The following is a 57,671-nucleotide window of genomic DNA, read 5'->3' on the forward strand; positions in this document are numbered from 1 at the left end:
TAGAGAGGGATACCAGCCGATTTATTTTTAACTATTGGTGGAAGCTCAGTTTCTCAGGATTAAAGGGGAGTATGGGTTTAGGTGAAGCGAAAAAAGAGGAGGATGATGAGTAATTTGGTGGCTTCTACTGCTAAAGGCAAAAGCAATCGGATATTTATGTGGTCATTAATCGATAATATTTTAGATTTGCATTTCTAAAACAGAAAGTATTTATGCATCAGGATAAAATCGAAGCATTAAAAATAGAGATTGCGCAAGCAGATGCCAAAAACTCGGATGAGCTGGAGGCTTACAGAATGCGCTATATCAGTAAAAAAAGTGTTGTAGGAGAACTGTTTGCTGCAATGAGGGATATTCCTAATGAGCAAAAGAAAGCCTATGGACAGCAGGTCAATGCCGTAAAAGTAGCAGCTGAAGATAAATTCAAGGAGCTAATTGATAAGGTCAATTCAAATAGTGGCTCATCCAAATCATCTGATATTGACTTGACTTTGCCGGCTACCAATGTGCCTGTTGGAGGGATTCATCCTTTGACTTCTACCAAACAGCGTATCATTGAGATATTTGAGAGAATTGGTTTTAATCTTTCTGAAGGGCCAGAGATTGAAGATGACTGGCATAACTTTACTGCCCTGAACTTTCCAGAGAATCACCCAGCCAGGGAGATGCAGGATACTTTCTTCATTGAAAAGAATCCAGATATTGCCTTGAGAACGCACACTTCTTCGGTTCAGGTGAGGGTGATGGAAAATGAAAAGCCGCCCATCAGGACTTTGTCTCCGGGTAGGGTTTTTAGGAATGAGGCCATTTCTGCTAGGGCACATTGTATTTTCCACCAAGTGGAAGGCTTGTATGTGGATGAAAATGTAGGTTTTGCAGATCTGAAACAGACGCTTTATCACTTTGCCAAGGAAATGTTTGGGAAAGAAACCAAAGTAAGGTTCAGACCTTCTTATTTTCCGTTTACTGAGCCGAGTGCAGAGATCGATATTTCTTGCTTATTATGTGGAGGAGATGGATGTAATGTATGTAAAGGTACTGGTTGGGTTGAAATTGGTGGCTCTGGAATGGTGGATCCTAATGTGTTGGAAAATTGTGGGATTGATTCTGAGAAATACACTGGCTTTGCTTTTGGGATGGGAATCGAGAGGATTGCGATGTTAAAGTATCAGATCAAAGATTTAAGATTGTTTACCGAAAATGATATTAGGTTCTTGAAACAGTTTAAACCGCTCTTATAGCTAGGTCGCTGTTTATATTAGGACAAAAAAAGGGAAGTTGAATTCATCAACTTCCCTTTTCATTTGCTGTTATAGTTAGTTCATTTAGTCATCCTCTTTGAGGGCATTGCAGCGGTCATAGGCTGGATCAATATCTATGAAGACTTCTTCTTTGGCAATTTTAAACCATTTCTCCAGCGCTTCAGTTTCCTTCTGCTTTTTCGTAGCTGCTTTGAGCTTTTCGTAATCATCCTCTAGATTGGCCCTGTGTGCAGGGAATTTTTCTTTATAATAAAGGATTCTGACTGCTTTTTCTGCTTCACCGGTTCTTTGGTTTTGCTCCTCATAGCGCAAAGGTTCACTTACAGTACCTACCTTCATGGTATCAATGGTAAAATATAAGATAGGGTCTTCAAGTGTTCTTAGGGTAAGCCTGTTGGCTCCGGTAGTAGGGTCTGAAAAGAATCCCCCATTGTCAGAGGTACTTCTGTCATCGGAAAATTCCTTGGCTGCTTTCGCAAAGCTCATCGTGTCTAGTTGGATGAGGTTTCTCAAACTATCCAATTCCCTTTCAGCAGCTTTAATGTCATTTTCTGAGGGTCTTGGCTTGATCAATATATGGCGCGTACTAAAAGAATCACTCCTTTTTTCCAATAATTGAATTAAGTGAATACCAAATTGTGACTCGACTGGTTCTCCGATCTCACCTTGTCTAAGGCTCAAAGCCATTGCCTCATATTCTGGGGCTAACTCACCTCTACCAAAGAAGCCCAAATCACCTCCTTGAATCTTGGATCCGGGATCTTCTGAATATTTCTTGGCCATGCTGGCAAAATCAGCTTCTCCATCAAGAATCTTTTGTTTGATATTATTGAGTTGTGCAATTACTTGGTCTTTTTCTTTCCTTCCTGGCTCAGGCTTTTTGACGATCTGTCCTACCGCTACTTCTGCTGAGAAAAAAGGCAAAGAATCGTTTGGGATTTGATTATAGAACTTTCGCACATCAGCAGGTGAAACCTGGAGATCTTGAACGATATTCGCTCTCATTTTACCAATGATCTTTTGTTCTTTGATCATATCATGGATTTCAGACTTTAGCTGTTCAGAAGTCTTTCCGTATGCCTCCACTAGGGTTTCTTCATCACCTCCAAATTGTTGCATGACCATATTGAACCTTTGGTCTGTTTCTAATACCACTTCCGCGTCGGTCACAATAATGGAGTCAATGGCTGCTTTGGCCACCATCAATTTGTTGATCAGTAATGATTCAAAAATATCACATCTAGAAGGTGCTTCAAAGCCCTCTTGAGATTGAGAGACAGCCTCTAGGTAGGCTTTTTGAAGATCAGATTCCAGAATGATATTATTGTCGACTTTGGCGATAATTTTGTCCAAGATCTGACCGGAAGGCTTGGTTTTGGTACTGTCTGCATTTTGGGCATGCAAGTGAAATGAAATCACTGTCATTAGGCCTGCAGTCAGCATTTTTGTGAACTTACTCATATATCTTAAACTCATTGTTTTCTTGTGCTCGTTTATAAACGTTGTTTTGTAATGTTTCCGCAAGGTTTACTTTTCTTTTATTGACAATTATCCTGGAAATTTCATCTTTCACAAAATCTACAGGGGGGATTTGGTCCTGAAGTTTGTATTCCAGAATATTAAAATAATAATTGAACTCCTCGTCTTCCACTTTTATGATATTGTTCGATCTGCTTAGTAATTGAACTTTATTGTTATGGTTGCTCAAAGGGGTGTTGAGGATTATATCTTCAAATTTAATCCAAGTGGAATCTTCCAAGAAATAGTTACTAGCAGATTTTATGGCCAGTTCCCTCAAAGTCTCCTTGTCCTCTGGACTGTTTTGCTTAAGGAGTTTTTCTACTTTGGTATTCTGGGACAGGCTTTTTTCCATTTTGATGAAATTGGTCCGAACTATGATTTCCTTCAGGATAAAATTATCTCGATTATTGTCATAATACTGTTGGATTTCCTCATCTGTCACTTCCTTGCTCAGATTGTCCTCAATATATTGTTTCTCATATTCGTAAACGATCAATGCGTATCGATAATCCAATAGTTTTTTGTCCAACTCAGCTTGGCTTAGGGTAATGTTTTTACCGGCCTCTTTGATCATGAGTTGTTTTTTTATCCACGACTGAATGTATCGAGTGGCCAGGTTGATACTGTCTTCCTTGGAAGTAGTTTCCTTGGTAATAAAGGATAAATCCGCTTTTCTGAGAAAGTTATTATCCACAGAAGCTACCGCTGGATTATCTTTTTCTTCCTCTTCCGTGTTTTTTATCTTAAACAGGTCACAGCTGCTTAAAACTGTACAGAATAGGATGATGATAAATCGACTAATTATTTGAAACGACGATATTTTCAATTTTCTTTTTCTCATCCTCATTTATTTGGATGATATAGTTATTTCTTAATAGACTGATTAAATTATTGTTCAGTGATTCCTGGAAATCCTGTATGACTTTTCCTTTGGTCTCATTGAAGGCTTTTGGCATTTCAGGATAGGTTTTTCCTATGATTATCAAATGCACTTTGCCATCTTGTTTCAGCTTTTGAAGATTTTTGTCCGAAGTATTAATGTTCTTCAATACCGGGTGATTTTCATATTCAAAAGTTCCTTGTTTTAACTCAAAGGAAATAGGTGATTCATCAACAAATTTAGCTTGAATACTTTCATCCAAATCCTCACTATAAGTCTTTTCTTCTAGAAACTTTTCGGCGGGACTGATCAATTCGGCTCGGTTAAGCGTTAATATGATCGCATCAGCTCTCTTTTCCCATTTATAATCCTCCCTGTGCTCCTCATAGAAAGCTTCTTGTCCAACAGTATCAAGCAATGCCTTTTGCCATACCATTTGGTTCATCAGGTCAAAAAGCAAAATACCATCCCTATATTCTTTTATCAATAGCCTGTATTCATCATTGTTTTCTGTCAGGTCTTTTTCCTCAGTTGATATAAGGGATGTTTCAATGTATTTGTCTAACCAAGGCTGGAAGTAGTTCCTGGGCGCTATATTAACCACTTCACCACTATTTTCAATAAAGTTGATGAGGTCATTGACTTTTCTAGGTTCAGATTGGATCACAAACAAAGTACTGTCCATCATTCCTTCATTTTCGAGTAAGCTTTTGATAGCATTTATTTCATAAGCTTGATCACTCAATAAATTTTTGGTTTTAATGATGTTTTCCGCATGTTCTTGATAGTGGTACTTTGATTTCTGAATAGCTTGAACCTGGGATTTGATCAATTTGGATCGACTGTCTCTGAGGATTTTTGATTTCAGACCTTCTTCCATTTCCTCATAAGGAGGGATGGGTTTGGTGTCTATCAACTTGATGATATGATAACCATAGGGCGTGCTGATAGGTCTGGAGATCTCTCCAATTTCATTCAAGGAAAAAGCAGCCTGCTCAAATTCCTTAATAAAAGAACCAATACCGAACCAAGGTAGTTCTCCATCTTTGTTTTTGGTGTCTTTGTCTTCGGAATAAGACTGACAAACTGTAGACCAGCTACTGTTTTCTTTTTGTAGTTCGGTATAGATATCCGCAATTTTTCTTCTTGATCTATCCTCAGACATAGGGTCATCTGCATCTGTCCTGACCAAGATATGTGCTACTTTTACTTGTCCCGGGTTGGGCTTTCTATCTTCTAATTTGATAATATGGTAACCAAAATTAGTTAATACAGGGTCTGATATTTTACCTTCCTGCAGATTATATACAGCATCTTCAAAGGCATATACCATTTGTAACGAGGTGAAGTACCCCAGGTCTCCTTTGTTGCTGCTTACTGAAGGATCTTGGGAGTATTCAATTGCCAGTTCCTCAAAATCCTGTCCAGCTTCTGCTTTTTCTTTGATTTTCTGTGCCATACGGAATACAGCAATTGAATCTTCTTTGTTGGCATTTCGGGGAAACCTCAGAAGGATATGTTTTGCATGGACCACTTCCTGCATACGGGCATAGGCTTTTCTGAGCTCACCCTCCTGGAGGCTATTTTCAAGCAGATATGGTTTTTTTAGGTCTTCTTTGAATGCCAAGAACTCCCTTTTGAATTCTTCTGATTCATGTAGCCCCAATGCTTCTGCTTCTTTGACTTTTAATTTATAGTTGATAAAGAGCTCTAGGTTCTCCTCAAATTCCTCGGGGCTTAATTTGTCCTCGTCTTTTTCAAAGTCGCGGTTTTTGGAGAGCATGTATAAAAATTCGGCAGACTGAATCGGTTCATTACCTACTTTGAGTAGGTATGGACTTTCTTCAGCGCTCGGAGTGTTTTGACTCAGTTGGCCAGAAGGAGTACAAGCTATGATAGTGCCCAATGCGAACAGGCACAGATATGTATATTTCATCGTCGTTTGCATGCCAAAAACAATAGTGCAATGTTACAAATTTTAATGAAGAATGCGTGGTTTCCTCCTTGATAAGTGGTGAGAATTAACAATTATTTGGAATTCAATTGTTTGATCAAGCGGCAGATATTATGGGAATTTTTGCTTTCGATTTCTATGGCATCCATAATGGTCTTGACTAATTTGATGCCAAGCCCACCTTTTCTTTTGTCTTTGATTACATCTTTGAGACGGGGCTCTTCATAGGTCAACATGTCAAATGCCTCGCCAGAGTCAATGATCTCAAAAATTATCCGGTGATGAAGCTTCTTTACTTTGATACGGAGATGGCTGGAAGGGTTGCAGCCATGTGAGTGTATGATTCGGTTGGCGCATACTTCTTCCACAGCCAAAATCAATTCGTTTTTGACTATATCGGTTAAACCGGAATTGCTAAGCTCCTTATCAAGAAAAGTCCTCAGCTCGGCCAATTTGTTCTTTTCACAATATAGGGTTAGCTCATGCTTCATGGATAGTCTGCAATGCCTCTTCTTTATTCGCTTTAATGGTAATGAGCTGGTCCAATCCGAGAATATGGAACACATTGATTACTTTCTCGGAAAGACCATAAATTAGAAATAGGACCTTTTGTTCTTCAAAGTCCTCGAGATAGGACATAAAAACCCCAAGTCCAGCAGATGAAATGTACTCTAGGCCACTTCCATCAACTAATATTTTTTTATGATTCTTGTTCAGTAATTCACCAATTGCTTCATCAAGTTCAACCGAGTTGCTCGCATCGACCTGCCCCTTTAATATTAAGGTAGTCTGGTCTTTTTCGGTTTGTATGCTGATTTCTAACATATGTGATTATACGCTTAGATTTATCTAATGTTTACTTGTCAAATTTAACCACCAATAAGGAGTAATCGTCATCAGTTAGGGAAGATGCACCAACAAAGCTATACACTTCATCAATTATTATTTCTTTTATCTCATTAGGAGTTTTTTGATATGAAATATCAAGTATTTCCCTTAACCTATCATAGCCAAATTCTTCCCCAGCTTGGTCCTTGGCCTCGATAATGCCATCAGTATACATGACCAATACATCTCCTGGTTGATAGTTGATGGTTTTTTCTTTTAAATAGTTTTCAAATTTCCCACTTCTTACTATTCCTAGACCTAGCCCATCCGCTTTAAGATAAGCTGATTTTCCGTTTTCGGATTTAAAATACAGGGTAGGACAGTGGCCGGCCCTAGAAAAGGTGATTTCGTGTTTGTCGGTATCCAGTAGATAATAAGTAGTGGTAATGAAATGGTTTTTGGCCAGACATTTACTTAAGGCACTGTTGGCGCGAATCAAAAATTCTTTTGGGCTTAGATCCAATTGGGCTAAGCTATGAAAGATCCCTTTCATTTGGGCCATATTAAAGGCAGCTGAAGTCCCCTTTCCTGAAACGTCTCCAATAATCATCGCAAAGCGGTGTTCGTTGAACTGATAGGTCTCATAATAATCGCCGCCTACTTCATCTGCAGCTTCCGAAAAGCCCACAATATTGAAGCTCCCATTATGATGTAGTTCAGATGGAAGGAGGCTGCGCTGTACTCTTTGGGCAATTTTTAGTTCTTCTTTATACCTTTCCGTCCTAAGAGCTTCATTCAGTAACCTGTGGTTTTCTAAGGATATACTCGCTTGGCCCACAAAAGTGGAAATGATGTTGAGCATTTCTTTGTTGAAGCCATTTTTCACCTCTTTCAAGAGGTAAATATTTCCCAATAACTCTTTATTTACACGTATAGGGATAATGAGGGCAGAATTGAATATTTCATGGTCCAAAGGTCCATGTATATGTTCCAGGTCTATTTGGCGATTGTTCTTTAAATAATCAGAAAAAGGCTTTTTTTCCTTTAGCAATTCCTTGATATCCTTTCTGTCCTTGTTCGTAATGAACCTTTGGTGAAGGATTTGGAAATGATTGTTTTCATCTTTTACCTCCAGCCAGGCCGCGTCCACATAGGCAGCGCTCATACAGCTGTCCATCAAGATATCCAGTACCTGGCTTTCACTTTGTCCTGGTTGTATGGATTGGCTGAGCTTTTGGAAGTTGATGGCTTCTGTAAGTTTCTGCTCGAAAACTGAAGAGGTAGGTAGATTGAACAGCGTTACAAGGAAACTGAACAGGGCATAGATAAACACAAATCCAAACAGGCCTAATAAGAAAAGGTTGTCGGTAAGATTGACTAAAATAAATCCCTTTTCACTGTAAGAGAGCATTTGGAGGAATAGCCCCAAGCTACTTATGATGATAATGGCAAAGAATAAAATGGATTTCCACTTGTCCTTGAAAGTAAGGTAGGGGATCCATTTTAAGTTGACCGAAATGATAATGCTGAATATCAAAAGAAACAGCAAACCAAATAGGAAGGTGAAATCAAAGCTGTTTTGGTTAAAATAAATGAAAAACATGCTGACTGTGAGCATGACTTCATATATTTGCCACTGCTGAACCACATTTTTGTTTTTCTGGTATAAAATGAGGTGCTTCCATAACAAAGTGCATGAAATCAGAAATATTGTGGTCATTCCAAAATTGACATGATAGAAGAAATTGGCCAATAATGGATCTTTTGACAGTCTTGTATTATTGAGTAGGTAGTAGAAAAACTGGATCAATAAACCCGTACCCAAAGCCATTAAACCTGTAGAGGCGCCTCTCCAGATCAAATGAATAAAATTGTTGTTTTCATTTTGGGCCAGAGACCTACTAATGAAAATATAAATCAATATGAAAAACATGATTTCCAATGACCAAGTGATTTCAGGTGCAATTCCCAAATTCATTTGATTAATGGTCCCAAAAAGCCTTAAAAGATCCACAAAAAGCATCCCTAGCCAGGTGAGTATGGTCACTAGCAGGGTGATCTTTCCGATATTTATATTGGGGAGTTTAAACATTGATTAAAAAACATTACAATTATACATAATGTCATTCAATTTTCAAGAGGCATTCAAAAAGCAAATAATATAACCTTTAGTTTAAAAATGAGAATTAGTAGTAGAATTTTTGGAATCCTGTTCATTTTTGCCCTGCTAAGCTGTACAGCTTCAGAAGTAAATAAGTTTATTCAAGGTGCAAGTGAGGCCACGTTGTCAGAGTCAGATGTGAGCGCCGGCTTGAAGGAGGCCTTGGTGAAAGGTGTTTCGGTAGGTGTGGAGAGTGCCTCTTCAACAGATGGTTTTTTGGGTAATGAGCTGATTCGAATTGCACTACCGGAAGATGTGCAAAAAGTTGAATCGACACTTAGGAAGTTTGGTTTGGGAAATGAGGTGGACAAAGTAATCACAACGATTAATCGTGGGGCAGAAAATGCTGCCATGGAGGCAAAACCTATTTTTATCAATGCTATTAAGCAGTTGACCATTCAGGATGCTTGGGATATTCTTAATGGAGGGGATGATGCAGCTACCCAATATCTAAAGAGCACCACTTCTGATCAATTAAGCGAACTTTTTAAACCCCATATTCAGGAATCCCTGAATCAAGTTGGTGCAACCAAGCATTATGGTGAGCTGGCCAATGCATATAATAGGGTGCCGACCACAAAAAATAAATTAAATCCTGATTTGAACGGTTATGTTACCGATATGGCCATTGATGGGTTGTTTAAATTAGTCGCCCAAGAAGAAAAAGCCATTCGAGAAGATCCTATGGAAAGAAGCAGTGTCTTGTTGAAGCGAGTATTTGCAGCACAGGATTAATGAATCTACTAGAGGACTTTACAAAAAAGTAATGTCCTCTATTGCTCCTTTTCCAAATTTATCTTCAATGATCTGAAGTACTTTTGATTTGTTCATCATCAATTCTTTCTTGATTGGCCCAGAACTTAGTTTGACAAAGAGCTTTTTGTCCTTGGCGTAAACACTGGTCGTCCTGCTAGCAATGGAATTTCCCATGAGTTCAGCCCATGAACCAGCTATTTTTTTTTCGTTGAACCTGTCTTTCAGTCTATAGGCCTGTAACAGTTCCTCAAAAGCTTCCTTGAGTGGTGTGATTTCCTTTTTACGCGGATTGTAATCCTGATACTTCTTCATGGTGATAAAGGTACTAAGTATTGCTCATAGAAATAACTTTCCTGCGATATAGTCTGCCAAAAGTTTTCCTTCTTTGGTTAGGACCAAATACTGGTTTTTTAAAGCCAATAACCTGTCTTCCTGAAATTCATTGATTACTGACTTTTTTAGTTCTAATAGTGAGGTGTCGAATTGGTCCTCAAGCTTTTGAAGATCTGTGCCCCAAATAGTCCTCAGCGATGTGAGTATATATTCGTTGATAATATCCTCCCTAGAAAGCAGGTCCTTTTCAAAATTGAGCTCTCCCATTTCCAATGACTTGATGTACTTGGCGTTATTGGCAATATTGTGCTGTCGGGTTTTACCGTCAAACGAATGTGCGCTTGGCCCAATTCCTAAATAGGGGATACCTTTCCAGTAATTGGTATTATGAACAGCAAAAGCGTTGGGTTTTCCGAAATTGGAAATTTCATATTGAATATATCCCGCTCTTTCCAAATGATCCTGCATGATTTCAAACTGGTCAGCGCTAAAGTCTTCAGATGCAGGTAAGAACTTGCCTTTTTGTGTCCAACTGCCCAAGGCTGTGCCTGGTTCTATGGTCAGGCAATAACTACTTATATGTCCGGGCTCAAGAGAGGTGGCGATTTGGAGATCTGTTTTCCAAAGGGAGTGGTCGGCTTGGGGAAAACCATACATCAAATCTATGGACAATTTTTCAAAACCTGCATTCCTGGCATTTTCGATTACCTTCAGGGATTCTTCAGCATTGTGGCTCCTGTTGTAGAATTTTAGGATTTCATCATGGAAGCTTTGTATGCCAATGCTCAGACGGTCAAATTTGAGCGCTTTAAGTTCTTGTAGTTTTGCGGGGGAAAGATCATCAGGATTTGCTTCTATGGTCAGTTCTTCCAGATCCAGTTTGTAATGTAAACTAATGGTTTGAAGAATTGCAGCTATTTCTTCCTTAGTCAAAAGAGAGGGGGTTCCACCACCAAAATAAACCGTCTTGATAATACAGTCTTTGCCAAGATAGTCTTTTTGGATAATCAATTCCTTGCAGATCATCTCCACCATTTTGGATTTTAAATCAGTTTGAGTGCTGAAGTGAAAATCACAATAGTGACATGCCTGCTTACAAAAGGGGATATGAATGTATATTCCTGCCAAAATCATTACTTTTATCGATACAAAGGTAAGTAATTTCAACGTCAGGCTATTTGAAAAAGGGAATCATTACATTATTAATATTACTAGCCACAGCCTTTCATTTGGTTTTTGGCCAGGACAGCCTTTCTCTTAGAATGATTGTAAAAGGTGAAATTACCCATTCCGAGTCAAAGGGATTTTCCTCAAAGGCTGAGCAAGCGTTATTTTTGGGCCAATATATGGCATCGCTGAGAGAGGAGGGCTTTTTGATGGTAGACACTGTATGTGTAAGAGAAAAAGGAAATTCCAAGGAGGTGGTGATTGAAACAGGCCAGCAATATGAGTGGTTATACCTTTCTGAAGGGAATATCCCCCAGTCCATTTTGAATAGGGTAGGATTCAATAACAGGGCGTTTAGCAGACGTCCTGTCAATTTTGAAAACATACTTTTTTTGATAGAAGCAATCATCAAGGAATATGAAAATAATGGATACCCTTTTGCTTCGGTCAAATTAGACAGCGTTGGCCAGGAAGGAGCGCTCTTCTCCGCTAGCCTTCATCTCCACCAAGGCCCTTTGATTACTTTTGATAGTTTGCGGGTAGTGGGAAGTTCGAAAGTGAATGAGAAATATCTGGGAAGGTATTTAGGGCTTGACCCCGGTAGGCCATATAGCCAAAATACAGTTGATGAAATCGGGAAGCGCCTAAAACATCATCCGGCACTCAAAATCTCAGATAATCCACAAGTTAGCTTTCAAAACAGTGAGGCCACTGCATATGTGCCTTTGATAGACAGAAAAGTGAATTCAATTGATGGAATCATTGGATTACTTCCCAATGAAACAGAGAGGAGCAAGATGCTGGTGACGGGGCAATTTGATCTTGAGCTTTTCAATGTAAGTGGCAGGGGCAGGAATTATGGGATTCACTGGCAGCGACTGAGTCAATATTCCCAAAACTTGAAAATCAGGGCAGAGGAGCCAATGATTTTTGGCTCTGGAATAGATGTAAAAGGCTCCTTTTACCTTTTGAAAGAGGATACAACTTTCATCAATAGGGATTTTAGAATTGATTTTGGCCATCAGTTGACTCCTTCTTTTTATATTAAGTTTTTTTCAATGCGACAGTCGGGTGATTTGTTATCAGTATCCATGGATCAAGAAGAAGTTAGTGCTTTGCCAGAAGCATTGGATTTTAGGTTCAATAGTTATGGGGTTCATTTGAGTTTTTTTGCTTTAGATGATGTTTTTAATCCTCGAAGGGGTTGGAGAGCAAGTTTAGAATCTTCGGTGGGGAACAAAAAGATACTTATGAATACAGCTATTCCTGAAGATCTTTATGATGGGGTGGATTTAGTAGCCCTGCAATATTACGGTCAGTTTTCAGTTGAAAATTATTGGAAATGGAGTCCTATGATGATGGCAATGATTCGATTGAGGGCTGGGAAAATAGCAGGAAATAATGTTTTGAAGAATGATATGTTCAGGTTAGGAGGATTGAGGAGTATAAGAGGTTTTAATGAAAATTTCTTTTTCGCAAATCAGTATGTTTATGCTAATTTTGAGCCTAGGTTTTATTTTGAGAATGGCTCCTATTTTATGGGTTTTGTGGATGTTGGATTATTGGAGCAAAATGGGATGATAGGAGAACGGAGGACAGACAGGCCAGTTTCATTTGGAGGTGGTTTAAGTTTGGATACTGGGCAGGGGGCATTCCAGTTTATTCTTGGGGTAGGCCAGTCAAATGAGCAGCAGCTAGGGATGAATTATGCCAAGGTGCATTTCGGATATACAGGGAGGTTTTAGGTAATTATGATAAAAGTTTTACGAACAATTTTAGGGGTGTTTTTATTTTTGGCGTTTTTTCAAGCTAATGCGCAGGTTTTGGAGAATTATAATCCCCATATTACCACTGTCAAAAAGCATGAGTTTTCGCTAAGCCCTGTCATGGCTTCTGTGGCTGTCAATGTAGAGGATTATCCCTCTTCTGCTTTCGAGATGAAATTCCCAACTTCTTCAGCAGTCTTTGTCGGCAATCAATTATGGTTTTATACCAAAAGTGATACTTCTTTTTTATTGCCTTTGTCAGCTTTTAGGGAGCAATTTCCTGAAGTTGTGGGGAAGGTGGATATAGAAGTTTACCGGTCAGGTATCAGAGAAGAAGATATCTCAATTAAGAAGGGGGTGTTTCGGTCTGGACTTGAGGTAGATGGAGGTAAAAATGTAGAAGGGCCGCAGTTGAGGGAAAAGGACTATGTAAGGGATTTTTTGATTTTGGCTTTGGTGATTATTTTGGCTTTGATAGCCTTGTTTAAAGTGACCTATCCCCTTATGTTCAGAACGGCCTTACGCCCTGTTTCAATTTTTTCGGAAGATTTTTCGGAACCAGGTACAGGAGGAAAAGTTTTTTCATCGGATATGATTTATAATATTTTGGTTTTTAGTATGCTACTGACTTTGTTTATTATGTCGGGTATACATTTTACAGAAGTCCCCTTTTTGGAGAGATACCTAAGAGGTGATATTAATTTTCTGTTTCTAGTATGGCTTTCAGGTACGGCAGTGTTTATGGTTTTATCTGTATTTAAATACTTATGGGTCAAGATGTTTGCTTCTGTATATCAAATTGAACGCTGGGATTTTCGGCAATTTTTTTATTTGATGCGAGGCCTTGTTATCCTCATGTTATTATGTTTTGTGGTAATTATTGTCTTCTATATTCAAGGGTTCACAGAAATGGATTTAGTGCTGAATTATGCCGTGTCTTTATTTTTTTTAGTGTATTTATTGGGCGTTTTTAGACTTTTTTACATCATGTTAAAAAAAGTCCCGTTTAAAAGTTACCATTTATTTTCTTACATTTGCAGCTCTGAATTGGTTCCCTTCTTGGTGATCGCCAAGATAGTCTTGGGCTGATTCCTGGAAAAAGATTAGAGAAAACAAAAGTAGAAAACAGACAAAATGACTAAATCTACAAAAGACAGATTTCGGCCGGTTAAGAGTATTTTGGTTTCTCAACCTAAACCTTCGGACACTAAGTCTCCATATTTCCAGCTCGCTGAGAAATACAATTTAAGGATTGATTTCAGGCCTTTTATTCAAGTAGAGCCTCTTGGTATCAGGGACTTTAGAAAGCAAAAGATTGATATTTTGAAGCATACTGCGGTAATTTTTACAAGCAGAAATGCTATCGATCACTTTTTTAAGATCTGCCAAGAACTGAAAATCGAAATGCCTGCTGACATGAAGTATTTCTGTATTTCTGAGCAAACTGCTCATTATTTGCAGAAGTATATTGTGATCAGGAAAAGAAAACTTTTCGTGGGGGTAAGAACAGCGGCTGATCTTTTTGATTATTTCAAAAAGCACAAAGGTGAAAAATATCTGTTCCCATGCTCTGATATCAGAAAGAATGATATCCCTGATTTTCTAGAGAAAAATAATATCGATTTTACAGAAGCCATTATTTACCACACTGTGGCTGCTGATCTTTCAGATTTGAAAGATATCAAATATGATATTTTGGCTTTTTACAGTCCTTCAGGTATCAAGTCATTGATCCAGAACTTTCCTGATTTTGATCAAGGATTTACTAGGATTGCCGCTTTTGGTCCCACTACTTCCAAAAGTGTGAAAGATCAAGATTTAATTTTGGACATTGAAGCGCCGATGCCAAATGCACCTAGTATGACTGGTGCCTTGGAGCTTTATATAAAAAAGGTGAACAACGTCTAAAAAAAAGTTAACATTTATAGGGTAAATTCGATTATAATTGTGTAGACTAGTTATATTAAGCATAATGTACTTTTGATGCACATGAAAAATAGAATTTACCTTTATTTTGTTATTTTTTCGAGCATAAGCATGATACTGTTTATCGGGCATAGTGCAAGCGCACAACAGGATGCTCAATTTTCACAGTATATGTATAACCAACAATTTTATAATCCTGCCTTTTCAGGTCAACAGGGTGGTTATCAGTTTTCAGCTCTCCACAGAAGCCAATGGTTAGGTTATACCACATCAACAGGGCAGGGGGGAGCTCCCACTACTCAGTTGTTAACTGCTACCGGGAGGTTTTCCAATAAGCCATTTGGTTGGGGATTGACATTTGTCAATGACGATATTGGTCCGACTACCAGTCAGGATATCAATGTTTCATTGGCTTATCATAAAAACATCAGGAAGGGAACCTTGAGCCTTGGGCTGTTTGGCGGGGTGTTTTCCAATACTATTAAATATGATGAGCTGGATTTGGTAAATCCCGACCCCAATGTGCCTGCTTCAGGTGATGAGAGCCAGATGAGTTTTAATTTTGGAGCGGGATTACTGTATAAAACAGCCAATTATTATCTGAGTTTAAGTAGTAGGAATATTAATGAACCTAGTTTTGATTTTGGCGATGGTACATTCGACAATCAATTGAAAAACCATAGCTATTTAATGCTAGGATATGAATTCAAAACATTTGCACAAATACATTTTAAGCCAAGTTTATTGGTTAAAACTGTTGGCTTGAATAATTTTTCTTATGATATTAGCGTTATAGCCACACATAAAGATCGAATTAGCGGTGGCTTAGCCTATAGAGGAGAAGAGTCAGTGTCCGTGCTTTTGGGTTATCAATTGTTGAGAGATAAATCCCTTAGATTGGGATATGCATTTGATTTGGTAGTTGGTGGGAATGAAGCAAAATCACCTAGTTCCCATGAACTTATGTTATCGTATAATTTGCCAACTATAACACGAAATTTACAGAAAGTCATACAAAGAACACCTAGGTTTCGATTTTAATTAATCATTTATTTTCATGCTTTCATTGCGTTTTTTTGGTATTTTCTGTTAAATTTCGATCTTGGTAAATAGACGTGTGTCTAGAAAATTGGGAATTGTCAACTAAAGTGTCTTATATGTACAGAAAAATGAACTCACGATTTTTGACAGGAGTCGTGATGCTGATAGCTTCAGTACTTCTGCAGAGTTGCGGTCTTTTTGGCAGTAAAGGCTCAGCGAGTGAAAAAGCTAACAGGTCCGGGGAGGTCACTGGTGTGCCCAACCGATCTGGGTGGCAGCAGGTATTGCCCCACGAGATGGTGCCGGTAAAAGCAGGTACTTTTTGGATGGGCCAGGCAGATGAGGATATCGCTGTCAGTAAATCCTCTCTGAACAGGCAAGTGACGATATCGGAGTTTTATATGGATAAATATGAAGTGTCCAATAATAAGTATCGTCAATTTTTGGAAGCAGTAAAAATGGGGGAATTGGCATTGTCCACTCCTACAACATTAAAGGATCCTCCTCAATTCAATATTGATGAGTTGCTTCCTGATACAACAGTGTGGTCTCAAAGTTTCACCCATCATTATGGAGACCCATTGATGGAATACTATTTCGAGCACCCAGCGTTTGATGATTATCCAGTAGTTGGAATCAGCTGGGAGCAAGCAAAGAAATTCTGTGAGTGGAAGACTTACCATATGAATGCCAATGACAAATCAGAATATGACATGCCACGCTTTAGGTTACCTTCAGAAGCTGAATGGGAATATGCCGCTAAAGGAGGGAAAGAAATTGCTAAATACCCTTGGGGTGGACCGTATTTGAAAAACAGACGCGGTTGCTTAATGGCCAACTTTAAACCTGGTAGAGGTAATTATATAGATGATGGATTTGCATATACAGCACCAGTTGACACTTATGCACCAAATGATTTCGGCATTTATAATATGTCCGGAAATGTGGCAGAATGGGTGATTGATGCTTATAACCCCGCAGGAAGTGCTTTGAGCTGGGATTTGGATCCGCGCTATGAAGATGAGAACGAATCTAGAAAAGTTGTTAGAGGTGGATCTTGGAAAGATATAGCGCATTATCTAGAAACAAGTACCAGAACCTACGAGTATCAAGATGTAAAAACAGCTCATATTGGATTTAGAACCGTAATGACCTTTATCGGAAGATCTGGATCTATGGATGTGAGGGCATCAAGAAGAAGAAGACGTTAATCACTCAGCATATTATTAAACTACTACACACACTATTAAAAAACCATACTTTTATAATCTATGTCAACAAATAACGGAAATTCATTTGCTCATAAATTTTATGGCTCAGTTATGCCAAAGATTTATGGGATCGGTGCCTCAGTAGTAATTTTAGGGGCAATGTTTAAAATTTTGGATTGGACAGGTGCTTCACTAATGATCGGAGTGGGGCTTTCAACTGAGGCCATCATTTTCTTCTTGTCCGCTTTCGAACCAAAGTCCAAGGAATTGGATTGGAGTAAAGTTTATCCTGAACTCGAGGATGAAAGTGCTCCAGCGCAAAGCCGCAAAAGCAAGAAAGTTGCTAGCACAGGTGATAATGTTTCCCAACAATTGGATAAAATGTTATCTGACGCTAAAGTGGGGCCTGAATTGATCGAAAGTTTGGGTAAAGGTTTGGACAAATTGGCTAAATCAACCGAGAAAATGGGTGAAGTATCCAATGCTGCTGTAGCCACTTCTGAATATGCTGAGAATGTGAAAGCAGCTTCAAAAACCTTAGTTGATATCAACCAATCATACAGTAAGACAGCCGAAGCATTATCAGAAATGTCTTCTGCATCACAAGATGCAAAAGAATACCATGGGCAAGTGGTAGCTGTAACAAAAAATTTATCTGCATTGAATGCAGTTTATGAATTGGAATTGCAGGATGCTAACAGTCATGTTAAAGTTCTTAATAAATTCTATTCTAACGTTACCGCAGCTATGGAAGGCTTGAATGAGGCAGGCAAAGAAACTGAAGCATTCAAAGCTGAACTGGCTAAATTAAACAAGAACGTTAGTTCTCTCAACAATGTATATGGTGGTATGCTTACTGCCATGAAAGGTTGAGGTTAAATTTTTCTTAGAACTATAATTTAACTGGATATATGGCCGGTGGAAAAGAAACGCCACGGCAGAAGATGATCGGGATGATGTATCTCGTTTTGACTGCCCTGTTGGCATTGCAAGTAAGTAATCAAATATTACAAAAGTTCATTTTGTTGAATGATGGATTGGAGAGAACCTCTAAGAACTATATTCAAAAGAATGTTCAAACGATAGAAACAATAGGAAATACGGTGGAACAACAAGGCAATAATGCCAAAGATGTTCCTAAAGTAGCCGCAGCTCAAGAAGTAAGGGAAAAAACCGCAGAGGTTTTTGCTTATTTGGAAAGCTTAAAGCAGGACCTTATTACTAGCTCCAACGCTTTGAATGATGAGGGACAATTCCAGAATAGTGCACTAAAGAACACTGATATTCCTGGAAATATCTTTAATAATAACAAAAAGGGTTATGAAATGCAGGAAAGGCTCAATGCTTATCCTGAAGAAATTTCAGCCATATTGAATAGTCTGGGTATTTCCTTGACCTTTGATAAGATCGCCAAGAATGCCGATGAGATAGATTTATTCAAAAATGATCCTGATGTTAGTTATAAGGATTTCGTGAACTTAAACTTTGTGAAATCTCCTGTGGGGGCAGTTTTGGCCATCATTAGTCAATATCAAAATGAGGTGCTGAATATAGAATCTGAGGCCCTTTCTGAAATAACTAACTCTTTGGGTTCGTTTTATTTTAAGTCGGATGTGTTTGAACCAATGGTTTCAGCCAATTCGAATATTGTAGCTGCAGGTACTAAATTTGAGGGAAGTTTATTTATCGCTTCTTCCTCTTCTTCTGTACAGCCAAAAATGACGGCAAATGGAGCAGAAATTCCTGTAGAAAATGGCTTTGGGCAAATTAGCTTTCCTGTAACTCCTGCCGGGAGTTATGATGACAGAGGGTTAGCTAAGAAAACCTTCTCTGGTGAGGTAGTGATTAATATCAATGGTACGGATAGTGTAATGCCATATTCCTATGATTATTATGTTGCTAACCCAACTATTGAAGTTACAGCAGAGGCTATTCAACAATTGTATGCAGAATGTGCGAATGAATTGAGTATTAAGGTGCCTGCTTTAGGTAATAATTATGCTCCTGAATTTGCCATCAGTAATGGACAGGCAATCAAAGGAAGTAAGCCTGGCGATGTGACGATTATCCCGGGAAGTTCAGGAAAGGTAAATATTGGTGTGAGTAGTGGAGGTGTTAAAATCGGTACCAAAACTTATGATATCAGACCAGTTCCAGCACCAACAATTCGTCCATTTGATGCAAGGGGAGCTATTGATTTGAGTAATCCATATCCAGCTCCAGGTCCTTCTACTTTGATGGTGAAAGCCATTCCGGAACCTACTTTCGGTAGAACCATGCCTAAGGATGCTAAATTTGAAGTTACTGGAGGAGTGGTTAAATTATTGAGGAATGAAGTTCCAAGAGATCAGGTAAATATATCTGGAGAGAATGTTGCAATTAGAAGTTTGTTGGCAGCTGCCAGAAGTGGTGATGCATTGGTAATTCAGGTCACTGAGGTGACTAGAACGAATTTTAGAGGTAACAAAATCAAGAGTACTCAGAACGAAATTATTAGGATACCAATTAAGTAATTAGAAAGCTGAGGCTCTGAAGTTAGAAGAGCAAAAAAATATTGTTATGAAACTATTTAATAAAATCTTTGGATCGCTGCTGGTTTTACTTGTTATGGCAAGTGGAGCAGAAGTCTTTGGGCAGGGAGCAGGAGCAACCAGTGTTGACCCTTCCAGCTATGGAGATAGGCAGTTTGAGATAGATACGGTGTTCTCCGCTCACCCAATCAGGGAGGATGACAAAATGTATCAGATCGGTGTTTGGAGAAGAATTGATCTTAGAGAGAAATACAACCATCCACTCTATGGTACAGGAGATACCAAAAGAAATGGTATCATTAACAGTATATATAAAGCTGTAGTGGAGGAAAATGCTATAGAGGTATTTGAGGATGAGGAATTCACGACACCTCTTTCCATAGCTGATTTTCAGAATAACTTCTGGATCGCAGCTAATGGAGACAGTATTTTCGTCAAAAACCTTTATTATTTGGATCTGAAAGAGGATTTTCTTTTTGATAAGCATCATTCACAAATAAAATTTGATGTGAAATATATTCACTTGGTGATGCCTTCACAGACAAATTCCAATGCAGGTCAAAAGACCATTGCTTATATCAGGTTTAAAGATTTCTATGAGTATTTCAAGGATCATCCTGAAGCGAGATGGATTAATTTCAAGAATACTTCAAAGGATTTATCCTATAGCCAAGCATTTGATTTGAGATTGTTTAAATCAGTGGTGAGGAAGTTCTCTAATGCCGATGATGCCTTGATTGCGGATTTGATTGATCCTACTCATCCTAATCCTGAATTGCAGGCTTATCTCAATGGTTTGAAGTTTGAATATGATCTATTAGAATTTGAAAATAGCCTTTGGGAATGGTAATCATTCTCAAAGATTAGAATAACAAAAATAGAGCAGGTAAATCACCTGCTCTATTTTTTTATAAAGTCTATTATTTTTTTATAAAGTCTATTATTTTTTTATAAAGTCTATTATTTTTTTATAAAGTCTATTATTTTTTTGCCCTTATCCTTACCTATTAATTCAATGATTTCTTCTTCATTGGCCTCTTTGATATTCTTAATAGATTTAAAATGTTTAAGTAATTTATTACTGGTTTGCGGACCTATGCCATCTATTTCATCCAGCGCAGTTTTAAAGGCGTCTTTACTTCTGATATCTCTATGAAAGGTGATGGCAAACCTGTGGGCTTCGTCCCTTATTCTTTGGATCAATCTTAGTGATTCAGATTTTTTATCTATATGCAATGGATAGGAGTCCTCAGGGAAATAAATTTCTTCAAGTCTTTTGGCGATTCCTACAACAGGGACCTGTCCATAGATACCTATAGCTTTCATGGCTTCCACTGCAGCCGATAGTTGCCCTTTTCCGCCATCAATTACTATTAGATTGGGTAAGGGTCTATTTTCTTTTAATAGGCGCTTATATCGTCTTCCTACTACCTCTGTCATACTAGCGAAATCATCAGGGCCAATGACAGTTTTGATATGAAAGTGCCTGTATTCCTTTTTGGCAGGCTTGCCGTTAATGAAACATACCATGCTGGCTACAGGATATGACCCCTGTATATTGGAGTTGTCAAAACATTCGATATGTTCTGGAATATCTTTTAAGGACAAATCCTTTTGTAATTGTAATAAAATCCGGTTCTTTTTTTCTTTGGCTTTTCCACTTAGCAATGCCTTTTCTTTTTTGTAGTACATGGCATTTTTAAGTGAAAGCTCAATTAATTTACGTTTATCGCCAATTTTTGGCACCACCAAATGGAGCCCCTCAATAGGTTCTTCCAATGGGATATTACTAATGATTTCTTTGGAGTCACTTTGGAACTGGTCTCTTAATCTGAACAGTGCTGTTAATAATAGTTCAAGATCAGTTTCATCTAGCTTCTTTTTAAGTTCTACAGTTTTGGTGATATGGATGGCGCCATTTTTAATTTTGAGGTAATTAACAAAGGCAAACTTTTCATCAGAGACAATGGTGAAAACATCCAAACTGGTGATTTGAGGATTAGCTACAAGGGATTTGGCTTGGTATTTTTCCAATAGCTCCAATTTGTCTTTAAAACGCTGTGCCCTCTCAAATTGTAGGTTTTCCGCGGCTTCTTGCATTTTGGCTTTAAAGAAGGCTCGAGGTATGCCTAAATTGCCTTTTAGGATATTCTTGGCTTGGTCAATATCCTTCATATAATCCTTTTCGCTTTGAAGTGCTTCACAAGGCCCAAGGCAGTTTCCAATATGGTATTCTAAGCAAACCTTATAGTTTTGCTCAGCTATTTTATATGGGTTGAGGTCCAGTTTGCAGGTCCTAATGGTAAACAAAGTACGGATCAATTCAAGTACATTGTTCATGGCTTTGACACTGGCAAATGGGCCATAGTAGGTGCCTTTAGATGGAATAACTTTTCGCGTAGGATATATTTGTGGAAAATGCTCTTGGGTTAGGAGTAAATAGGGGTAGGTTTTATCATCCTTGAGTAGAATATTGTATTTGGGCTGTGCTTTTTTAATTAGGTTGTTTTCCAGTAAAAGGGCATCAAATTCTGAGTTGACGATGGTGAACTCTATCTTATTGATTTCCCTGACCATTCTTTTTGTTTTCAGGTTTAATCCAGCACTTTTTACAAAATAACTGCTTACTCTTTTCTTCAGGCTTTTGGCCTTACCCACATAGATGAGCGTTCCCTCATCATTAAAGTATTTATAAACCCCTGGTGAATCAGGAAGTTTCAAGTATTCATCACGATTGTATGATGGTGTTTGCATAATAACAAATATAAAAAAACAGCTCACCGGCGCGAGCTGTTTTCAACTTTATTTAATGTGTCAATTAAGGAATAAGTTGCTTAAAAGTCGTTGCTACTTCTATCATAATCAAAGTCCGAGAAATCGTCTGTTTTAAGATTGTATTCTTCACAGTCCAGTTCAATACTTAATGGCCTTTCAGGTTTTTGGAATGGCCCTTTGGTGATTCCCAAGCTAGGATCATTATAAACCTTGGTCATGTATTTAACCCAAATTGGACGGGCGGTTCTTGCTCCCTGTCCATTGAGCCAACTTCTAAAGTGTACAGCGCGGTCATCACCTCCAACCCAAACACCACTTACAAGGTCTTTGCTAAGTCCTATATACCATCCATCAGAGGCATTTTGGGTTGTTCCAGTTTTACCACCAAGTTCATTGTCCGTTCTTAAGCTCATAGGAATACCCTGACTGGTACCTCCTGTTTCTTCGAAACCTCCCATAAGCATATGTAGCATCAGATAGGCATGTTCCTCGCTCATTGCAGGTTTTTTTCTGGCGGGGAATTGGTGAAGGACATTGCCATTTTTATCCTCAATCCTATCGATATAATAAGGTTTTATGTGTTCTCCTTTATTGGCAAAAGTACTCATGGCCCCTACCATTTCTAAAATAGATACATCACTGGTTCCTAATGCCAATGCCGGTACTGGGTCCAAGTCACTGGTAACCCCTAATCTATGAGCTGTCTCAACTACTACTTCAGGGCTTATTTGCTTCATAATATAAGCAGTGATGGAGTTGATAGATCTTGCCATAGCTTGCCTAATGGTCATTTTCTCATAGGAGAATTTTCCGTCAGCATTGTTAGGTATCCAAGTCGGTTGATCGGGGATATTGATTTCTACTGGTTGATCTACTACCGTATAGCAAGGACTATAACCATTTTCAATGGCAGCGGCATAGACAAAAGGTTTAAAGGTAGATCCTGGCTGTCGCTTACCTTCCCGCACATGATCATACTTAAAATATTTATGGTTCAATCCACCTACCCAGGCTTTGATATGGCCAGAGTGTGGGTCCATTGAAACAAATCCTGTTTGAAGGAAAGTTTTGTAATACCTGAGAGAATCCATGGAACTCATAAGGGTATCGATTTCACCCCTCTCCCAAGAAAAGACTTTCATTTTTTTCTTTTCATTGAGTTTAATGTCAATTGAATCGGAACCTGCTCCATATTTATTTACCAAGACCCTATAAGCCTCGGTTCTTTTGATCATAGTTTCGAGGAAATTTGGAATCACTCTATTATCACTGTCGATCCAAGGTTCTCTTCCTCTGAGTTCCTTTTCAAATTTAGCCTGAAGCTCTCTCATATGTTCATCAACAGATTCCTCAGCGTACCTTTGCATTCGGCTATCAATGGTGGTATATATTCTCAGTCCATCTCCAAAAAGGTCATAGGGCTTACCATCAACCTTTAAGTTCTCATTGGTCCATTTGATTAAGTCAGCTTTTACGATTTCCCTAAAATAAGTGGCCAGGCCGCGGTTGTGGCTTTCTACATTATAGTCCAACTCCAGTGGCAATGAGGAAATAGAATCATATTCCACATCAGTAATGAATTCATACTTTCTCATCTGGTTTAGAACAGTATTCCTTCTCCTTAGGGAGTTGTCAGGATTATAAACCGGGCTGTAATAGGTTGGGGCCTTGAAAAGACCTACGAGTACAGCTGACTCCTGAATAGCAAGATCTTTTGGCGTTTTATTAAAGAATGTTTTTGAGGCTGTTTTAATCCCATAAGCATTACTCCCAAACTCTGAAGTGTTCAGGTACATGGTGATAATTTCATCCTTGGTATACGCTTTTTCCAGTTGGGTAGCGACAATCCATTCTTTGGTCTTTATGATTAGCATTCTCAAACCAGGAATTCTACTTAATGACCCTTGAGATTCAGCCCCTCTGGTCTTGAACAAATTTTTTGCTGTTTGCTGACTAAGCGTACTTCCGCCCCCTGCGCTACTTTGTCCAAGTAGAATTGTCTTGAAAAATACCCTGGCCAATCCTTTCAAGTCAATACCTGAATGGTCCTCAAAACGAATGTCTTCAGTGGCAACCAATGCTTGTATCAAATTCGGCGAAAGTTCATTGTATTTAACTGGAGAACGGTTTTCTCTATAATATTTCCCAAGTAATACGCCGTCTGCAGAATAAAGCTCTGATGCCAGTTCACTATCAGGGTTTTCCAGGGTCTTAAAATCTGGCAGCTCACCATATAGCCCCAAAAAATTAACACTTACCGACCAAATGAATATGACAAGACCTAGCAGTCCTGCAAAAAAAATGATCCAAAGGGACTTAACTATTTTACCTGCAAAACTGCTGCTTTTTGTGGTTTGTTTTTTCTTACTCATGACTTTATTGATAAGAAGCCTTATAGAAAGCTTCATATTCTGGGATGTCTTTTCTTTTGTTTAACTGTTGGAAGTTTTCTAATGAAATTACAAAACTACTCTTTTTTATTTCCTCTGATAAAGCTTGGGACTTAAATTCTGTTAAGAACTTATTTCTATAATCCAATGCCTTGGCTGCATTCGAAAAAGGACTTACCAAAACAATAGAACGTTCCCTCGTAAAGGATAGGCTACCTGTTCTCAACCTAGAATTTGGATAATTTTTATTATGGAAATTTTCCATATCGGCAGTTAAATTTTTTGATTTATCTATTTGCTCAGGAGCTACTGCCAAGATAAATATATGTGTCTGGTTAGGATTTATTTTATAAATAGATTCTGTTTTAAGACTGTCTGTGCTTGTATCTTCTTCAAGTTGTTGATCTTGCCTAGCTAGTGAATCTGCAGCCGCTAGATTATTTTCATTGTCGGTCTTTTCAGTTTCTTTTTCGCCTGTTAAGGCAATAAGCATATTTCTTGCCATTTTTTCTAAATCGGCACTTTTGGTTGTGTTTATGTATTGTTCTAAACGTTTTTTATAAATTTTTTGATCGTCTATTTTCCCTGCTATCATTATATCAAGCAATAGTAATTTGTCGGTTACCGAAGTCAGGGGGTAATTGTCCAAGGTGCTACGGATAATTTGACGAGACTGCATATAGTCATTTGCCTGATAGAGATCATAAGCTTTACTATAATTGGCTGATGCATTTTTGTTGGCAATAGTGCCTGAGGATTTTTCTACAGGGTTATTGACTGACTTGGTGAAAGGAGATTCTGGGAATTCCTTGTTAAGCCTATTGGCATAATAGTCCGCATTACCACCTGTTTGCTCCTCAATAAGGTGTAAGGTATAATACGCTTCTGGTTTCTTATCTGAATCAGGATATTTTTGAATGAGATCATGTAAATATTCTCTCGCCATATCAGGTCTGGCTAAATCAAAAAACAATACCTTTCCTAGCTCAAAGTAAGCGCTTTCCAATTCATCATTAAGCTTTGAAATGGCTTTTTCATCCTTTGGGATATTGGCTAATAGACTTTCCTTGGATGGGAGGGAAGAACTGATTTGTGTATTGGTATCTTGGGTTTTTACTGAGTCAATATTTGTATTCGTGTTCTCGATTCCAGATCCAGGTTGATATCCGCTGGATTTTCTTCTCCAGTCATCGGCAAGTGCCCTGTTTCCCCAGCTTTTGAAAAATTCAATTTCTCCTTGCTGAATAGCTGTTGGATTGTCAAAATAAAATGAGGCTGCAGATCCATTGCCCCCAAAGGCCAAAAGGTTATTGAAAATATTGGCGTTTCTTTTGTCTGTTTTTTTCTCTGCCTCGGCCAATAGCCTAGCTTCTTCCTTTTCCAGAAATTTATCAGCGATTTCTTCTTGTTGTTCTTGGCTCAATTTGCTTAATGCTATTAAACTGTCATTTTCTTGGATGATTTCATAATTGAAGGTGAAATTGTCCAAGACTTCTTTTTTGTTCATTAGGGCATTATAACTGTTGTCTGTCGGTTTGAAATTCTGTAATGCACTGTCCAGATAGTATTTTGATGATTGATAATCTTCTTTCTGATTGAAATATACTTCTGCTAGTTTCTGGTATATATAGCCTTTTTGCTTGTTGTTCTTTCCTTGCTCCTGTGCTGCTTTATGAAGGAGACGAATGGCTTCTTCAGTTTCATTTTGTTTTAATTCAAACAGGGCCTTCTCGTATAGCACTACATCCCTTAGGTCTATATTCTTTCTGTTTTTGTACAGGTCGTCGTAATAAGCGCGGACTTTTTTAAAGTCCTTGCTTTTTTCAAGTTCGGCAACTTGCTGTGAGTATAGCTGAGAGAAAAATGCTCTTTCGTAAGGAGGGTTGCCATCCATGGCATTTTGGTAATAGGAATAGGCTTGTGCATCAAATCCAGCCCTTTGGTATAATTGCGCTAAAGTAAAATATAACCTAGAGGCCTCTTTCGAATCTGAGGTGTGTTCCAATGTTTTTTCCAGGGCAGCTATTAAGCCATCTGTTTCGTTCCTTATCTCATAATAATAGGCCAAGGTTTTATACAGGATCCTTTTGTTCTCTTTGCTGATCTCTTCTTCTTTGGATAGAAAATCAATTACATAAGCTGCATTGTCAAACTTTCGCTGATCGATAAATATCCGAAGAAGTTGTACAAGGGACCTGTGTCTGACCTCATCGTTTTCACTTTCTACGTTTAAGTATTTGAAGGTGTTTATGGCATCGTCTGTTTGGGCTTCATAATAATCTATGAGCCCAATGAGGTAATAACTGTCATCCACCCAGTTACTGATCCTGTGCCAATCAATTGCCTTGGCTGCCAATTCCCTCGCTTCCTCCAAAGTTTCTTCATTTTTATCAACTGTTGCACTATCGATTGGTAAAAAAACAGGGAGTACTTGGCTATAATCTTCTTGGTAAGCATCCGAAAAACTTTTTTCAGCTTCATCAATTTTTTCCTTTGCAAGGAAATAGGCGTTGAAATGCGCCGTTACATTGTGGTACAAGCGGTTGGTAAAAGTGTCTTTTTGAGAGGAGCACCCAATGGCCATGATAATTAAAAAGATGAATAAATAGGAATGATTTCTCACTTTCACATTTTCATTATTGTTATAAAATCCCAAATTAGTGCTTTTGAATCAATAATGTAAACGCTACGGTTTAATATTATATTTTTGTAACTTAATAAACTGGGAAAATAACGAACTCTTGAGCCTACAACAGAAGATTAGAAAATGGATTGATGATAAGTACCTCTTTGTGATAAGAAGGGAAGAGGACTTTTCAGTGATCACTTCTTTAAGTATCAATAAGGTTAAATTTGGTTTTATCCTTGTTTTTACCTTATTATGCTTTTTCCTTATTTCTTTGATTATGACCAAAACCATTTTGGCTAGTTGGTTTGATCCGGGATATCAGGAGTCGGAAAATATGAAAAAGATTTTTGCCCTTTCTCAAACTGTTGATTCATTGATGCTAGAGTCAGCGGCAAAGGATAAATACATAAAAAATATTCAACAGATTATTGCTGGAGAATATGTTTCTGATTCATCAGTTGTTGCCAATGATGATTCGGTAAATCAAAATAGTATAGCTTTCAGCACCCCAAGGGATGAGGATTTGTTTAAAAAGGGAGAGGCTTCAAAAAAGGTGATAGAAGAATTTGAAGCGATGCCCCCTGGAGAGGGGAGTTTTGAGCGAATTTCCAATAGCTCTTTTACAGAGACTTATTTTTTCTCTCCGCTAAAGGGTGTAGTGACAAGTAGTTTTGATCTGACCGAGGATCATTATGGAGTGGACTTGGTGTCAGAGGAAAATGAACCTGTAAAATCAGTGGCAGATGGGACGGTGATCATTGCCAGCTGGACACTGGAAACAGGTTATGTGATCGGAATACAGCATTCGAACGAATTGATTTCAATATATAAGCATAATTCGGTATTATTGAAGTCAGTCGGTGAACCGGTAAGTGGTGGCGAAGTCATATCTGTGGTGGGTAATACAGGAGAGCAAACTACAGGCCAGCACTTACATTTTGAACTATGGTATAAAGGAAATCCTTTAAATCCACAAGAATTTATAACCTTCGATTAAATATGTTTACTAAAGGAGAAGAAAAAAAATCAGTTGCGGAGATGGTGAACTCCAGCAATGTCATTGCCAAAGAAACCACCATTAAAGGGGATATCATCACCTTTGGAAATATTAGAATTGAGGGCACGGTAGAAGGGACCCTGAATTCTAAAACTAAAATTGTTATTGGCGAATCGGCACTTTTGGAAGGTAATGTAGAGACTAAGGAGGCTGAGATAGCAGGTCGAATAGTTGGGACTATAAAATGTACAGAGATTTTGTATTTGAAAAAATCAGCAGTTATTGATGGAGATATCTATACGAAGAAGCTGATTATAGAAAATGGAGCTGTATTCAATGGAATCTGTAAGATGAACGAAATGGAATCTTCTGATAATTCCAACACCTTAAAAAAGAATGGTGTGGCTAATGATGAAAAAGCAGGAGCAAAAAAAGGAAAAGAAGTTGTCGCAGGATAATTATCCTGAGTACGTTAAATATATCGGCCTAGCCTTTCAGATGTGTGCCATAATAGGTTTTGGCACTTGGCTAGGCTTGAAGGTGCAAGAGAAAAGCCAAATAAAATTCCCTGTTTGGCTTCTTCTTTTTTGTTTTGTGTCTATCGTCATTGCTTTTTACAGCTTATTTAAATCCATGAAACAGGATTAAAGCGGAAAGCCCGAAATATTGTTTTATTTTTGCGGCCAATAAAAATTAATAGAAATGAGGTTTATTAAGTCGCATGTAGGGGCATTGGTGGTGCTAACCCTGTTTATTGTAGTTTTAACTTTGATACTACAATATTTCTTGCCCAACGTGATTCATCCTAGGGTTTGGCAGATTATTATTTTTTATTTTGTACTGATGTTGTTGAGTGGGCAGTTGATTCAATTCTTGCTAAAACAATCAGAAGAAAATTCTGTAGCTATAACCTTGGGAGCTACTATTCTTAGGTTTTTGGCCAGTTTGATTTTTATTGCTATTGTGCTTTTCACAAAGTTGGATGCTAAGATTTTGTTTTTTGCTGACTTCTTTGTGATCTATTTGTTGTATTTGTTGTTTGATATATACAGCTTAATAACTAACTTGCGCCCTCATTCTAAGTAGGTCTATAATAAATTAGTTGATGTTTCGTAAGTTTCTGTGCATAAGCACCTTGTTATCAGTGTTTTTACTGGTAGTTTCAACTGCGACTTTTGCCTCTTCTGAGGAAGGCGGAGAAAATAAGACAGGTTTCATCATGCACCATATCAAGGATTCGCATGAGTGGCACTTTGCTACAATGGGGCATACCCATGTGACATTGCCTTTGCCTGTGATTATTTATTCAGCTGACCGTGGGCTTGAGTTTTATTCTTCTTCGGATTTTCAAGATCACGAGACGCATAAGTTCGGGGTTGAGCACAATGGTTATTATATCAATGAACATGACAAGCTACATGCTGTAGATGAAAGTAGGTCTTATATTGATCTTTCGATAACTAAGAACGTGGCGATGCTAATAATAGTTCTTGCTGTTGTGTTTTTCTTAGTGTTTTCAGCTGTTAGAAATTACAAAAGAAATCCAAATGGGGCACCGAAAGGAATTGCTTCGTTTATAGAACCTTTGGTGTTGTTTGTGAGGGATGAAGTGGCTAAGCCAAATATTGGTCCCAAATACAAGAAATTTACACCATATTTATTGACTATATTTTTCTTTATCTGGATTGGGAACTTGCTTGGCTTAGTGCCAGGTGCGGCCAACCTGACAGGTAATATTGCGGTGACAATGACCCTAGCCGTATTCACCTTTTTTGCTACCAACCTTAATGGAAACAAAGATTATTGGAAGCACGTGGTTGCCACTCCAGGTGTGCCATGGCCACTTCTTGCAGTAATTGTACCAGTAGAAATTATCGGTTTGTTTACTAAGCCGTTTGCCTTGATGGTCCGACTTTTTGTTGCGATCACAGCGGGCCATATTGTAATCCTTAGTTTCATCGGTTTGATATTCGTTTTTGAATCTTATGCCGTTGGTGTTGCGAGTACTGTGATGGTAGTGTTTATCAACTTGATTGAATTGTTGGTGGCGACCATTCAGGCTTATGTATTTACATTGTTCTCTGCCATGTATATAGGTTCAGCGGTAGCAGAACATCATGATCATTAAATTTCTTTGTTCAATTTATAAATAATAACACGTATGTTAACTTCATTATTATTGACTGCTGGCATCGCCCTTTTGGGTGCTGGTATCGGTGCTGGAATTGTAGCGATAGGCGCAGGTCTTGGTATCGGTAGAATCGGTGGTCAGGCTATGGAAGGTATTGCAAGACAACCTGAAGCAGCTGGTAAAATCCAAACTGCCATGTTGATTATTGCTGCCCTTATTGAAGTGGTTTCCCTATTTGCGGTAGTAGTTTGTCTACTTATTGCTCTTAACGAGAACATCACTTTCTAAGAAGTACAAAGAACGGGGGCAAATGTTAGGTTTGTCCCCTCCTTTTAAAATTTGGACAAAACAAATTAAAATTTAATATAGATGGATCTTATAATTCCTGGTTCTGGATTAATCATTTGGCAAATTATTGGTTTTGGGATTTTATTGATTATCCTAGGTAAATTTGCGTGGAAACCAATTCTTTCGGCTCTAGAAGAGCGTGAAAGTGCCATCGAGGGAGCTCTTAAGGCTGCGGAAAATGCCAGAAATGAAATGGCTAACCTTAAAGCTGAAAATGAAAAATTGCTTCAGGAAGCAAGGCTTGAAAGGGATCAGATTTTAAAAACTGCTAATGAAACTTCTGCTAAGCTAATCGAGCAGGCAAAAGAAGAAGCTTCTACTGCAGGTGCAAAAATGATCGAAGATGCTAAAGCGGTAATTGAAACAGAGAAAAAAGCAGCTTTGACCGAAGTAAAGAACCAAGTGGCTTCTTTGGCTTTGGACGTAACAGAGAAATTGTTGCGTAAAAAACTAGATACTGAAAAAGAGCAAAAAGAGTTGGTAGAGGAGTTTGTAAAAGATCTTAAGTTAAATTAACCAAAGAAAATGTCAGCAAAAAGAGTCGCTTCTCGATATGCCAAGTCTTTGATAGAATTGGCAGTAGAAAAAGGAGTACTTGAAGAAGTACACCAAGACATGCAACAACTTCTTTCTTTGGTTGGGTCAAGTAGGGATTTTGGACTTTTATTGAAGAGTCCAATCCATAAATCTGAACTTAAGCTTAAGGTTATTAAGGAGTTGTTTTCAAAATCAGCCCAAGAGCTAACTTTGTCTTTTTATACCATACTGTCTAAAAAGAACAGGGAAAATCTATTGCCAGAGATCGCAACTGAATACCATGAGCAATACAATGATCATAAGGATATACAAGTTGCCGATCTTACAACCACTTTTAAGATAGATGATTCGATGAGAAAGCAATTCGAAGCAGCTGTCAAAGAGATCTCCGGAAGGAGTAAAGTGGAGTTGGTAGAAAAGATCGATAAAGATATAATAGGAGGGTTTGTGTTGAAAGTCAATGATCGTCAGTTGGATGAAACCATGGCTAGTAAACTTAAGGCACTTCGACTTGAGTTTTCGAATAATCATTTCGAAAAACAGTTTTAAAAATAACATAGCAAAAACAATATAACTATATTCAAGAATGGCAGAAGTAAGACCTGATGAAGTTTCGGCGATATTGAGAGAACAACTCTCTGGCGCTAAAACTGAAGCTGAACTGGAAGAAGTAGGTACCGTCCTACAAGTTGGTGATGGTGTAGCCAGAATTTACGGACTATCAAAAGCCCAATCTGGTGAGTTGCTTGAGTTTGATAGTGGACTTAAAGCAATGGTACTTAACCTAGAAGAAGACAATGTTGGTGCAGTACTTTTCGGTGACTCTAAGGGAGTTAAAGAAGGTGATACTGTAAAAAGAACCAAGCAAATTGCCTCTATCAAAGTAGGTGAAGGCATGTTGGGTAGAGTAGTAGATACTCTTGGTCAGCCAATTGACGGAAAAGGACCATTGGAAGGTGATCTATATGATATGCCTTTGGAACGTAAGGCTCCTGGTGTAATCTATCGTCAGCCGGTTAATGAGCCACTTCAGACAGGTATCAAATCGATCGATGCCATGATTCCAATCGGAAGAGGGCAGAGAGAATTGATTATTGGTGACCGTCAGACAGGTAAGACTGCTGTAGCCATCGATACCATTCTTAACCAAAAAGAATTTTATGATAAAGGTGAGGCTGTATTCTGTATTTATGTAGCCATAGGTCAGAAGGCTTCTACAGTAGCAGGTGTTGTTGCTGCTTTGGAAAAAGGCGGTGCCCTACCGTACACAGTAGTAGTTTCTGCTTCTGCAGCTGATCCAGCTCCGATGCAGTTCTTTGCGCCATTTACTGGTGCTGCTATTGGTGAGTTCTTCAGAGATACAGGACGTCCTGCTTTGGTTGTTTATGATGACCTTTCTAAGCAAGCCGTAGCTTATCGTGAAGTATCTCTACTTCTAAGAAGACCTCCAGGACGTGAAGCATATCCTGGTGATGTATTCTACCTTCACTCAAGATTATTAGAGAGAGCAGCGAAAGTGAATTCTTCGGATGCTATCGCAAAAGAAATGAACGATCTTCCTGAGTCTATCAAGCCATTGGTAAAAGGTGGTGGATCTTTGACTGCCCTTCCAATTATTGAAACTCAAGCAGGTGACGTTTCAGCCTATATACCTACCAATGTGATCTCTATTACTGATGGTCAGATTTTCTTGGAAACCAACTTGTTTAATGCTGGTATCCGCCCTGCTATTAACGTTGGTATTTCCGTGTCAAGGGTAGGAGGTAATGCTCAGATCAAATCAATGAAAAAGGTTTCTGGTACGCTTAAGCTTGACCAGGCTCAGTTCCGTGAACTGGAAGCATTTGCTAAGTTTGGTTCTGACCTTGATGCAACTACCAAGAGAACTATTGAGAGAGGTCGTAGAAACCAGGAGATTTTGAAACAAAATCAATACTCTCCAGTGAGAGTAGAACTTCAAGCAGCCATTATTTACGCTTCTACGAAAGGATTGATGGATGCTGTACCAGTTGAAAGAGCTAGAGAATTTGAAAAAGAATTCTATAACCTATTGACAAGCCAGTATCAAGATTCATTGACAGCTTTGAAAAAAGGTGACTTGGATACCGCTGGTAAGTTGTTGGAAAAAGCAGCAAAAGAACTTACACCTAAGTACGCAAAATAATTTATATATCCACTTCTCTATTCAGATAGGGAAGTGGAATCCTATATTCTCTATTAGTAAATATGGCTAACTTAAAGGAAGTAAAAGAAAGGATCAACTCCGTAGTTTCTACTCAGCAAATCACCAAAGCTATGAAAATGGTGGCTGCGGCAAAGCTTAGGAGAGCTCAGGATAAAATTACCCAAATGCGTCCTTATTCTCAGAAATTAACTGCCATTCTTAATAATGTTTCTTCTGGAAATGAGGGTAGCAGCGATTTGGTATATGCTGAAAAGCGAGAGGTAAACAATGTACTTATCGTTCCTGTAACTTCTGACAAAGGCCTATGTGGTGCTTTTAATACTAATATCATCAAAGCCAGTATGGCTGCCATCAATACTGAGTTTGCAGGAAAGAATATCACAGTACTTCCTTTAGGGAAAAAGGCTTTAGATACCTTCAAAAAGCAGGACTTCAAATTGGTAGATACTTATTCCGATGTGTTTTCTGATGTGTCTTTTGATGCTGTGAGAGAAGCAGCTGAGCACGCGATGGAAGGATTCACTGACGGCACCTATGATAAGGTGGTATTGGTGTATAATGAATTCAAAAATGTAGCTACTCAGATTGTTAGAAATGAACAATTTCTACCAATGGAGCAAGAAGCTTCTGAAGAATCAGCTGCAACTACTGTTGACTATATCATGGAACCATCTAGAGAGTACATAATACAAGACTTGGTCCCAACTTCATTGAAGATACAATTCTACAAAGCTGTTTTGGAAAGTAATGCTTCTGAACATGGTGCTAGGATGACCGCAATGGATAAGGCAACAGAGAATGCTGGTGAGTTACTTAAGGAACTGAAATTGATGTATAATAGAACTCGTCAAGCAGCTATTACAAATGAAATACTTGAGATTGTTGCTGGTGCGGAAGCATTGGGAAGCAATTAAGAAAAATAGAAAGTAAAGCAAACAAAAAAACTCTCCATGAAAATGGAGAGTTTTTTTGTTTTATACATTAACGTGTCTTTCAGCATGGTAGGATGATCTAACCAAAGGTCCTGATTCCACATATTTGAGGCCTCTTTTAAGACCTTCTTCTCTGTAATGATCAAACAGGTCAGGATGAATAAATTCAGCAACTTCGATGTGCATTTTAGTTGGCTGAAGATATTGTCCCAAAGTTAGGATGTCACAGCCGTGTTCAGCAAGGTCATCCATGGCTTTATAAACTTCTTCTTTAGTTTCTCCTAACCCCAACATGATACCTGTTTTGGTTCTCTTACCGTATTCTTTGGTAAGTTTTATTTGTTCAAGGGATCTGTAATACTTTGCTTGAGGTCTTACCCTGCGATAAAGGCTCTCCACAGTTTCCATATTATGAGAAACTACTTCCTGTCCACCATCGATCATCCTGTACAAAGCATCCCAATTTGATTTAACATCGGGGATCAAGGTTTCAATAGTAGTTTCAGGTGATAGTTTTTTAGTTTCTATAACGGTTTGATACCATATTTCTGCCCCTCTATCTTTTAACTCATCTCGGTTTACAGAAGTAAGTACAGCATGCTTTACCTTCATTAGGTGAATGGCCTCAGCTACTCTTCTGGGCTCATCTTGGTCATATTCAGGTGGGCGTCCTGTGGCTACTGCGCAGAAAGAACAAGATCTGGTACATACATTTCCAAGGATCATAAAGGTAGCTGTTCCAGCTCCCCAACATTCACCCATATTTGGACAATTACCACTTTCGCAGATGGTATGTAATTTATGTTCGTCTACGAGTTTTCTTACATTCGCATATTCCTTACCAACAGGAAGTTTAACTCTCAACCAATCTGGCTTTTTGCGTTTTTTGGACTCTTCTGAAATTACGGGTAGTTCAATCATCTCTCTATCTTAACTTAACGCGAAATTAAGGTTTTACATATTCAAAACCAATTTGTACTCTATTTCCTGAAACCATAGAACAAAGTAAAATACACTGATTGAAAAACCTGACGGTTCTCTACAGTGGGCATGAGTTCTATTTCTTTAGTAAAACCTTCTAATTGATAGCCTAGTTCCACTCCAGTGACATTTGATTTAAATACGCCAAACTCAAATGATAAAGCAGCTTTTGCATTGGCACCTATAGCTAATTCCGACTCTCCAATACCTTCAAATAATCTTCCTGGCCCTAAAAAGTAATTTAGGGTTTGGTGGATCTCCGGATCATATTGAGCCCTTGAAACTTCTGTTCTTACTGTGGAATACTCTATATAATAGGGCGCGACTACACCTATGGTAGGACCTATTGCTGAAAGAACTGATATTTGAACACCTTTTTGAGGTGCTTTTTTGAAAAGGATCAATTCTCTACCGTATTGGGGGCGTACGCTATATAGGTAATTTGATTTACCATAGATGAAACTGTTTCCAAGTCCAGTAGTATATCTGCTTTCCCTAGGATTTTTGACGTTGGCCAGCTCTAAAGAGAAAAACTGAAAGTTCTCTTCATTTATTCTAGACCCAATTTTTAGATATAGGCCTCCAATAAGACCTCCATTGGTGTTTTTATTGACTCCAAATAGAATTTCCTTATCATAGTCATAATCTCCCGCTTCACGACCCTGTGCCATCAATAGAAGCGGACATGCCCATAATAGTAGGATTAAAAGATATTTTGTTTCTTTTGCCATATTTCCTAAGAAATTTAACGCTAATTTTGTTGTTTAAGTTAACAAACTATATATAAAAATAAAGGTTTATGGCTACTATTAAAAGTTACTACCCTGGAAATCTCCGAACGCAAGCTGAGCATATTCAATCTGGAAACGAAATTATTACTGATGCTCCTGTGGATAATAATGGCAAAGGTGAATTTTTCTCACCAACGGATTTGGTTGCTTCTGCTTTGGGAAGTTGTATGGTTACTATTATGGGAATTGTGGCTAATAGGGAAAATGTGCCTCTGGAGGGCTTGAATTGGGAGGTGACAAAGATCATGAATGATCAACCTAGAAAAATAAAGGAAATTGTTATTGACTTTAATTGGGATCATCCTTTGGAGGATGAGAAGATTTTGCAGAAGCTAAAAAATGCCGCAAAGACTTGCCCTGTTGCACTGAGTTTATCTGATGAGGTAAAGCAAACCATTAATTTTAATTTTTAATTTAATGCAATTTTTTAGAAGTAGGTGTAGCATTTTTTTTTCTCTCTCCGTCTTATTAGTAAGCATAGCATAAAAAGCCATTCATTTGGATCAACAATTAATTGAGGAAGCCAAACGGGGTCAGCCCAAAGCTTTAGAAACGCTTTATAAGCATTTCTATGGCTATGCTATGAGTATTGGTCTGAGGTATTCGAATTCAAGGGAAGAAGCCTGTGAAATTGTTAATGATAGTTTTATGAAGGCTTTTGACCGATTGGATCAATATTCTGATTCTAGTTCATTCAAGGCTTGGTTTAGAAGAATTGTCATCAATACTGCTATAGATAGTTACAGGAAGAACTTGAAGCATTATGCCGCTATGGATATTGAAAAGGCTAGTGCGGAAAGCTATGACCCCAATATAATCGATGAATTGTCCAGAGAGGACATATTAATGGCTTTAAGGGAATTGCCGGAAGTCATGAGGGTGATTTTCAATATGTATGAAATAGAGGGTTATTCGCATAATGAGATTGGTGAAGAGCTCGCTATTCCTGCCAGTACAAGTAGGACGTATTTGGCTAGGGCTAAGCAAAGATTAAGAAATAAGATAATTGAGTTAAATAAAATAAAAGATGAAGGAGCAATTCGATAAACGACTTGTGGAGAAGATCAGGGACTCCTTCCAAGATTATGAGGAGCCCTTTGCCCCAGGTGAGTGGGAAAAGTTCTCTCATGCCTATTTTAATAAACCTAAGAAAAGGAAGCGGATAGCTTATTGGCCTTTTTGGGTTTCCGGGATTGCAGCTTCCTTATTGTTGCTTTTCTTCTTCCTGCCTTTTGAGAAAGAGATAGATGAAAGTTTGACAGCAATGAGAGAAGAACCTGCCATTATTAGAGGCTTAGCTCCTAAAAATGTGGATGAGGTGCCGTCTGTGATAGAAGATGAATCTCGTTTGGCTGATGCATTTGAACAAAAGGTTCAGGAACCCGCTAGACCAATAGCTTCTGATAATGATGTTTCAGTTTCTTCCGCTAATGAAACCGGAATGATTACTGAACAGCAGAAAATTCAAGGGGAAAGAGCGCATAATATTGACAATAAGATAGCTTTCGATCTATCTCCCTTGGCATTTGAGCTTCCCGAAATTAACTTGATCCCAGAGCATATAGAGCATGATTTAAATACTGGAATAGCTTTTTCTAATGAAGTCCAGACAGAGCAGTTAGATGAGGTAGATGCACAAGCTTGGGTAGAGAAATGGAAAAATGGAGACGATGATGGGAAAACTAACTCTGAAACAATTATAAAAAGGAAAAGAGAACACAACCCTTTTAGAATCGGCGTGATAGGTGGACCACAATCAGCTTCCAATCAAGTTTCAGGTATGCAGTTTAGCGGTGGTGTAATATCTGAATTTTCTTTAAGTAATAAACTTAAAATTGATGTAGGTGTTACTTATGCTCGTCAAAATATAGAAGCCAACAGCAGTGCTGAGCTTCCTGAAGCTATGACCATGAGGGCCTCTATGGCTGCTGACGCCAATTCTTTTACCAATGACTATATAGGATCAGAGTATACTTTGAGTTATTCAGGTTTGGATATTCCGATCAACTTAAAGTATAAGGTACTGGATAAGAAGAATACTAATATGTACCTCATAACAGGGCTTTCCAGCATGGTATATTTGGATCAAGAGGGAAGTGAGACTTTTTCAGTAGATTCAAAGTTTACCAGCAATGCAGTAGGGGATCTTCAGTTTGCTAGTACGGTTCAAGAATACACGGAAAGTTATAGTCCAGGATCTGGTGATTCAAATGTGGATTTAGGGAAAATGCTCAACCTGTCCTTTGGTTATGAATATAACCTGACAAACGGAACATTTCTTTCGATAGAACCCTTTTATAAACTTCCACTGGGAAATTTGACTTTCACCAATCAGCAGTTTTCCATAGGAGGAGTCAACTTACGAATGAATTTTCAATTCAAAAAATAAATTAAACTTACCAACGATGAAAAGATTTTTGACTACAGTTTTAGCACTTTCGATGAGTGCAATGATGTTTTCTTGCCTGCAGGAAAAAGAGACGGAATTTGAAAAAAATAAGAAGAGAGACGATCAAATTCTTTCTGAATATATTAGTGCCAATGGGATTGATGCAACAGAGACTACTGCCGGTTATTATTATAAAAAAGATGTGGAGAATGAAGATGGTGCCAAACTCAATGATGGAGATATTATAGGAATCTATTATGAAATGGAAAGCTTGGATGGCTCCTTTATTGGTGCTCATACGGAAGCTGATGGAGAGCCGGTTATCTTTCAATATGATATCAGCAGACAGACCCTAGCGCCTTTAGCTATCAATTTAGCCGTAGGTTTGTCCAATGTCGGAGAGACCTTGACCTTATATGTACCGTCTTATAATGCCTTTGGAGATTTTGGGTATGGGCAATTATTCCAAGCGCATACCAATATGATCATTAAGGTCACTTTTGCTAAGATTTATCCTGAACAGGAAGTGGATGCAATCGAGGACGATATGATTAATGCATATATTTCAGAAAATGAGCTAGAGGGTTTCGTGATGAAAGAGAGTGGAGTTTATGTGAAAGTGGTGGATGAAGGAGACGTTTCTACGGATAAAAGCAAGAATGGAAATGATGTTTCATTTACTTATGAGCTATTTCAATTAGGCGAAGAGGATCCCTTCTCAAAAATGGAAAGCAATCCATTAACCACAACTTTAGGGGATACTGATAATATGGGTTTCTTAAATATAGGGCTCAATGATTTACATGAGGATGCAGAAGTTGAGGTCATTGCTCCGTCTAGTCAAGCCTATCAAGTAACTGCACAGGTGATTCCCAAAGAGATAAGAGGTCAATATTTTGAAATGGGATATTTAAACAGTGTGGTAAAACCATTTGAGCCAATTCTTTTTAAGGCCAAAGTAACTGGAATCAATTAATAAGTGATTGGTATGATTTGTAAAAGCCTTTTGGGATCTTTCCCAAAAGGCTTTTTTATTTTTTATTAAGGTTTGATCATTTGTTTTATGAAGTTCAATTCCCAAATTTGCTTGAAATATAAACCCGATTGAAATGAGTTATTTATTTGAAGACTTTAAAGGTTGGAAGTCCTATTGCGAGGAAAGAAAACTTAATTTGTTTGAGCCTGTCCTGGAGTATGAAATGGATCAAGGAGATAAGTGCGAGGAAGATGTATGGTCAGGGCTACAAAATGCTTTTTCAGTAATGAAAGAAGCGGTCAATACAGGATTGGCAGAAGAAATGAAGTCCAGATCAGGCATGATCAATGATGGAGCAAAGAAAGTATTTAATCATCCCTTGGCCGTATTGTCACCTGAGTTTCAAAAGCTAGTATCTAGGGCGCTTGCAGCGAAGGAGGTCAACAGCTGCATGGGTAGGGTGGTAGCAGCCCCCACGGCAGGAGCCTCAGGGATATTGCCGGGTACTTTGTACACGCTCCAGGAGATTCACCAATTAGATGATAGAAAAATTTTGGAAGGTATCTTGGTAGGAGCTGGGATCGCTTTAGTGATAGAACAAAATGCAAGTTTGGCAGGAGCAGTTGGAGGTTGTCAAGCTGAAACGGGGTCAGCAGCTGCAATGGCTTCTGGAGCAATGGTTTACTGCTTGGGCGGTGATATAGACCAGGTCTTCAATGCAGTAGCTATTACTATTCAGTGTATGTTGGGATTGATTTGTGATCCTGTAGCAGGCCTGGTAGAAGTGCCTTGTGTTGTTAGAAATGCCAGTGCTGCAGCCATTGCAAATAGTTCTGCTCAAATTGCATTGGCGAATGTCAGTGGGGTAATTCCTGTGGATGAATGCGTAGAAGCGATGGGGGAGGTAGGTGCCAGTATGGAAAATAAATATAAAGAGACCGCCTTGGGAGGCTTGGCAGCAACACTTACAGGAAAAAGTGTAGCCAAGAAGGTGTTGATCAATGATATAGAGATTTTACCGGATGATGAATCAGCCGATTAAATTATTCAAAAATGGAATGGTCATAAGTCTATTTATGGTTAGGCCGAAGAAAAGAGACCAGCAAATGGCACTTATGAGCATATAGGAAAAAATCCTTCTTCTTTTTACGCCAAAGGAAGTCATTACTATCGTTCCACCTATTGGAGTAAGGATCAATGGGGTGATTGCTGCAACTCCCCATGCTCCAAACTTTTGCCATACTTGAATAATCTTTCTGTTTTTTGAAGAGAATTTTTTAGGTTTTTTTTTGGATTTGGTGGCCCATTTTTCTTTGATCCATTCCCCTAAAAATGTAAATATCAATACACTGGTCATCATTCCAGATACAGTTACAAATACTATTTCTATTACCGTATAATCGGCCGCAGTACCCAATACTGGCCCACCAATAAACTTAAATAGGCAGACAATATAAATAGCCAAGAACTGTAAAATGTACTCTATCATTATAGTAGAAATATTAAATAGACAGCATAAGCCCCCAGTAACAGTACCCCTTCTCCACGGCTTATCTTATATCCTGATCTCATCAGTGGAAAAAGCAGCAGGGTAAACCCTATCATCCAAAGAAAGTCGCTATTAAGAAAAAGCTCACTTACTTCAATGGGCTTTATAATAGATGTAACACCTATGATGGATAGAATGTTCTGCAAATTACTCCCTAAAATATTACCAAGTGCAATATCCGTCTCTTTTTTTATGGCTGCCAAAACGGAGGTGGCCAACTCAGGAAGGCTTGTCCCGATGGCAATGATGGTTACGCCAATTATTCGTTCGCTAATTCCATATTCCTTTGCTAAAGTAATGGAATTATTGACCAATAATTCTGAACCATAATATAAACCGATAATACCAGCCAATACCAATAGGATGGCTTTCAATATTGGCTCCTTTTTGACTTTTTCAGCGTCTTCATCGGAGAACTCTTCTAAATCGTGATCTACTTTTTTGAAGAGAAACCAATTGACAAATATTAATAGGGTAAAAAGAACAAGTCCTTCAATGGTACTGATAATATTATTAAGTGACAGTAAATAGAAGAGGACAGTTGAAATTAATGTAAAGCTAAAGTCCCATTTTAGTGTGCTTGATTTTAATAATATGGGGTAGATTATTGCAGTAATCCCCAGAACCAATGTAATATTGGAAATATTGGAGCCAATGACATTTCCAATGGCAATATCATTTGTGCCTTTTAAAGCAGCGGTAACACTGACTAACAGCTCAGGTGCAGAAGTTCCAAATGCCACTATAGTCATCCCAATGAGGCTTGGGCTAAGTCCAAGTTTCGCTGCAATGGACGAAGCTCCGTCAACTAATACCTTTCCTCCTGTCAAAAGGATGACAAATCCGATAATCAATAAAAAGTAGATCACAATTATTCTATAACTTAGGTCCGAAACTTAGATCGCCGGCATCACCAAGTCCAGGAACGATATAAGCTTTGTCATTTAACTTTTCATCCAAAGCACCTATCCAAAGCTCGTAGGGGATTTTTAGGTTCGCCTTTATATGATCTATTCCTTCTGGAGCTGCTATGGCTGCTGCAATATGGATTTTTTTTGGATTTCCATGTTGCTGTAAATGATGTATTGTGGTGATTAAGGATTTTCCTGTAGCCAACATGGGGTCAATAATGATCACTTCCTTCTCTTCTAGAGAGGGAACAGCAAGATAATTGAATTCGATGCTTAATTCTTCGCCCTCATTTTCTTTTCTGTAAGCACCAATAAAGCCACTGTCAGCTTCATCATAAAAACTAAGGAAGCCATTGTAAAATGGCATGGCAGCTCTCAGTATAGATATTAAAACTGGTTGAGACTGCAGCTTTTTGGAATGGGTTTCTGCTAATGGAGTAGAAATAGTATGTTCCTCATAGCATAAGGTTTTTGAAATCTCATAAGCCAAAATTTGGCCCAATCTTTCAAGGTTTGTACGAAACTTAAGCCTGTCTTTCTGGACAGAAATATCTCTTAGTCCCTCTAAAAATTGATGAGCTATGGAATCGTGATGGTTCAGTATAAACATGGTAGGCCAAAGTTAAGCAAAAAAAAACCGACCTGTAAAGGTCGGTTTTTAAAATTTATGCGTTTGGAAGATTATTGAACCTCGAAAGAAGCTCTTCTAGCCAACTGACGCGCATCTTTAGATTGCTTGTCTACGCTAGTATCTTCACCATATCCTTTGTAAGAAACTCTAGAGGCATCTATACCTGCAGAGATCAAAAGATCATAAACAGCTTTGGCTCTTCTTTCTGACAATTTGATGTTGTAATCTTCTGGTCCGATTTCATCAGCATAGCCTTTAACTTCTACGTTAACACCAGGGTTTCTCTTCAAGAAGTTAGCTACATAGTTAACTGAAGAAGATGAATAACCTAGAGGCTTAGCACTATCGAAAGCATAGTAAACATTAACATAACCTTCATTGATAGCTTTCTTGAAGAAGTCTTCTTCTTCAACTTCCTCTACTGGACAACCATTATTAGAAGCAGGTCCAGGAACGAAAGCACATTCGTCAGAATGATCAGGGATACCGTCACCATCAGAATCCAAAGTTCTACCATGAGAATCAACTCTTGCACCAGCAGGAGTGTTAGGCTCTTTGTCTAGGTAATCAGGTACACCGTCACCATCAGAGTCTTTCAACATGTCTTTGATCTCTCCGATTTGGCTTTCCAATTCGTCTCTAGTAGCATACTTGTCATCCCTGATGTACCAGTCAGCGTGAGTGCTATGTCCACCAAGGTAGAAAGAAAGACCTAATGTACCAGTCCAAGATACGGCATTGGCACCATAGTAACCATTCTCAGTACCAGCATTGATAGAAGAAGCTCCATCAAAAGCTACATCCTGACGACCAGCAATTACAGTGCTGATGTCACCATTAAGAGCTACTCTGTTACCAAGTTTAACCTGTGCTGTCAATCCGGTGATAAAGTTATAAACGTTATCTTCGAAATCAGCCCAAGTGTTAGATTGAGGAGTCACTCTTCCGATACCAGCACCGAAATGACCCAATAAACCAATGCTTCTTGAGAAAGTCTCAAAATTCATGATTCTACCAAGGTTAGCAACACCTTGAAGGTTCAATCTGTAGTAGTTGGTCTCGAATTCAGGAGTCCCGTCAGCTTCTTGATACTTACCAAATCCGTAATCAAGTTTAGCACCAAATTTCTCGTTGAACATGTATCTAACGCCAAGGTCAGCATGTCCAAGGTTCAAAGATGGAGAATAATAACCTGGCGTGATTGGAGCCATTGGTTTATTAAACCCACCATTAACGTCGATTGACCACTTGTTGAAGTCATTCTGTGCATTAGCTCCAACTGCTAAGGCACCAGCCATTAATGTTGATAGTAATAATTTTTTCATGATTAAAAAAAAATTTTTTCCAAAATTAAGTGTTTAATTAATTTAAATCCAAACTTAGTAACTATTAACTGTTATGCAAATGTATATTTTTTATTCAATAACTATAAACTTTTGACTATTTGTTTTTAGTTATTAAGTCCGAAATTTGCAAAATAATTTACTCATAAACTATGCCAACGTTGGATATTTTACTCGAAATCCTCGAAAAAAGAGGTGTGTCAGGAGACGAATATGAGCTTTCTGCATTTATTGTCGATTATGTGCTTGAACGAAAGAGCGAATGGAAGGTTCAACCAGAAATATATCATGGTGGAATATTTCAAGATAATATTATCCTTAAGTTTGGAGATCCTAGAACTGCTGTTTTTGCTCATATTGATACTATTGGGTTTACGTCAAGGTATGAAAATCAGTTGGTTGCAGTGGGAGGTCCAGACATTAATGATGGAGATGAATTAGTCGGTGAAGATGCATTGGGGCCAATAGAATGCAAGGTTAAAATTGTTGATGATTATCTGACCCATGATTTTAAGAGAGGGATAATTCCTGGTACAAACTTGTCCTTTAAGCAAAATATAGTTCTGGATGATGAATTTATTCAAGGAGCTTATTTAGATAATAGGTTGGGAGTGTACAATGCACTCAAGATTTGTGAAGATTTAGAGAATGGTGTAATTGTTTTTTCTACCTATGAGGAACATGGAGGTGGAAGTGTGCCATTTTTAATTAAACATATTTATGAAAATTGGAACATAAAGCAAGCCTTGATCTCTGATATTACCTGGGTGACTGAGGGGGTGAAGCACCATGAAGGGGTTGCGATCTCATTGAGGGATAAGTTTATACCCAGGAAAGTTTTTACTGATAAGATAGTTGCATTGGCGCAAAAAAGTGGAGTGCCTTTTCAGGTTGAAGTGGAAGGAGCAGGAGGAAGTGACGGTAGAGAGATTCAGATGAGCCCGTACCCGGTAGATTGGTGCTTTATAGGTGCTCCAGAAGACAATGTCCATACACCTTATGAAAGGGTGTCTCTTAAAGACTTGGCCGCCATGATAGCTTTGTATAAATACCTAATGGCTCATCTTTAAGTCTTTGGCTTTCAAATTAGGAAGGTCAGGTTAAAATTTTCTATATTTGTAACGCCCTAATTTTAGGGCTTTTTTATTATTTATGATGAAGGTAAAGGATAAAGAATTCACCCTGTTTATCTCTGCGGAAGAGTTGGGAGAAAGGATTGCTCACATAGCCAAGGATATATCAAAGGATTATGAAGGTAAGAAACCCTTAGTTTTGGGTGTTTTGAACGGAGCCTTTATGTTTATTTCAGATTTAATGAAAGAAGTGGATATTCCACTTCAATTGTCCTTTATTAAGATTTCATCCTATCAAGCCATGAATTCTACAGGTAAGGTGAAGGAATTGATAGGTGTTTCAGAAGAGATCAAGGGTAGGGAAGTGATTGTGGTAGAAGATATAGTAGACACTGGAGTAAGCATGACTCATCTATTGGAAAGTATTTCAGAGAAAGAGCCAGCCAGTATTTCGGTTGTAAGTCTGTTATTGAAACCTGAAGCTTTAAAGAAACCTGTTACGGTTGATTATATAGGCTTTGAGATTCCTGACAAATTTGTAGTTGGCTATGGGTTGGATTATGATGGTTTTGGTAGAAATTTAAAAGAAATATATCAACTTAAGTGACCCGAATAGCATGGGGATCACAGCACAAACAATATTCATATTATGCTAAATATAGTTTTATTTGGACCTCCTGGTGCAGGAAAAGGGACGCAAAGTGAAAAATTAATTTCCAAGTATAATCTTGTACATATTTCTACAGGAGACTTGTTCAGAAAGCATCTTGGAGAAGGTACTGAATTAGGAAAACTTGCCCAGAAATATATGGACGAGGGGAGATTGGTTCCTGATGAAGTAGTCATTGGAATGGTTGATGACAAGTTCAAAACTACTGCGGATGCCAATGGGTTTATCTTGGATGGGTTTCCAAGGACTGTGGCGCAAGCAGAGGCATTGGATAAGTTGTTGGAGGATAAGGGAGAATCTATTTCTGGAATGATAGCCTTGGATGTTCCTGAGGAAGAGTTAAAGGAGAGAATCCGACACAGAGGAAAGACTTCAGGCCGTGTGGATGATCAGGATGAAGATAAGATCAATACAAGGATCAAGGTGTATAAAGATGAAACACTTCCTGTAGCGGCTTATTATGAAAAACAAGGCAAGTTATCTACTATCCATGGTGTAGGAGGGATAGAGGTGATCTTTGAAAAAATCTGTGCAGAAATAGATAAGTATTAATCTGGGAAATAAATAGTACCTTTGCAGAAGATTTAATAATTGGCTAAGAATTTTTCTTAGCCAATTTTGTTTAGGAATGAAATAATACATAAAGCCGTGGCAGATTCTAATTTTATTGATTATGTAAAGTTTTGCTCCCGTTCGGGTGCTGGAGGGGCTGGTTCCGCTCATTTTAGGCGTGAGAAGCATGTGCCCAAAGGAGGTCCTGATGGTGGGGATGGTGGAAGAGGTGGGCACATAATCTTAAGAGGGAATGCCCAGCTGTGGACCCTTTTACACCTTAAGTATAAAAAGCATGTCATTGCCCAAAATGGTAAAGGCGGTGAGGGAGGCAGGAGAAAAGGAAAAGATGGTGGCGATATCATTTTGGAAGTTCCTTTGGGAACAGTGGCAAAAGACGCCGAAACCAAGGAAGTTCGCTTCGAGATCACCGAAGATGGTCAAGAGGTGGTGTTGACCAAAGGTGGACGAGGTGGTTTAGGTAATGATCATTTTAAGACTTCCACCAATCAGGCACCACATTATGCGCAGCCGGGGGAAGAGGGGATAGAGGAATGGATCATTCTTGAGCTGAAGCTTTTGGCAGATGTGGGATTGGTAGGCTTTCCGAATGCGGGTAAATCTACTTTATTATCAAGTATTTCGGCTGCAAAACCGGAAATAGGTGATTATCCATTTACCACTTTAGTGCCAAATCTTGGCGTTGTCAGTTACAGGGATGACAGGTCCTTCGTGATGGCTGATATTCCTGGAATAATAGAAGGTGCTGCAGAGGGTAGGGGGTTAGGACTTCGTTTTTTAAGGCATATTGAAAGGAATTCCATCCTATTGTTTATGATTCCTTCAGATGCGGTTAGTATCAAGGAACAATACCATGTGTTATTGAATGAATTAAAGGAATATAATCCTGAATTATTGGATAAAAGGCGGATACTAGCTATTTCTAAATCTGATATGTTGGATGAGGAATTGATGGAGGAAATGAAATCAGATGTGCCAGAAGATGTACCATATCTATTTATTTCGTCAGTTAGTCAGCATAATCTAGATAAACTCAAAGACCTAATTTACAGTGCGATAATAGCTTAATGTCAGTTTGTCAGGAAAACTATTATGGCAAACTAATTGTTGTTCCAGATTAAAGTGAATTAGAGTTGTATTTCATTTAGGATAATAGAAAATATAGTAAAAGAAGGTATGAATAAGGATAAAGCAGCTACCGAAGAGCCCGTTGAAGCACAAGATCAAGCGCTTAATCAAGAAAGTGGTGCTGAAAGTCAAGAGGAGAAAAAGTCTGACGAGAAAGCAGTAACTGAAGAATTGTCAGAAGAGGATAAGTTGAAAGCAGAAAATCAAGAATTAAAAGATAAATACCTGAGATTATACTCAGAATTTGAAAACTACAGAAGGAGAACTTCCAAGGAGAGATTGGATTTGATCAAAACAGCCTCTGAGGATGTTTTGAAAGATTTGATTACTGTGGTGGATGATTTTGAAAGAGCCATTAAAGCTGAAGAGAGTGAAACAGGGAGTCAAAAGGTTCTGGAAGGAAGTTTATTGATTTACCATAAGTTGACCAAAGTACTTGAGGCAAAGGGCTTGACTCAAATGGAAGATGCCATTGGTAAGGACTTTGATGCGGATAAGCAAGAAGCTATTACGCAAATACCGGCTCCATCTGAGGATCTTAAGGGTAAAGTAATCGATGTGGTGGAAAAAGGCTATATGCTTGGCGAAAAAGTGGTTAGATATGCCAAGGTAGTCATTGGATCTTAATTAGTTATGGCAAAAAGAGACTATTACGAAGTATTAGGGATTTCAAAAGATGCAAGTGAGGGAGAGATAAAGAAGGCTTATAGAAAGATGGCCATTAAGTATCACCCTGATAAAAATCCTGATGATCATACTGCTGAGGAAAAGTTCAAAGAAGCTGCTGAGGCTTATGAGGTGTTGAGCAATCCAGAAAAGAAGGAGCGCTATGACCGTTTTGGGCACCAAGGTGTCAATGGTAATGGCGGCTTCGGAGGAGGCGGTATGAACATGGATGATATCTTCTCTCAATTTGGCGATATCTTCGGTGGCGGAGGAGGATTTGATTCCTTTTTCGGTGGCGGAAGTAGAGGTGGCCGACGGGTAAGAAAAGGAACCAACTTGCGCGTGAAGCTTAAGGTTAACCTAAAAGAGGTTGCCCATGGTGTAGAAAAGAAGATTAAGGTTAAACGCCATATTGTCGCTGATGGAGTAAGTTTTAAAACTTGCTCAACTTGTCAGGGTTCAGGACAGGTGAAAAAAGTAGTTAATACGATGTTGGGCCAAATGGTTTCTGCAAGTGCCTGCCCAAGTTGTGGGGGAACCGGACAGACTATTGACAAGAAGCCTGATCATGCAGATGCAAATGGATTGTTGCTCAAAGAGGAGGTGATTCCTATCAATATTCCAGGAGGGGTAGCTGATGGTATGCAGTTGAGTCTCTCTGGTAAAGGGAATGAAATCCCCGGAGGAGTAGCTGGAGATTTGCTGATTGTGATAGAAGAGATTGAAGACGAGATTCTGCAAAGGGATGGTAATAATGTGGTGTTCGATCTTTATGCCAGTTTCATTGATGCTGCATTGGGAGCACAGATAGAAGTGCCGACCATTGATGGTAAGGTGAAAATAAAATTGGATCCAGGAACCCAAAGTGGTAAAATTTTGAGGTTGAAAGGCAAGGGAGTAAAAGATCTCAATGGATATGGCCGTGGGGATCAATTGATCCATGTGAACGTCTGGACACCAAAGCAGCTTAACAAAGAAGAGCGTGAGAAATTGGAGTCTCTGAGAACTTCGGAGAACTTTATTCCTGATCCAGGAAAGTCTGAGAAGACCTTTTTTGACAAAATGAAGGAATTCTTTTAGTCAGAGTATTAGGTAGATATTTAAAGAGCCGGGAATTTTCCCGGCTTTTTTCGTGATTAACAGAACCTTTTGGGTAACGAACCGTAATTTATTCGTATGTTGAATAAATTGTGCTTAATTCTGATCCTCTCTTCTTGCTATTGTTTGGCTGTAAAAGCCCAAATAATAAAGGAGTTTAATGTGGAAGAGCAGCAGGATGTGGATTTAGTACGATTAGATTTTTCCTCCTATAAAGGTGTTTCCCAAATAAAGAAGATGTATTCTTCTGATCCTATTTTGATCCACACGCATCTATCTAAAGTCAATATACTTCCTGAATTTAATTATGAAATAAATGACAGAGTTCTTCATGCCAGCTTGAGTCATCATAATGTGGAAAATGATGGTTTTGGTAAAGGACTGTCCTCAAAACTTTTTGCCAATAGTGAGGGGGATTTTGATCATACATGGGAAGTAGGCTTAAGTGCAAATTATGCCTATGATATGGATTTTCATTTTGGTATTGGGAAGGCACATCTAGACCTTTCAGGACTGAACATTAAAAAGTGTAAGGTAAAGACTGCTACAGCGGATGTAGATTTGCACTATATGGAAGATGCCATTAATGGTGTTGAGATGGATACGCTGATGGTGAAGATCAATATGGGGACTGTAAAAGGGGTAAATATAGCCTTTGCCAAAGCAGATCAAATGATTTTTGATGTTAACTATGGTAAGGTGGACTTGAATTTTAAGGAAGATTTTGATATTCTCAAGCCATGTAATATTTCCGCAACAGTTGGAGCTGGATCGGTAAATATAGTTTTGCCTTCGAGCCGTTACCCTTATATTGTGAAAATAAAATCCACTGCTATGTGTAGGACGAGTGTTCCAAGTTATTTGTCAAGTATAGACAAAGAAACCTATGCGAGTAAGGGCTATCACGAGGATGCGGAGAATATAATGACTTTTGAGATAGACGTTTCAGTAGGTTCACTGACACTCAAATAAGTAATGTCTTTAAGACTTATTCTTAAATTATATTTTTCTTATTATTACCAAGGTTTAAAAACACATTGTTTTGAGTATTCTTAAGATTGAAGGGCTTTATAAAAGCTATGGTTCTCAGGCTGCGCTAACCAATATTGACTTAGAAATTCCTGCGGGGAAGGTTTTTGGCTTATTGGGCCCTAATGGTGCTGGAAAAACATCCTTGATTAGAATTGTTAATCAAATCATCGAAGCAGACAAGGGTGAAATATTGGTCAAAGGAGAAAGTTTAGCACCTAAGCATATTAAGCACATCGGCTACCTTCCTGAGGAAAGAGGGTTATATAAGCGTATGAAAGTAGCGGAGCAGTTGTTATACTTTGCGCAGCTCAAAGGGCTATCTGCCAATGATGCCAAGAAAAAAGTCAGGTATTGGCTGGATAAATTGGATATTGCGGCATGGAAGGATAAGAAAATCGAGGACCTGTCAAAAGGGATGGCCCAAAAGGTTCAGTTTGTAGCCACCGTAATCCATGAACCTGAAATTTTAATTTTGGATGAACCTTTTTCTGGCTTTGATCCAGTAAATGCAGAAATCATAAAAAATGAAATTATAGAGATGAAAGATAATGGCACCACAGTCATGTTGTCTACGCACAGGATGGAGTCCGTGGAACTGTTATGCGATCATCTTGCCATGATTAATAAGTCTCACAAGGTACTGGATGGTTCAGTTCAGGAGGTGAAAGACCAAGCTAGGTCCAATACCTTTTCGGTAATGCTCAGAAATGTTAATGGAAGTTTGCCAGAAGGGATCTGGGACCATAAAACCACAATAGAAGGTCATCAAGAGTTCAAGATAAAAATGAAAGATGATGAACCTAATATTTTTGTTTCTGAATTGATGAAGTATGGTGAGATATTGGGTTTTTCTGAAGTGATTCCTACCATAGAAGAAATTTTTATTCAAAAGGTAAAAGACAACGAACATGAATAAAGTGTTTTTGGTCATAAAGCGGGAGTATTTGGCGAGAGTCAGAAAAAAATCGTTTTTGTTAGCTACCCTGATCACTCCATTGGTGTTTCCTGCAATATTGGGAGTATTCCTTTGGATTTCTCTTAGTGATGAGGGTGAAGAAGCCCTGAAAATTATTGAGGTCGTTGACGAAGGGAATCAGTTTTTTATGGAAAGTAGTGGCCAATATGCTTTTTCATATTCCGAATTGCCAGTCGATGAGGCCAAGGCTATGGTTCAGGATGGTAGAAGATATGGATTTTTATATATACCAAAAGTCGATATTAAGGATCCAAAGGGAATTGTGTTTTATTCAGGAAACAGTACCAGTGTAAGTTTAGTGGATCATTTGGAGCGGGAGCTAAAAAGGAAAATTGAGGATATTAGACTTTATGAGTCTGGTATTGATCCAGGTTTCATTAAGTCGATAAAAACCGATGTTTCGATCAGTTCAGTAACCTTGGGAGAGAAAGGCGAGGAAAAGATGACTGATGCTGGTGTTAATTATGCATTAGGCTTTGTTTTGGGGATCTTGATTTACACCTTCATATTTGTGTATGGAACCCAGATAATGCAAGGTGTTATAGAGGAGAAATCTAGTAGGATTATTGAGATTTTGGTTTCTTCGATCAAGCCTTTTCAGCTGATGTTGGGCAAGATCATTGGGATAGGAGCAGTGGGGCTTACACAATTTTTGATTTGGATAGTGTTGATCAGTATGGTGTCAACTGTTGTGATGGGCTATTTTGGGATGCAGATGCCTCAACAGCAAGTGATGGAGATGACCAATCCAGAAATGGCACAGGCGATGGCGCAGTCAAGTGAGGTGAGTAAAATAATTCAGGTATTACAGGGAATAGATTTTCTTCAATTGATATTTACATTTTTATTTTATTTTCTTGGAGGTTATCTACTGTATGGGGCCTTTTTTGCGGCAATAGGTGCAGCGGTAGATTCACCATCAGATGCGCAGCAATTTATGTTTCCAGTGACCATTCCCTTGATGGCCAGTTATTTTGGTCTGTTTGTGTTTATTTTGGATGATCCGTCCAGTAATATTTCCTTTTGGCTTTCTGTTATTCCATTTACCTCGCCCATTGCCATGGTCGGAAGGGCTAGTTTTGGGATTCCAGCCATGGAATTGATTCTTTCAATGTTGTTTTTGATCGGAGGCTTTTTCTTCACGACTTGGATTGCAGGAAAAATTTATAGAATTGGGATATTGGTGCATGGAACCAAGGTGAATTATAGGACCCTATGGAAATGGGTCAAACAAAATAACTAGTTAGGAGTGCTTTTGATCGAGGGTATGAAAGATAGAAAAAAGGCTCATCATTTTTGATGAGCCTTTTAATGTTTTATTTTAAGTAAGCGGAAAGCATCCAGATTACTTTTTCTTTCGAGGTGATATAATCGCTCATTAGGGCTACTGTACCTTCGTCCCCTTGGGATGCGGCAGTTTCCAAAGCTTCTCTTTCCAGCTTGAGCAAGGTGTTAAGGTTGTCCCTTACGGTTTCCACCATTTGTTTTGGTGATGAAACTTCCAAAGCTTCTTGAATACTTGAATGTTGGATGTACTCAGAAAATGCGCTCAAAGGACGCTCGCCAAGTGTCAATATTCTTTCGGCTGTTTCGTCGATGGCATCATTGGCTTCATTGTATAGTTCTTCAAATTTTGCATGCAATTCAAAGAAGTTAGGTCCTGAAACATTCCAGTGGAAATTTCTTAAATTTTGATAGTAAATTTCATAATTGGCCAATAATTTATTCAATTGTTCTACCAGAGCTTTGCTATCTGTAACTTTTAATCCTATCTCGTTAGTTGCCATGTTTTTTTTTTTTTTTATTTAAAAATATATTCGAATTTACAGGATTGTTAGGTTTAAGACAAACACTTAATTTCTATGATTGATAGGAAATATCTATGATGAATATCAGTTGTTTAAAGGTAAGTATTTGGTTTCGAAGGAAGGATTTAAATTAAAGAATGAAGAATAAATTTCAGGATCTGGCGATGCTAGATCTATATCATAACAGAGGAAAGGTCAAGTGGCTTATTTTTATAGCTTCTCTGATTATTAGTGTGGGGTCAATTTATTATACCAATACTTTGGTCAGTGAATTAAAGGAGAGAGAGAAGAAGCAGATTACGCTTTATGCCAGTGCGATGGAGTACGTGGCTAACAATTCTGATAATCTAACTTTTATTCATAAAGGTATTATTCAGGAAAACCATAATATTCCTGTAATAGTCGCTGATGCCTTTGGTAATCCCACAGATCAGTACAGGAATATCAATTTTAAGAATAATGCCACTGAAGAGGAGAAGGATAAGAAACTCAGGGCTGAGGTGCAAAGAATGAAATTGGATTACGAGCCCATTCAAATTGTAGAAAACCAATACCTGTACTATACCAATTCAGAGTTGTTGACCAGGTTGAAGTTTTACCCCTATGTTCAGCTGTCAGTTATTTTGGTTTTTGGAATTTTGGCCTATGCAGTATTTAACCAGTCAAAAATAGCTGAACAAAATAGAGTATGGGCCGGTTTGACGAAAGAGACCGCACACCAGTTGGGGACACCGATAGCCTCTTTGATGGCGTGGATTGATTATTTGAAGAATTCCCCAGTTTGGGAAGAAAATAAGGAGGTTATTGTAGAGCTGGATAAGGATGTCTCCAAGTTGAGAATGGTCACTGAGCGGTTTTCAAATATTGGGAGTTCCCCTGTTATCAAAGAGGAAAATGTTTATCAGGTGATTGATGAGGCAGTTAACTATTTGAGGCCAAGAATTTCAAGTAAAGTAAATATCAATCTTAATACCCATGCAGAGGAAGTAGAGGCGATGATGAACAAGTCACTTTTTGAGTGGGTTGTAGAAAATATATGTAAGAATGCGGTGGATGCGATGAAAGGTGAGGGTAAGATTTCTATCAATATCGTGAAGGATAGCGAAAAGTTCGTTCATATAGATATCACTGATACGGGTAAAGGACTGGATAAAAGTATGTTTAAAAAAGTTTTCAATCCTGGTTTTACTACTCGAAAGAGGGGTTGGGGCTTAGGACTTACTTTGGCTAAAAGAATCATCGAAGGATATCATCAAGGGAGGATTTTTGTGTACCAGTCAGAAATAGGCAAGGGGACTACTTTTAGAATTGTCCTAAGGGGCAATAAGGAAAATACTTCAGAATTTAACGTGGAGGATCCTTTTATGAGTTGAGGGCTCTAATCTATTTGTTATTGGTAATGATAAGGATTTGTTTGGTTGTTGAGGATAACTTTCAATCTTTCATGCAAAAAGCCTACCTTTGCATCTTGCAAATAAAGGACCCCCAGAAAGATGAGTTTGACCAAGGAGATTCAAAAAAGAAGAACTTTCGGAATTATTTCCCACCCCGATGCTGGTAAGACTACCCTTACGGAGAAATTGCTGTTATTTGGGGGAGCAATCAAGACAGCAGGAGCTGTAAAATCCAATAAAATTGATGCCCATGCCAAGTCAGATTGGATGGAGATAGAAAAGCAGAGAGGTATTTCTGTGGCTACCTCTGTAATGGGATTTGAATATCGAGATATTAAGATCAACCTTTTGGATACTCCTGGTCACCAGGATTTTGCCGAGGATACTTATAGGACCCTTACCGCAGTAGATAGTGTGATCATGGTGATTGATTGTGTGAAAGGGGTAGAGATCCAAACGGAAAAGCTGATGGAAGTGTGTAGGATGAGGAACACTCCCGTAATCTGTTTTATCAATAAGCTTGATAGGGAAGGCCGGGATCCTTATGATTTGCTGGATGAGGTAGAGGAAAAGCTGAATATTAAGGTACGTCCCTTATCTTGGCCAATCTCCATGGGTAAGACCTTTAGAGGGGTGTATAATCTATATAATAAGTCTCTCAATTTATTTACTCCGTCACAAAGGAAGATTTCCGATGAGATTGTGGCTATTGAGAATCTTGAGGATAGCAAGCTGAATGACTTAGTGGGAGATGGAAATGCAGCGCAATTGAGAGAGGATGTGGAATTGATAGAGGGGGTTTATCCAGAATTTAGCAAAGAAGATTATTTGTCAGGAAAGGTTGCTCCTGTGTTCTTTGGTTCAGCAGTGAATAATTTTGGTGTTCAAGAGATGTTGGATACGTTTATTGATATCGCTCCTAAGCCTAAGAGCAGGGTGACAGAGGAGAGGGAGGTATTGCCAGAGGAGGATAAGTTCAGTGGTTTTGTGTTTAAGATTCACGCAAATATGGATCCTAATCACAGAAATAGGATTGCCTTTTTGAGGATCTGTTCTGGTAAGTTTCAGAGAAATAAACCCTATAATCATGTTAGAGGGACCAAGCCTTTGCGATTTTCCAATGTAACCTCTTTTATGGCTCAGGATAAGGAAATTATAGATGAAGCTTATCCTGGAGATATTGTTGGTTTATATGATACCGGTAACCTTAAGATAGGTGATTCATTGACTGATGGTGAGAACCTTACATTTAAAGGTATTCCGAGCTTTTCTCCTGAGATATTCAGGGAGGTGATCAATAAGGATGCAATGAAGACCAAGCAGTTAGAAAAAGGGCTTAAGCAGTTGATGGAAGAAGGTGTTGCACAGTTGTTTACTTTTGATATTGGGGCTAGGAAAGTAGTGGGGACAGTAGGGCAGCTCCAGTTTGAGGTGATTCAATTCCGTCTAAAGAATGAGTATAATGCTACGGTGGAGTTTGCACCAATGAATCTATATAAGGCTTGCTGGATAAGCAGTTCGGATAAAAAACAGTTGGATGAATTTGTTCGTTCTAAGAACAGGCATATTGCCTATGATAAGGATGGGAAATTGGTGTTTATGGCTGAGTCAAAGGCTTGGTTACAGATGGTTCAGGATAATTATCCAGGTATAGAATTTCATTTTACTTCAGAATTTTAAAATATTAAGGTGGTTTTTGTGCCACCTTTTTCGTTTAAGACCCAACAGGCTATAGCGGTCTGTGAAGTTTCTTTTGCTAACTTTGCAATTATAAAATCGATCTAATATGTCAAAGCGACCTTTTACGGTAGTATATGAAGATAACCACCTCTTGGTGGTGAATAAAAGAGCAGGTATTTTGGTACAAGGAGACCGTACAGGTGATAAGACCTTGACGGATTATTGTAAGGATTATATAGCCAAAAAATATGATAAGCCTGGAGCGGTTTTTTTGCATCCTGTGCATAGACTGGACAGGCCAGTAAGTGGTTTGGTGGTTTTTGCAAGAACATCAAAAGCCCTTGAAAGAATGATGGTCTTGTTTAAAAAAAGGGATATTCATAAAGTTTACTGGGCAATAGTGAAAAGAAGGCCAAAGGAAGAGATGGCTAAGCTGACGCATTATCTCCTTAAAGATGAAAAGCGAAATGTTACCGAAGCTTTTGATGATCAGGTAGAGGGGAGTAAAAGAGCTGAGTTAAGTTATAAGAGGCTGGGTAAGTTGAATGATCACTGGCTCTTGGAGGTTAGGCCTGTTACGGGGAGGCCTCACCAAATTAGGGTGCAGCTAGCTTCTATGGGTTGTCCTATTCGAGGAGATCTTAGGTATGGTTTTTCCAAGGCTAATCCTGATGCCAGTATTAATCTTCATGCATTTCATTTGGTTTTTGTTCATCCGGTTAAAAAGGAAAAACTTTATTTAAGGGCAGGCTTGCCCGAGGAGCCTTTCTGGGAACAGTTTTTGGATTTTGAATCAGTAAAGGCAAAGGATCAGCATATTGATAATACCTTTAGTGGCTAAGAGAAAAAGAGATGTTTATAAAAAAAAGGCCGTCAATTGACGGCCTTTTTGATTGTGTTTTATTAGTTTCTCCAAGGTTTTTGGTTTTTACCTTTTGGTCCAGTCGGTCTGTCGATTGGTTTTAGATCTTGGGAAATTTCAACCAAGTTAGTGTTAAGTTCTCCTGGTCTTTGATTTTTGTAAGCAGGCCCCGTGATTGGGTCTCTGTCGAAATTCACCACTATAGTTCCTTTTCTGGCTTTTTCCTTCCAAGGCTTATAGTTCTTTGCTTTTGGGCCTTTCAGTTCACGGTGTTTCTTGTCTTCTGTTTCTAATGTTTCAGCACTAAAGAAACCTGCTGCCACCATTAATGCTACCTTTACCATATTTGTATGATTTTGTTTTTTGTCGTTTACAAAATATATACGATGTTCATGTAAAAGGTTTCATTGTTTTTTAAATTTTTATCCTGTGTATAGTGTTTAAAAGGAAATATTGTATTGTTTAAGCTCTTTTTTAGGTTTTAAAATTAAGCTGTTTTAAGCTAATGTCCTGTTAAACTGGCTTCAGGAGGTATTGTCTAAAGCTGGTTTTTAAGCAAAATGGCAGATAAAAAAGAAAACCACGTCTTTTTTCAAAGCACGTGGTTTTTTTGCAAAAAATTTCAGTTTGTCAGTAAAAAAATTAGAATGAGAATACGGCTGCTAGTAAGAATGATGACAAACTTTTGCTCGCGGCTAGGTCATGATTGTAGAAGAAATCGTCTTCTGACATTGAATCCAACCTTACTTCAGGGATCAAAGTCAAGTTGTCCGTAATCTTTGCATTGCCTGAAAGGGTTACTGCAAATACGTTTCCATCACCTTCATCGTCAAGGCCAACTACACCGCCAAGGCCTGAGTTAAATACATTGAAGTATTC

Annotated in this window: 58 protein-coding genes (2 of these 58 running past the window's edge); 38 read left to right on the forward strand and 20 right to left on the reverse strand. The window is 38.5% G+C overall.

Features of this window, described 5'->3' with window-relative positions; all coding sequences use genetic code 11:
• Both H7U17_RS00920 and H7U17_RS00925 read left to right on the forward strand, forming a co-directional pair.
• On the forward strand, positions 1-113 hold the final stretch of the coding sequence (locus H7U17_RS00920) for a hypothetical protein (protein ID WP_186753848.1). The gene continues 4,201 nt to the left of window position 1, outside the view; only the last 113 of its 4,314 coding nucleotides appear in the window; the start codon falls outside the window, past its left edge; its stop codon occupies positions 111-113.
• Between the two features lie 99 nt (positions 114-212).
• Positions 213-1,241, forward strand: coding sequence for a phenylalanine--tRNA ligase subunit alpha (locus H7U17_RS00925; RefSeq protein WP_186753850.1), 1,029 nt, complete (start codon positions 213-215; stop codon positions 1,239-1,241).
• A gap of 84 nt (positions 1,242-1,325) precedes the next feature.
• On the opposite strand, the gene H7U17_RS00930 is transcribed toward H7U17_RS00925, so the two are convergent.
• The 6 genes from H7U17_RS00930 to H7U17_RS00955 all read right to left on the reverse strand — a co-directional run bounded on the left by H7U17_RS00930 (position 1,326) and on the right by H7U17_RS00955 (position 8,537).
• Positions 1,326-2,723: a peptidylprolyl isomerase gene (locus H7U17_RS00930; protein ID WP_230981222.1), complete on the reverse strand. Its 1,398-nt coding sequence runs from the start codon at positions 2,721-2,723 to the stop codon at positions 1,326-1,328.
• Positions 2,716-3,624 carry a peptidylprolyl isomerase gene (locus tag H7U17_RS00935; RefSeq protein ID WP_186753854.1) on the reverse strand — a complete coding sequence of 303 codons (909 nt, stop codon included), beginning with the start codon at positions 3,622-3,624 and terminating at the stop codon, positions 2,716-2,718. Before H7U17_RS00935 ends, H7U17_RS00930 begins: the two co-directional genes overlap by 8 nt.
• Complete coding sequence (locus tag H7U17_RS00940; RefSeq protein ID WP_186753857.1) at positions 3,581-5,599, reverse strand: peptidylprolyl isomerase; 2,019 nt, start codon at positions 5,597-5,599, stop codon at positions 3,581-3,583. Before H7U17_RS00940 ends, H7U17_RS00935 begins: the two co-directional genes overlap by 44 nt.
• A 92-nt stretch (positions 5,600-5,691) precedes the next feature.
• Entirely contained in the window at positions 5,692-6,108 is a 417-nt protein-coding gene (locus H7U17_RS00945; protein ID WP_186753858.1) for an ATP-binding protein, read from the reverse strand.
• Entirely contained in the window at positions 6,098-6,442 is a 345-nt protein-coding gene (locus H7U17_RS00950) for an STAS domain-containing protein (RefSeq protein ID WP_186753859.1), read from the reverse strand. Before H7U17_RS00950 ends, H7U17_RS00945 begins: the two co-directional genes overlap by 11 nt.
• Before the next feature lie 31 nt (positions 6,443-6,473).
• Positions 6,474-8,537 carry a GAF domain-containing SpoIIE family protein phosphatase gene (locus H7U17_RS00955; RefSeq protein WP_186753860.1) on the reverse strand — a complete coding sequence of 688 codons (2,064 nt, stop codon included), beginning with the start codon at positions 8,535-8,537 and terminating at the stop codon, positions 6,474-6,476.
• Positions 8,538-8,624: 87 nt separating this feature from the next.
• Between H7U17_RS00955 and H7U17_RS00960 the strand changes: the two genes are divergently transcribed.
• Positions 8,625-9,341 (forward strand): DUF4197 domain-containing protein, encoded by a 717-nt coding sequence (locus tag H7U17_RS00960; protein WP_186753861.1) that lies wholly within the window; start codon positions 8,625-8,627, stop codon positions 9,339-9,341.
• A gap of 18 nt (positions 9,342-9,359) precedes the next feature.
• On the opposite strand, the gene H7U17_RS00965 is transcribed toward H7U17_RS00960, so the two are convergent.
• Positions 9,360-9,674, reverse strand: a complete 315-nt coding sequence (locus H7U17_RS00965; protein WP_186753862.1) for a DUF721 domain-containing protein — start codon at positions 9,672-9,674, stop codon at positions 9,360-9,362.
• 24 nt (positions 9,675-9,698) lie between these two features.
• Positions 9,699-10,823, reverse strand: coding sequence for a radical SAM family heme chaperone HemW (gene hemW / locus H7U17_RS00970; protein WP_186754878.1), 1,125 nt, complete (start codon positions 10,821-10,823; stop codon positions 9,699-9,701).
• Between the two features lie 50 nt (positions 10,824-10,873).
• On the opposite strand from hemW, the gene H7U17_RS00975 reads away from it, so the two are divergent.
• From H7U17_RS00975 to porN, 8 genes are all read left to right on the forward strand, one after another.
• Entirely contained in the window at positions 10,874-12,607 is a 1,734-nt protein-coding gene (locus H7U17_RS00975) for a BamA/TamA family outer membrane protein (protein ID WP_186753863.1), read from the forward strand.
• 6 nt (positions 12,608-12,613) lie between these two features.
• Positions 12,614-13,717: a DUF4271 domain-containing protein gene (locus H7U17_RS00980; protein ID WP_186753865.1), complete on the forward strand. Its 1,104-nt coding sequence runs from the start codon at positions 12,614-12,616 to the stop codon at positions 13,715-13,717.
• 45 nt (positions 13,718-13,762) lie between these two features.
• A complete protein-coding gene (locus H7U17_RS00985) occupies positions 13,763-14,536 on the forward strand; it encodes a uroporphyrinogen-III synthase (protein WP_186753866.1) in 774 nt (257 codons plus the stop codon).
• An 81-nt stretch (positions 14,537-14,617) separates the two neighbouring features.
• Positions 14,618-15,595: a PorP/SprF family type IX secretion system membrane protein gene (locus tag H7U17_RS00990; protein WP_186753868.1), complete on the forward strand. Its 978-nt coding sequence runs from the start codon at positions 14,618-14,620 to the stop codon at positions 15,593-15,595.
• A gap of 116 nt (positions 15,596-15,711) precedes the next feature.
• A complete protein-coding gene (gene porK, locus H7U17_RS00995) occupies positions 15,712-16,806 on the forward strand; it encodes a T9SS ring complex lipoprotein PorK/GldK (RefSeq protein ID WP_186753870.1) in 1,095 nt (364 codons plus the stop codon).
• A 60-nt stretch (positions 16,807-16,866) separates the two neighbouring features.
• Positions 16,867-17,679, forward strand: a complete 813-nt coding sequence (porL, locus tag H7U17_RS01000) for a type IX secretion system motor protein PorL/GldL (RefSeq protein ID WP_449390414.1) — start codon at positions 16,867-16,869, stop codon at positions 17,677-17,679.
• A 38-nt stretch (positions 17,680-17,717) separates the two neighbouring features.
• A complete protein-coding gene (gene porM, locus H7U17_RS01005) occupies positions 17,718-19,319 on the forward strand; it encodes a type IX secretion system motor protein PorM/GldM (protein WP_186753874.1) in 1,602 nt (533 codons plus the stop codon).
• Between the two features lie 46 nt (positions 19,320-19,365).
• Positions 19,366-20,187, forward strand: a complete 822-nt coding sequence (porN, locus tag H7U17_RS01010; protein ID WP_186753876.1) for a type IX secretion system ring subunit PorN/GldN — start codon at positions 19,366-19,368, stop codon at positions 20,185-20,187.
• Positions 20,188-20,297: 110 nt separating this feature from the next.
• Here the strand turns inward: porN and uvrC are convergent, their stop codons facing one another.
• From uvrC to porW, 3 genes are all read right to left on the reverse strand, one after another.
• Entirely contained in the window at positions 20,298-22,091 is a 1,794-nt protein-coding gene (gene uvrC, locus H7U17_RS01015; RefSeq protein WP_186753878.1) for an excinuclease ABC subunit UvrC, read from the reverse strand.
• A gap of 80 nt (positions 22,092-22,171) precedes the next feature.
• Positions 22,172-24,484, reverse strand: a complete 2,313-nt coding sequence (locus H7U17_RS01020) for a penicillin-binding protein 1A (RefSeq protein ID WP_186753880.1) — start codon at positions 24,482-24,484, stop codon at positions 22,172-22,174.
• Positions 24,485-24,488: 4 nt separating this feature from the next.
• Positions 24,489-27,086 (reverse strand): type IX secretion system periplasmic lipoprotein PorW/SprE, encoded by a 2,598-nt coding sequence (gene porW / locus H7U17_RS01025; protein WP_186753882.1) that lies wholly within the window; start codon positions 27,084-27,086, stop codon positions 24,489-24,491.
• A 157-nt stretch (positions 27,087-27,243) separates the two neighbouring features.
• Between porW and H7U17_RS01030 the strand changes: the two genes are divergently transcribed.
• From H7U17_RS01030 to atpG, 10 genes are all read left to right on the forward strand, one after another.
• Complete coding sequence (locus H7U17_RS01030; RefSeq protein WP_186753884.1) at positions 27,244-28,128, forward strand: M23 family metallopeptidase; 885 nt, start codon at positions 27,244-27,246, stop codon at positions 28,126-28,128.
• A 2-nt stretch (positions 28,129-28,130) separates the two neighbouring features.
• Positions 28,131-28,586 carry a bactofilin family protein gene (locus H7U17_RS01035; RefSeq protein ID WP_186753885.1) on the forward strand — a complete coding sequence of 152 codons (456 nt, stop codon included), beginning with the start codon at positions 28,131-28,133 and terminating at the stop codon, positions 28,584-28,586.
• Positions 28,540-28,776 (forward strand): AtpZ/AtpI family protein, encoded by a 237-nt coding sequence (locus H7U17_RS20705; protein ID WP_186754880.1) that lies wholly within the window; start codon positions 28,540-28,542, stop codon positions 28,774-28,776. Before H7U17_RS01035 ends, H7U17_RS20705 begins: the two co-directional genes overlap by 47 nt.
• Positions 28,777-28,830: 54 nt before the next feature.
• Positions 28,831-29,214 carry a hypothetical protein gene (locus H7U17_RS01045; protein WP_186753887.1) on the forward strand — a complete coding sequence of 128 codons (384 nt, stop codon included), beginning with the start codon at positions 28,831-28,833 and terminating at the stop codon, positions 29,212-29,214.
• A gap of 19 nt (positions 29,215-29,233) precedes the next feature.
• On the forward strand, positions 29,234-30,256 hold the full coding sequence (gene atpB, locus H7U17_RS01050; protein ID WP_186753888.1) for a F0F1 ATP synthase subunit A: 1,023 nt from the start codon (positions 29,234-29,236) through the stop codon (positions 30,254-30,256).
• 33 nt (positions 30,257-30,289) lie between these two features.
• Positions 30,290-30,547 carry an ATP synthase F0 subunit C gene (atpE, locus tag H7U17_RS01055; protein WP_186753890.1) on the forward strand — a complete coding sequence of 86 codons (258 nt, stop codon included), beginning with the start codon at positions 30,290-30,292 and terminating at the stop codon, positions 30,545-30,547.
• An 81-nt stretch (positions 30,548-30,628) separates the two neighbouring features.
• Positions 30,629-31,123: a F0F1 ATP synthase subunit B gene (locus tag H7U17_RS01060; protein ID WP_186753892.1), complete on the forward strand. Its 495-nt coding sequence runs from the start codon at positions 30,629-30,631 to the stop codon at positions 31,121-31,123.
• Positions 31,124-31,132: 9 nt separating this feature from the next.
• The gene (gene atpH, locus H7U17_RS01065; RefSeq protein ID WP_186753894.1) at positions 31,133-31,693 is read left to right on the forward strand and encodes an ATP synthase F1 subunit delta; all 561 of its coding nucleotides are present in this window, start codon (positions 31,133-31,135) and stop codon (positions 31,691-31,693) included.
• A 37-nt stretch (positions 31,694-31,730) separates the two neighbouring features.
• Entirely contained in the window at positions 31,731-33,308 is a 1,578-nt protein-coding gene (gene atpA / locus H7U17_RS01070; RefSeq protein WP_186753896.1) for a F0F1 ATP synthase subunit alpha, read from the forward strand.
• A 62-nt stretch (positions 33,309-33,370) separates the two neighbouring features.
• Complete coding sequence (gene atpG / locus H7U17_RS01075; protein WP_186753897.1) at positions 33,371-34,243, forward strand: ATP synthase F1 subunit gamma; 873 nt, start codon at positions 33,371-33,373, stop codon at positions 34,241-34,243.
• Between the two features lie 60 nt (positions 34,244-34,303).
• On the opposite strand, the gene lipA is transcribed toward atpG, so the two are convergent.
• Together lipA and H7U17_RS01085 are read right to left on the reverse strand one after the other, a co-directional pair.
• A complete protein-coding gene (gene lipA, locus H7U17_RS01080; RefSeq protein WP_186753899.1) occupies positions 34,304-35,182 on the reverse strand; it encodes a lipoyl synthase in 879 nt (292 codons plus the stop codon).
• 59 nt (positions 35,183-35,241) lie between these two features.
• Positions 35,242-35,973 (reverse strand): hypothetical protein, encoded by a 732-nt coding sequence (locus tag H7U17_RS01085; protein ID WP_186753901.1) that lies wholly within the window; start codon positions 35,971-35,973, stop codon positions 35,242-35,244.
• A gap of 68 nt (positions 35,974-36,041) precedes the next feature.
• On the opposite strand from H7U17_RS01085, the gene H7U17_RS01090 reads away from it, so the two are divergent.
• From H7U17_RS01090 to sdaAA, 5 genes are all read left to right on the forward strand, one after another.
• Positions 36,042-36,446: an OsmC family protein gene (locus tag H7U17_RS01090; RefSeq protein WP_186753903.1), complete on the forward strand. Its 405-nt coding sequence runs from the start codon at positions 36,042-36,044 to the stop codon at positions 36,444-36,446.
• 85 nt (positions 36,447-36,531) lie between these two features.
• Positions 36,532-37,080: an RNA polymerase sigma factor gene (locus tag H7U17_RS01095; protein WP_186753905.1), complete on the forward strand. Its 549-nt coding sequence runs from the start codon at positions 36,532-36,534 to the stop codon at positions 37,078-37,080.
• Complete coding sequence (locus H7U17_RS01100; RefSeq protein ID WP_186753907.1) at positions 37,061-38,422, forward strand: outer membrane beta-barrel protein; 1,362 nt, start codon at positions 37,061-37,063, stop codon at positions 38,420-38,422. Before H7U17_RS01095 ends, H7U17_RS01100 begins: the two co-directional genes overlap by 20 nt.
• Positions 38,423-38,438: 16 nt before the next feature.
• Positions 38,439-39,398 carry an FKBP-type peptidyl-prolyl cis-trans isomerase gene (locus tag H7U17_RS01105; protein ID WP_186753909.1) on the forward strand — a complete coding sequence of 320 codons (960 nt, stop codon included), beginning with the start codon at positions 38,439-38,441 and terminating at the stop codon, positions 39,396-39,398.
• A gap of 133 nt (positions 39,399-39,531) precedes the next feature.
• Positions 39,532-40,440, forward strand: a complete 909-nt coding sequence (gene sdaAA / locus H7U17_RS01110; protein ID WP_186753911.1) for an L-serine ammonia-lyase, iron-sulfur-dependent, subunit alpha — start codon at positions 39,532-39,534, stop codon at positions 40,438-40,440.
• Here the strand turns inward: sdaAA and H7U17_RS01115 are convergent.
• From H7U17_RS01115 to H7U17_RS01130, 4 genes are all read right to left on the reverse strand, one after another.
• Positions 40,429-40,887: a hypothetical protein gene (locus H7U17_RS01115; protein ID WP_186753913.1), complete on the reverse strand. Its 459-nt coding sequence runs from the start codon at positions 40,885-40,887 to the stop codon at positions 40,429-40,431. The genes sdaAA and H7U17_RS01115 overlap by 12 nt on opposite strands.
• On the reverse strand, positions 40,887-41,816 hold the full coding sequence (locus H7U17_RS01120) for a calcium/sodium antiporter (RefSeq protein ID WP_186753926.1): 930 nt from the start codon (positions 41,814-41,816) through the stop codon (positions 40,887-40,889). The genes H7U17_RS01115 and H7U17_RS01120 overlap by 1 nt, the downstream gene beginning before the upstream one ends.
• Positions 41,817-41,823: 7 nt before the next feature.
• A complete protein-coding gene (upp, locus tag H7U17_RS01125; protein ID WP_186753928.1) occupies positions 41,824-42,468 on the reverse strand; it encodes a uracil phosphoribosyltransferase in 645 nt (214 codons plus the stop codon).
• A 71-nt stretch (positions 42,469-42,539) separates the two neighbouring features.
• A complete protein-coding gene (locus H7U17_RS01130; protein WP_186753930.1) occupies positions 42,540-43,814 on the reverse strand; it encodes an OmpA family protein in 1,275 nt (424 codons plus the stop codon).
• Positions 43,815-43,984: 170 nt separating this feature from the next.
• Between H7U17_RS01130 and H7U17_RS01135 the strand changes: the two genes are divergently transcribed.
• The 9 genes from H7U17_RS01135 to H7U17_RS01175 all read left to right on the forward strand — a co-directional run bounded on the left by H7U17_RS01135 (position 43,985) and on the right by H7U17_RS01175 (position 52,291).
• Positions 43,985-44,902, forward strand: a complete 918-nt coding sequence (locus H7U17_RS01135) for a M20/M25/M40 family metallo-hydrolase (protein ID WP_186753932.1) — start codon at positions 43,985-43,987, stop codon at positions 44,900-44,902.
• Positions 44,903-44,984: 82 nt separating this feature from the next.
• Positions 44,985-45,512 carry a hypoxanthine phosphoribosyltransferase gene (gene hpt / locus H7U17_RS01140; protein WP_186753934.1) on the forward strand — a complete coding sequence of 176 codons (528 nt, stop codon included), beginning with the start codon at positions 44,985-44,987 and terminating at the stop codon, positions 45,510-45,512.
• A 42-nt stretch (positions 45,513-45,554) separates the two neighbouring features.
• The gene (locus tag H7U17_RS01145) at positions 45,555-46,127 is read left to right on the forward strand and encodes an adenylate kinase (protein WP_186753936.1); all 573 of its coding nucleotides are present in this window, start codon (positions 45,555-45,557) and stop codon (positions 46,125-46,127) included.
• A 96-nt stretch (positions 46,128-46,223) separates the two neighbouring features.
• Positions 46,224-47,216 carry a GTPase ObgE gene (gene obgE / locus H7U17_RS01150; RefSeq protein WP_186753938.1) on the forward strand — a complete coding sequence of 331 codons (993 nt, stop codon included), beginning with the start codon at positions 46,224-46,226 and terminating at the stop codon, positions 47,214-47,216.
• Positions 47,217-47,324: 108 nt separating this feature from the next.
• Positions 47,325-47,903: a nucleotide exchange factor GrpE gene (locus H7U17_RS01155; protein WP_186753940.1), complete on the forward strand. Its 579-nt coding sequence runs from the start codon at positions 47,325-47,327 to the stop codon at positions 47,901-47,903.
• A gap of 6 nt (positions 47,904-47,909) precedes the next feature.
• A complete protein-coding gene (gene dnaJ / locus H7U17_RS01160; RefSeq protein ID WP_186753942.1) occupies positions 47,910-49,022 on the forward strand; it encodes a molecular chaperone DnaJ in 1,113 nt (370 codons plus the stop codon).
• A gap of 96 nt (positions 49,023-49,118) precedes the next feature.
• Positions 49,119-50,012, forward strand: coding sequence for a hypothetical protein (locus H7U17_RS01165; RefSeq protein ID WP_186753943.1), 894 nt, complete (start codon positions 49,119-49,121; stop codon positions 50,010-50,012).
• Between the two features lie 70 nt (positions 50,013-50,082).
• The gene (locus H7U17_RS01170; protein WP_186753946.1) at positions 50,083-50,988 is read left to right on the forward strand and encodes an ABC transporter ATP-binding protein; all 906 of its coding nucleotides are present in this window, start codon (positions 50,083-50,085) and stop codon (positions 50,986-50,988) included.
• Positions 50,981-52,291, forward strand: a complete 1,311-nt coding sequence (locus tag H7U17_RS01175) for an ABC transporter permease (protein WP_186753948.1) — start codon at positions 50,981-50,983, stop codon at positions 52,289-52,291. Before H7U17_RS01170 ends, H7U17_RS01175 begins: the two co-directional genes overlap by 8 nt.
• Positions 52,292-52,364: 73 nt before the next feature.
• On the opposite strand, the gene H7U17_RS01180 is transcribed toward H7U17_RS01175, so the two are convergent.
• Entirely contained in the window at positions 52,365-52,835 is a 471-nt protein-coding gene (locus tag H7U17_RS01180) for a Dps family protein (protein WP_186753950.1), read from the reverse strand.
• 158 nt (positions 52,836-52,993) lie between these two features.
• On the opposite strand from H7U17_RS01180, the gene H7U17_RS01185 reads away from it, so the two are divergent.
• The 3 genes from H7U17_RS01185 to H7U17_RS01195 all read left to right on the forward strand — a co-directional run bounded on the left by H7U17_RS01185 (position 52,994) and on the right by H7U17_RS01195 (position 56,771).
• Entirely contained in the window at positions 52,994-54,229 is a 1,236-nt protein-coding gene (locus tag H7U17_RS01185; RefSeq protein ID WP_186753952.1) for a sensor histidine kinase, read from the forward strand.
• Between the two features lie 120 nt (positions 54,230-54,349).
• Complete coding sequence (locus H7U17_RS01190) at positions 54,350-55,930, forward strand: peptide chain release factor 3 (RefSeq protein WP_186753954.1); 1,581 nt, start codon at positions 54,350-54,352, stop codon at positions 55,928-55,930.
• A gap of 106 nt (positions 55,931-56,036) precedes the next feature.
• Positions 56,037-56,771 (forward strand): RluA family pseudouridine synthase, encoded by a 735-nt coding sequence (locus H7U17_RS01195; protein WP_186753956.1) that lies wholly within the window; start codon positions 56,037-56,039, stop codon positions 56,769-56,771.
• Positions 56,772-56,833: 62 nt separating this feature from the next.
• On the opposite strand, the gene H7U17_RS01200 is transcribed toward H7U17_RS01195, so the two are convergent.
• Together H7U17_RS01200 and H7U17_RS01205 are read right to left on the reverse strand one after the other, a co-directional pair.
• Positions 56,834-57,136 carry a hypothetical protein gene (locus H7U17_RS01200; RefSeq protein ID WP_186753957.1) on the reverse strand — a complete coding sequence of 101 codons (303 nt, stop codon included), beginning with the start codon at positions 57,134-57,136 and terminating at the stop codon, positions 56,834-56,836.
• 298 nt (positions 57,137-57,434) lie between these two features.
• Positions 57,435-57,671: the end of a porin gene (locus H7U17_RS01205; RefSeq protein ID WP_186753959.1), read on the reverse strand. Its footprint extends 948 nt past the window's final position; 237 of the gene's 1,185 nt are visible here — the last part of the coding sequence; its start codon lies beyond the right edge, outside the window; it ends in the stop codon at positions 57,435-57,437.

It is taken from the genome of Echinicola salinicaeni (genome assembly GCF_014280965.1).
GTDB classification, from domain to species: Bacteria; Bacteroidota; Bacteroidia; order Cytophagales; family Cyclobacteriaceae; genus Echinicola; species Echinicola salinicaeni.

What these genes read in the sequence shown, in the direction of transcription:
- H7U17_RS01195 (WP_186753956.1), top strand. Translation starts at nt 56,037, where the DNA reads ATGTCAAAGCGACCTTTTACGGTAGTATATGAAGATAACCACCTCTTG.
- H7U17_RS01090 (WP_186753903.1), top strand. Translation starts at nt 36,042, where the DNA reads ATGGCTACTATTAAAAGTTACTACCCTGGAAATCTCCGAACGCAAGCT.
- porW (WP_186753882.1), bottom strand. Translation starts at nt 27,086, where the DNA reads ATGGCCATTGGGTGCTCCTCTCAAAAAGACACTTTTACCAACCGCTTG.
- H7U17_RS00980 (WP_186753865.1), top strand. Translation starts at nt 12,614, where the DNA reads ATGATAAAAGTTTTACGAACAATTTTAGGGGTGTTTTTATTTTTGGCG.
- H7U17_RS01145 (WP_186753936.1), top strand. Translation starts at nt 45,555, where the DNA reads ATGCTAAATATAGTTTTATTTGGACCTCCTGGTGCAGGAAAAGGGACG.
- H7U17_RS01175 (WP_186753948.1), top strand. Translation starts at nt 50,981, where the DNA reads ATGAATAAAGTGTTTTTGGTCATAAAGCGGGAGTATTTGGCGAGAGTC.
- H7U17_RS00965 (WP_186753862.1), bottom strand. Translation starts at nt 9,674, where the DNA reads ATGAAGAAGTATCAGGATTACAATCCGCGTAAAAAGGAAATCACACCA.
- H7U17_RS01200 (WP_186753957.1), bottom strand. Translation starts at nt 57,136, where the DNA reads ATGGTAAAGGTAGCATTAATGGTGGCAGCAGGTTTCTTTAGTGCTGAA.
- H7U17_RS01190 (WP_186753954.1), top strand. Translation starts at nt 54,350, where the DNA reads ATGAGTTTGACCAAGGAGATTCAAAAAAGAAGAACTTTCGGAATTATT.
- atpH (WP_186753894.1), top strand. Translation starts at nt 31,133, where the DNA reads ATGTCAGCAAAAAGAGTCGCTTCTCGATATGCCAAGTCTTTGATAGAA.
- H7U17_RS01085 (WP_186753901.1), bottom strand. Translation starts at nt 35,973, where the DNA reads ATGGCAAAAGAAACAAAATATCTTTTAATCCTACTATTATGGGCATGT.
- atpE (WP_186753890.1), top strand. Translation starts at nt 30,290, where the DNA reads ATGTTAACTTCATTATTATTGACTGCTGGCATCGCCCTTTTGGGTGCT.
- H7U17_RS00985 (WP_186753866.1), top strand. Translation starts at nt 13,763, where the DNA reads ATGACTAAATCTACAAAAGACAGATTTCGGCCGGTTAAGAGTATTTTG.
- H7U17_RS00930 (WP_230981222.1), bottom strand. Translation starts at nt 2,723, where the DNA reads ATGAGTAAGTTCACAAAAATGCTGACTGCAGGCCTAATGACAGTGATT.
- H7U17_RS00950 (WP_186753859.1), bottom strand. Translation starts at nt 6,442, where the DNA reads ATGTTAGAAATCAGCATACAAACCGAAAAAGACCAGACTACCTTAATA.
- H7U17_RS00940 (WP_186753857.1), bottom strand. Translation starts at nt 5,599, where the DNA reads ATGAAATATACATATCTGTGCCTGTTCGCATTGGGCACTATCATAGCT.
- H7U17_RS01115 (WP_186753913.1), bottom strand. Translation starts at nt 40,887, where the DNA reads ATGATAGAGTACATTTTACAGTTCTTGGCTATTTATATTGTCTGCCTA.
- H7U17_RS00935 (WP_186753854.1), bottom strand. Translation starts at nt 3,624, where the DNA reads ATGAGAAAAAGAAAATTGAAAATATCGTCGTTTCAAATAATTAGTCGA.
- H7U17_RS01165 (WP_186753943.1), top strand. Translation starts at nt 49,119, where the DNA reads ATGTTGAATAAATTGTGCTTAATTCTGATCCTCTCTTCTTGCTATTGT.
- hpt (WP_186753934.1), top strand. Translation starts at nt 44,985, where the DNA reads ATGATGAAGGTAAAGGATAAAGAATTCACCCTGTTTATCTCTGCGGAA.
- porM (WP_186753874.1), top strand. Translation starts at nt 17,718, where the DNA reads ATGGCCGGTGGAAAAGAAACGCCACGGCAGAAGATGATCGGGATGATG.
- atpA (WP_186753896.1), top strand. Translation starts at nt 31,731, where the DNA reads ATGGCAGAAGTAAGACCTGATGAAGTTTCGGCGATATTGAGAGAACAA.
- H7U17_RS20705 (WP_186754880.1), top strand. Translation starts at nt 28,540, where the DNA reads ATGAAAAAGCAGGAGCAAAAAAAGGAAAAGAAGTTGTCGCAGGATAAT.
- H7U17_RS01180 (WP_186753950.1), bottom strand. Translation starts at nt 52,835, where the DNA reads ATGGCAACTAACGAGATAGGATTAAAAGTTACAGATAGCAAAGCTCTG.
- porK (WP_186753870.1), top strand. Translation starts at nt 15,712, where the DNA reads ATGTACAGAAAAATGAACTCACGATTTTTGACAGGAGTCGTGATGCTG.
- atpG (WP_186753897.1), top strand. Translation starts at nt 33,371, where the DNA reads ATGGCTAACTTAAAGGAAGTAAAAGAAAGGATCAACTCCGTAGTTTCT.
- H7U17_RS01185 (WP_186753952.1), top strand. Translation starts at nt 52,994, where the DNA reads ATGAAGAATAAATTTCAGGATCTGGCGATGCTAGATCTATATCATAAC.
- H7U17_RS00925 (WP_186753850.1), top strand. Translation starts at nt 213, where the DNA reads ATGCATCAGGATAAAATCGAAGCATTAAAAATAGAGATTGCGCAAGCA.
- porL (WP_449390414.1), top strand. Translation starts at nt 16,867, where the DNA reads ATGTCAACAAATAACGGAAATTCATTTGCTCATAAATTTTATGGCTCA.
- H7U17_RS00945 (WP_186753858.1), bottom strand. Translation starts at nt 6,108, where the DNA reads ATGAAGCATGAGCTAACCCTATATTGTGAAAAGAACAAATTGGCCGAG.
- H7U17_RS00955 (WP_186753860.1), bottom strand. Translation starts at nt 8,537, where the DNA reads ATGTTTAAACTCCCCAATATAAATATCGGAAAGATCACCCTGCTAGTG.
- upp (WP_186753928.1), bottom strand. Translation starts at nt 42,468, where the DNA reads ATGTTTATACTGAACCATCACGATTCCATAGCTCATCAATTTTTAGAG.
- atpB (WP_186753888.1), top strand. Translation starts at nt 29,234, where the DNA reads ATGTTTCGTAAGTTTCTGTGCATAAGCACCTTGTTATCAGTGTTTTTA.
- dnaJ (WP_186753942.1), top strand. Translation starts at nt 47,910, where the DNA reads ATGGCAAAAAGAGACTATTACGAAGTATTAGGGATTTCAAAAGATGCA.
- H7U17_RS01060 (WP_186753892.1), top strand. Translation starts at nt 30,629, where the DNA reads ATGGATCTTATAATTCCTGGTTCTGGATTAATCATTTGGCAAATTATT.
- uvrC (WP_186753878.1), bottom strand. Translation starts at nt 22,091, where the DNA reads ATGCAAACACCATCATACAATCGTGATGAATACTTGAAACTTCCTGAT.
- H7U17_RS01155 (WP_186753940.1), top strand. Translation starts at nt 47,325, where the DNA reads ATGAATAAGGATAAAGCAGCTACCGAAGAGCCCGTTGAAGCACAAGAT.
- H7U17_RS01100 (WP_186753907.1), top strand. Translation starts at nt 37,061, where the DNA reads ATGAAGGAGCAATTCGATAAACGACTTGTGGAGAAGATCAGGGACTCC.
- H7U17_RS00960 (WP_186753861.1), top strand. Translation starts at nt 8,625, where the DNA reads ATGAGAATTAGTAGTAGAATTTTTGGAATCCTGTTCATTTTTGCCCTG.
- H7U17_RS01045 (WP_186753887.1), top strand. Translation starts at nt 28,831, where the DNA reads ATGAGGTTTATTAAGTCGCATGTAGGGGCATTGGTGGTGCTAACCCTG.
- H7U17_RS01020 (WP_186753880.1), bottom strand. Translation starts at nt 24,484, where the DNA reads ATGAGTAAGAAAAAACAAACCACAAAAAGCAGCAGTTTTGCAGGTAAA.
- H7U17_RS00990 (WP_186753868.1), top strand. Translation starts at nt 14,618, where the DNA reads ATGAAAAATAGAATTTACCTTTATTTTGTTATTTTTTCGAGCATAAGC.
- H7U17_RS01135 (WP_186753932.1), top strand. Translation starts at nt 43,985, where the DNA reads ATGCCAACGTTGGATATTTTACTCGAAATCCTCGAAAAAAGAGGTGTG.
- H7U17_RS01105 (WP_186753909.1), top strand. Translation starts at nt 38,439, where the DNA reads ATGAAAAGATTTTTGACTACAGTTTTAGCACTTTCGATGAGTGCAATG.
- porN (WP_186753876.1), top strand. Translation starts at nt 19,366, where the DNA reads ATGAAACTATTTAATAAAATCTTTGGATCGCTGCTGGTTTTACTTGTT.
- sdaAA (WP_186753911.1), top strand. Translation starts at nt 39,532, where the DNA reads ATGAGTTATTTATTTGAAGACTTTAAAGGTTGGAAGTCCTATTGCGAG.
- H7U17_RS01130 (WP_186753930.1), bottom strand. Translation starts at nt 43,814, where the DNA reads ATGAAAAAATTATTACTATCAACATTAATGGCTGGTGCCTTAGCAGTT.
- lipA (WP_186753899.1), bottom strand. Translation starts at nt 35,182, where the DNA reads ATGATTGAACTACCCGTAATTTCAGAAGAGTCCAAAAAACGCAAAAAG.
- H7U17_RS01035 (WP_186753885.1), top strand. Translation starts at nt 28,131, where the DNA reads ATGTTTACTAAAGGAGAAGAAAAAAAATCAGTTGCGGAGATGGTGAAC.